General features: G+C 65.6%; 50 protein-coding genes (1 of these 50 running past the window's edge). 17 read left to right on the top strand and 33 right to left on the bottom strand.

Annotation, left to right across the window (positions count from 1 at the left end):
• On the top strand, positions 1-392 hold the 3' portion of the coding sequence (locus ACNI3R_RS12620; RefSeq protein WP_426183791.1) for a calcium-binding protein. The gene continues 259 nt to the left of window position 1, outside the view; the window shows 392 of its 651 coding nt (coding positions 260-651); its start codon lies beyond the left edge, outside the window; it ends in the stop codon at positions 390-392.
• A gap of 72 nt (positions 393-464) precedes the next feature.
• On the opposite strand, the gene ACNI3R_RS12615 is transcribed toward ACNI3R_RS12620, so the two are convergent.
• From ACNI3R_RS12615 to ACNI3R_RS12605, 3 genes are all read right to left on the bottom strand, one after another.
• The gene (locus tag ACNI3R_RS12615) at positions 465-2,021 is read right to left on the bottom strand and encodes a carboxylesterase/lipase family protein (protein ID WP_426183789.1); all 1,557 of its coding nucleotides are present in this window, start codon (positions 2,019-2,021) and stop codon (positions 465-467) included.
• 108 nt (positions 2,022-2,129) lie between these two features.
• On the bottom strand, positions 2,130-2,900 hold the full coding sequence (locus ACNI3R_RS12610) for a metallophosphoesterase family protein (RefSeq protein ID WP_426183787.1): 771 nt from the start codon (positions 2,898-2,900) through the stop codon (positions 2,130-2,132).
• 139 nt (positions 2,901-3,039) lie between these two features.
• Positions 3,040-4,317, bottom strand: coding sequence for a sugar transferase (locus ACNI3R_RS12605; protein WP_426183785.1), 1,278 nt, complete (start codon positions 4,315-4,317; stop codon positions 3,040-3,042).
• A gap of 376 nt (positions 4,318-4,693) precedes the next feature.
• On the opposite strand from ACNI3R_RS12605, the gene ACNI3R_RS12600 reads away from it, so the two are divergent.
• From ACNI3R_RS12600 to ACNI3R_RS12575, 6 genes are all read left to right on the top strand, one after another.
• Positions 4,694-5,077, top strand: a complete 384-nt coding sequence (locus ACNI3R_RS12600) for a hypothetical protein (RefSeq protein WP_426183783.1) — start codon at positions 4,694-4,696, stop codon at positions 5,075-5,077.
• A gap of 268 nt (positions 5,078-5,345) precedes the next feature.
• Positions 5,346-5,795 carry a hypothetical protein gene (locus ACNI3R_RS12595; RefSeq protein ID WP_426183781.1) on the top strand — a complete coding sequence of 150 codons (450 nt, stop codon included), beginning with the start codon at positions 5,346-5,348 and terminating at the stop codon, positions 5,793-5,795.
• Between the two features lie 167 nt (positions 5,796-5,962).
• Positions 5,963-7,411 carry an O-antigen ligase family protein gene (locus ACNI3R_RS12590; protein WP_426183779.1) on the top strand — a complete coding sequence of 483 codons (1,449 nt, stop codon included), beginning with the start codon at positions 5,963-5,965 and terminating at the stop codon, positions 7,409-7,411.
• 4 nt (positions 7,412-7,415) lie between these two features.
• Complete coding sequence (locus ACNI3R_RS12585) at positions 7,416-8,126, top strand: polysaccharide biosynthesis/export family protein (protein ID WP_426183777.1); 711 nt, start codon at positions 7,416-7,418, stop codon at positions 8,124-8,126.
• Positions 8,127-8,160: 34 nt separating this feature from the next.
• The gene (locus ACNI3R_RS12580; protein WP_426183775.1) at positions 8,161-10,377 is read left to right on the top strand and encodes a GumC family protein; all 2,217 of its coding nucleotides are present in this window, start codon (positions 8,161-8,163) and stop codon (positions 10,375-10,377) included.
• A 59-nt stretch (positions 10,378-10,436) separates the two neighbouring features.
• On the top strand, positions 10,437-11,597 hold the full coding sequence (locus ACNI3R_RS12575) for a hypothetical protein (protein WP_426183773.1): 1,161 nt from the start codon (positions 10,437-10,439) through the stop codon (positions 11,595-11,597).
• 3 nt (positions 11,598-11,600) lie between these two features.
• Here ACNI3R_RS12575 and ACNI3R_RS12570 read toward each other — a convergent pair whose 3' ends face one another.
• The 22 genes from ACNI3R_RS12570 to ACNI3R_RS12465 all read right to left on the bottom strand — a co-directional run bounded on the left by ACNI3R_RS12570 (position 11,601) and on the right by ACNI3R_RS12465 (position 35,752).
• Positions 11,601-12,833, bottom strand: coding sequence for a glycosyltransferase family 4 protein (locus ACNI3R_RS12570; protein ID WP_426183771.1), 1,233 nt, complete (start codon positions 12,831-12,833; stop codon positions 11,601-11,603).
• Positions 12,834-12,855: 22 nt separating this feature from the next.
• Positions 12,856-14,535, bottom strand: coding sequence for a heparinase II/III domain-containing protein (locus ACNI3R_RS12565; RefSeq protein ID WP_426183769.1), 1,680 nt, complete (start codon positions 14,533-14,535; stop codon positions 12,856-12,858).
• A 209-nt stretch (positions 14,536-14,744) separates the two neighbouring features.
• A complete protein-coding gene (locus ACNI3R_RS12560; RefSeq protein ID WP_426183767.1) occupies positions 14,745-16,880 on the bottom strand; it encodes a bi-domain-containing oxidoreductase in 2,136 nt (711 codons plus the stop codon).
• Entirely contained in the window at positions 16,877-17,659 is a 783-nt protein-coding gene (locus ACNI3R_RS12555) for an AglZ/HisF2 family acetamidino modification protein (RefSeq protein WP_426183765.1), read from the bottom strand. Before ACNI3R_RS12555 ends, ACNI3R_RS12560 begins: the two co-directional genes overlap by 4 nt.
• Positions 17,659-18,267: an imidazole glycerol phosphate synthase subunit HisH gene (hisH, locus tag ACNI3R_RS12550; RefSeq protein WP_426183763.1), complete on the bottom strand. Its 609-nt coding sequence runs from the start codon at positions 18,265-18,267 to the stop codon at positions 17,659-17,661. Before hisH (ACNI3R_RS12550) ends, ACNI3R_RS12555 begins: the two co-directional genes overlap by 1 nt.
• Positions 18,264-19,400: an N-acetyl sugar amidotransferase gene (locus tag ACNI3R_RS12545; protein WP_426183761.1), complete on the bottom strand. Its 1,137-nt coding sequence runs from the start codon at positions 19,398-19,400 to the stop codon at positions 18,264-18,266. The genes hisH (ACNI3R_RS12550) and ACNI3R_RS12545 overlap by 4 nt, the downstream gene beginning before the upstream one ends.
• A complete protein-coding gene (locus ACNI3R_RS12540; protein WP_426183759.1) occupies positions 19,397-20,548 on the bottom strand; it encodes a glycosyltransferase family 4 protein in 1,152 nt (383 codons plus the stop codon). The genes ACNI3R_RS12545 and ACNI3R_RS12540 overlap by 4 nt, the downstream gene beginning before the upstream one ends.
• Before the next feature lie 10 nt (positions 20,549-20,558).
• Positions 20,559-21,704 carry a glycosyltransferase family 4 protein gene (locus ACNI3R_RS12535; protein ID WP_426183757.1) on the bottom strand — a complete coding sequence of 382 codons (1,146 nt, stop codon included), beginning with the start codon at positions 21,702-21,704 and terminating at the stop codon, positions 20,559-20,561.
• A gap of 20 nt (positions 21,705-21,724) precedes the next feature.
• Entirely contained in the window at positions 21,725-22,945 is a 1,221-nt protein-coding gene (locus tag ACNI3R_RS12530) for an N-acetyl sugar amidotransferase (RefSeq protein ID WP_426183755.1), read from the bottom strand.
• An 11-nt stretch (positions 22,946-22,956) separates the two neighbouring features.
• Positions 22,957-23,592: an imidazole glycerol phosphate synthase subunit HisH gene (hisH, locus tag ACNI3R_RS12525; RefSeq protein WP_426183753.1), complete on the bottom strand. Its 636-nt coding sequence runs from the start codon at positions 23,590-23,592 to the stop codon at positions 22,957-22,959.
• Positions 23,589-24,347, bottom strand: coding sequence for an imidazole glycerol phosphate synthase subunit HisF (gene hisF / locus ACNI3R_RS12520; RefSeq protein ID WP_426183751.1), 759 nt, complete (start codon positions 24,345-24,347; stop codon positions 23,589-23,591). The genes hisH (ACNI3R_RS12525) and hisF overlap by 4 nt, the downstream gene beginning before the upstream one ends.
• Positions 24,344-25,042 carry an acylneuraminate cytidylyltransferase family protein gene (locus tag ACNI3R_RS12515; RefSeq protein WP_426183749.1) on the bottom strand — a complete coding sequence of 233 codons (699 nt, stop codon included), beginning with the start codon at positions 25,040-25,042 and terminating at the stop codon, positions 24,344-24,346. The genes hisF and ACNI3R_RS12515 overlap by 4 nt, the downstream gene beginning before the upstream one ends.
• The gene (gene neuC / locus ACNI3R_RS12510; RefSeq protein WP_426183747.1) at positions 25,042-26,196 is read right to left on the bottom strand and encodes a UDP-N-acetylglucosamine 2-epimerase; all 1,155 of its coding nucleotides are present in this window, start codon (positions 26,194-26,196) and stop codon (positions 25,042-25,044) included. The genes ACNI3R_RS12515 and neuC overlap by 1 nt, the downstream gene beginning before the upstream one ends.
• Positions 26,189-27,217, bottom strand: a complete 1,029-nt coding sequence (locus ACNI3R_RS12505) for an N-acetylneuraminate synthase family protein (RefSeq protein WP_426183745.1) — start codon at positions 27,215-27,217, stop codon at positions 26,189-26,191. Before ACNI3R_RS12505 ends, neuC begins: the two co-directional genes overlap by 8 nt.
• Positions 27,218-27,287: 70 nt before the next feature.
• Complete coding sequence (locus tag ACNI3R_RS12500; protein WP_426183743.1) at positions 27,288-28,556, bottom strand: hypothetical protein; 1,269 nt, start codon at positions 28,554-28,556, stop codon at positions 27,288-27,290.
• Positions 28,553-29,602, bottom strand: a complete 1,050-nt coding sequence (locus ACNI3R_RS12495; RefSeq protein WP_426183741.1) for a glycosyltransferase family protein — start codon at positions 29,600-29,602, stop codon at positions 28,553-28,555. Before ACNI3R_RS12495 ends, ACNI3R_RS12500 begins: the two co-directional genes overlap by 4 nt.
• Positions 29,603-29,607: 5 nt before the next feature.
• Positions 29,608-30,981, bottom strand: a complete 1,374-nt coding sequence (locus tag ACNI3R_RS12490; RefSeq protein WP_426183739.1) for a hypothetical protein — start codon at positions 30,979-30,981, stop codon at positions 29,608-29,610.
• A complete protein-coding gene (locus ACNI3R_RS12485; protein ID WP_426183737.1) occupies positions 30,974-32,317 on the bottom strand; it encodes a lipopolysaccharide biosynthesis protein in 1,344 nt (447 codons plus the stop codon). The genes ACNI3R_RS12490 and ACNI3R_RS12485 overlap by 8 nt, the downstream gene beginning before the upstream one ends.
• A gap of 31 nt (positions 32,318-32,348) precedes the next feature.
• A complete protein-coding gene (locus ACNI3R_RS12480) occupies positions 32,349-33,242 on the bottom strand; it encodes an alpha-1,2-fucosyltransferase (RefSeq protein ID WP_426184193.1) in 894 nt (297 codons plus the stop codon).
• A gap of 38 nt (positions 33,243-33,280) precedes the next feature.
• Positions 33,281-34,237 (bottom strand): GDP-L-fucose synthase family protein, encoded by a 957-nt coding sequence (locus tag ACNI3R_RS12475; RefSeq protein ID WP_426183735.1) that lies wholly within the window; start codon positions 34,235-34,237, stop codon positions 33,281-33,283.
• Positions 34,238-34,268: 31 nt separating this feature from the next.
• Complete coding sequence (gmd, locus tag ACNI3R_RS12470) at positions 34,269-35,342, bottom strand: GDP-mannose 4,6-dehydratase (protein WP_426183733.1); 1,074 nt, start codon at positions 35,340-35,342, stop codon at positions 34,269-34,271.
• Positions 35,321-35,752, bottom strand: coding sequence for a MarR family EPS-associated transcriptional regulator (locus ACNI3R_RS12465; protein ID WP_426183731.1), 432 nt, complete (start codon positions 35,750-35,752; stop codon positions 35,321-35,323). Before ACNI3R_RS12465 ends, gmd begins: the two co-directional genes overlap by 22 nt.
• A gap of 240 nt (positions 35,753-35,992) precedes the next feature.
• On the opposite strand from ACNI3R_RS12465, the gene ACNI3R_RS12460 reads away from it, so the two are divergent.
• Genes ACNI3R_RS12460 through nusG form a run of 5 tightly spaced genes read left to right on the top strand, consistent with a single transcriptional unit; the run spans position 35,993 to position 40,490 of the window.
• Positions 35,993-37,204, top strand: coding sequence for a glycosyltransferase (locus ACNI3R_RS12460; protein WP_426183729.1), 1,212 nt, complete (start codon positions 35,993-35,995; stop codon positions 37,202-37,204).
• 13 nt (positions 37,205-37,217) lie between these two features.
• A complete protein-coding gene (locus ACNI3R_RS12455; RefSeq protein WP_426183727.1) occupies positions 37,218-38,315 on the top strand; it encodes an FAD-dependent oxidoreductase in 1,098 nt (365 codons plus the stop codon).
• Entirely contained in the window at positions 38,312-39,088 is a 777-nt protein-coding gene (locus tag ACNI3R_RS12450) for a Rossmann-fold NAD(P)-binding domain-containing protein (RefSeq protein WP_426183725.1), read from the top strand. Before ACNI3R_RS12455 ends, ACNI3R_RS12450 begins: the two co-directional genes overlap by 4 nt.
• Positions 39,085-39,903, top strand: a complete 819-nt coding sequence (locus ACNI3R_RS12445) for a sugar phosphate isomerase/epimerase family protein (protein WP_426183723.1) — start codon at positions 39,085-39,087, stop codon at positions 39,901-39,903. The genes ACNI3R_RS12450 and ACNI3R_RS12445 overlap by 4 nt, the downstream gene beginning before the upstream one ends.
• 59 nt (positions 39,904-39,962) lie before the next feature.
• On the top strand, positions 39,963-40,490 hold the full coding sequence (nusG, locus tag ACNI3R_RS12440) for a transcription termination/antitermination protein NusG (RefSeq protein WP_426183721.1): 528 nt from the start codon (positions 39,963-39,965) through the stop codon (positions 40,488-40,490).
• A gap of 12 nt (positions 40,491-40,502) precedes the next feature.
• Here the strand turns inward: nusG and ACNI3R_RS12435 are convergent, their stop codons facing one another.
• The 8 genes from ACNI3R_RS12435 to ACNI3R_RS12400 all read right to left on the bottom strand — a co-directional run bounded on the left by ACNI3R_RS12435 (position 40,503) and on the right by ACNI3R_RS12400 (position 49,933).
• A complete protein-coding gene (locus ACNI3R_RS12435; protein WP_426183719.1) occupies positions 40,503-41,921 on the bottom strand; it encodes an aldehyde dehydrogenase family protein in 1,419 nt (472 codons plus the stop codon).
• 92 nt (positions 41,922-42,013) lie between these two features.
• Positions 42,014-43,195: an acyl-CoA dehydrogenase family protein gene (locus ACNI3R_RS12430; protein ID WP_426183717.1), complete on the bottom strand. Its 1,182-nt coding sequence runs from the start codon at positions 43,193-43,195 to the stop codon at positions 42,014-42,016.
• Positions 43,195-44,244 carry an acyl-CoA dehydrogenase family protein gene (locus tag ACNI3R_RS12425; RefSeq protein ID WP_426183715.1) on the bottom strand — a complete coding sequence of 350 codons (1,050 nt, stop codon included), beginning with the start codon at positions 44,242-44,244 and terminating at the stop codon, positions 43,195-43,197. The genes ACNI3R_RS12430 and ACNI3R_RS12425 overlap by 1 nt, the downstream gene beginning before the upstream one ends.
• A complete protein-coding gene (locus ACNI3R_RS12420; protein WP_426183713.1) occupies positions 44,244-45,536 on the bottom strand; it encodes a spinster family MFS transporter in 1,293 nt (430 codons plus the stop codon). The genes ACNI3R_RS12425 and ACNI3R_RS12420 overlap by 1 nt, the downstream gene beginning before the upstream one ends.
• Positions 45,536-46,648: a Rieske 2Fe-2S domain-containing protein gene (locus tag ACNI3R_RS12415; protein WP_426183711.1), complete on the bottom strand. Its 1,113-nt coding sequence runs from the start codon at positions 46,646-46,648 to the stop codon at positions 45,536-45,538. Before ACNI3R_RS12415 ends, ACNI3R_RS12420 begins: the two co-directional genes overlap by 1 nt.
• Before the next feature lie 10 nt (positions 46,649-46,658).
• Positions 46,659-47,528, bottom strand: a complete 870-nt coding sequence (locus tag ACNI3R_RS12410) for an amidohydrolase family protein (RefSeq protein ID WP_426183709.1) — start codon at positions 47,526-47,528, stop codon at positions 46,659-46,661.
• Between the two features lie 20 nt (positions 47,529-47,548).
• The gene (locus ACNI3R_RS12405; RefSeq protein WP_426183707.1) at positions 47,549-49,168 is read right to left on the bottom strand and encodes a class I adenylate-forming enzyme family protein; all 1,620 of its coding nucleotides are present in this window, start codon (positions 49,166-49,168) and stop codon (positions 47,549-47,551) included.
• A 63-nt stretch (positions 49,169-49,231) separates the two neighbouring features.
• Positions 49,232-49,933: a TetR/AcrR family transcriptional regulator gene (locus ACNI3R_RS12400; RefSeq protein ID WP_426183705.1), complete on the bottom strand. Its 702-nt coding sequence runs from the start codon at positions 49,931-49,933 to the stop codon at positions 49,232-49,234.
• 218 nt (positions 49,934-50,151) lie between these two features.
• Between ACNI3R_RS12400 and ACNI3R_RS12395 the strand changes: the two genes are divergently transcribed.
• The 5 genes from ACNI3R_RS12395 (at position 50,152) to ACNI3R_RS12375 (ending at position 57,624) form a co-directional block, all read left to right on the top strand.
• Entirely contained in the window at positions 50,152-52,551 is a 2,400-nt protein-coding gene (locus ACNI3R_RS12395) for a TonB-dependent receptor (RefSeq protein WP_426183703.1), read from the top strand.
• A gap of 87 nt (positions 52,552-52,638) precedes the next feature.
• Positions 52,639-53,616, top strand: coding sequence for an AraC family transcriptional regulator (locus tag ACNI3R_RS12390; RefSeq protein ID WP_426183701.1), 978 nt, complete (start codon positions 52,639-52,641; stop codon positions 53,614-53,616).
• 122 nt (positions 53,617-53,738) lie between these two features.
• Positions 53,739-55,247 (top strand): flavin-containing monooxygenase, encoded by a 1,509-nt coding sequence (locus tag ACNI3R_RS12385; protein ID WP_426183699.1) that lies wholly within the window; start codon positions 53,739-53,741, stop codon positions 55,245-55,247.
• Positions 55,247-56,041 (top strand): SDR family oxidoreductase, encoded by a 795-nt coding sequence (locus tag ACNI3R_RS12380; RefSeq protein WP_426183697.1) that lies wholly within the window; start codon positions 55,247-55,249, stop codon positions 56,039-56,041. The genes ACNI3R_RS12385 and ACNI3R_RS12380 overlap by 1 nt, the downstream gene beginning before the upstream one ends.
• Entirely contained in the window at positions 56,038-57,624 is a 1,587-nt protein-coding gene (locus ACNI3R_RS12375) for a phytoene desaturase family protein (protein WP_426183695.1), read from the top strand. Before ACNI3R_RS12380 ends, ACNI3R_RS12375 begins: the two co-directional genes overlap by 4 nt.
• Positions 57,625-57,671 lie beyond the last annotated feature (47 nt).

Here is a 57,671-nt window from a genome sequence, read left to right as displayed (position 1 = left end):
TCTTCGGGAACGACGGGAGCGACAGGCTGATCGGCGGCGACGGCGAGGATGTCATTCTATTCGGGGGCAACAGCGCACTTATCGCTGGAGGCGCTCAGGATGTGATTGACGATTTCGAGGACGGGACGGATCGAATTTGGGTCGACTATCAGGTTGCGTCAGTGTTGACGGCAAATGGTCCGGCCGCTTCCGACCTCGCCGCCGCGACCGCCACGGCGCAGCTTCTGTTCGCCATCCATAGTGGCAGGTCCGAGGTCGCGCTGGTCAAGGTCGGAACCGATACCTATCTTTTCTACTCGCAAGGCAATGACGGCGTCGCTGACTCGTCCGTTCGGCTGGCGGGCGTCGACCCGGCAAATATTATGCTGAGCGATTTCGCGCTGGCGGTTTGATCGGGGCTCGGGTCGCATTGGACATAAGGATGCGGAGCGGATCCGCTTCGCAAACCCAGGACACCTCCCTGCTCAGCCGACGTCGAAGCGCGCGCCGTCCCACAGGCTCCGCTCGCCCTCGTCGAGGCGCGTCACCGGCCTGTCCTTCGCATCGAACACCATCGTCTGCGGCGCATCCGGCCGGTGCAGCGGCCAGTCCGCGCCCGGCTTGCCGCTGCGGATGAACGATATCCAATGGGCGTGCATGCGGCGGGCGAGTGCTTCGGCTGCGGGGCCTTCGGGGCCGAGGAAGGCGCTTTGCGGGTCGCGGACCTTGTCCCACACCAGCGGCAGTTCGGAGCCGTGGACGGCATAGCCCGCATTCGGCGCCGCGCCGCGCGGCATGTCGAGGCGGTAGAGCCAGGTCGGGCGACGGGCGCTTGCGTGGGCGGCGGCGGTGCGAAGCGTCGGCAGCCAATATTCCTCGGCGGTCAGCGCGCGGTAGCGGCGGTCGACGGGAGATAGCGCGGGGAAGTTGCTGGTGTAGGCGTCATAGGCCGGGGCGAAGGCCTCGATCGCCATATTGGCCAGATCGCCCTGCACCACCGTTCCGTCGCGCGCGGCGTTCGGGCCGAAAAAGGCGATCTCGTCGCGCGTCGTGCCGATCAGCAGCGGGACCGGTGCGGCGCGGCCGTCGCGGATCATCGACAGCGGCAGATCGGGCAACACGCTCCCGTCGACCACGGCGCGGAACGGATATTTGCGCGGCCAGCCCTTCAGGAGCTTGAGCTGCGCCGCGAGCAGTGCGGCGCCGTCGAGCGTCAGCAGGTCGCGCGCATCGGATGCGCCGGTCAGTTCGGCGAACGCCCGCGCCATGCGGGCCGCGCCGTCCTTGTCGATCGCGGTTTCCGCGCCGCCGCTCTGGACGATCGCGCGGCTGAACAGGCCGCGGGCGGCGGGCATGGCGAGCAGGGCGCAGACATTCTTGGCCCCGGCACTCTGGCCGCCGATCGTGACCTGGCGGGGATCGCCGCCGAAGGCCGCGATGTTCGCACGGACCCAGCGCAGCGCCTCGACGATGTCGAGCAGCCCGTTATTGCCGCTGCCCGCATAGTCCGCGCCCAGCAGCGAGGAGATGTCGAGAAAGCCCAGGGCGCCGACCCGGTAGCTGATCGTGACGCAGACGATGCCGTGGCGCGCGAAGCGGCTGCCGTCGAACACCGGCATTCGGCTCGATCCGGCGACATTGCCGCCGCCGTGAATCCACAGATAGACCGGGTGCGGGCCGGGGGTGGCGGGCGTCCAGATATTCAGCGCCAGGCAGTCTTCCGACTGGGGCAGCGGCCCCGGGCCGTAGAGGCCGGGGGCCGGCGGTTGCTGGAGCGGCGCAGGCGCGAAGCCGGTCGCATCGAACAGCGCGGTCCGGCGGGCAGGTGGACGTGGCGAGCGGAAGCGCAGCGGGCCGATGGGAGGCGCTGCGAAGGGAATGCCGAAATAGGCGGTTCCGTTGTCCGTCGCCACGCCCCGCACCGGACCTTCGCAGGTTTCTGCGATTCCGCCTGTGTCGCCGGAAGAACGGCCCGCTGCGGCGAGAGCCGGGGCGTGCGCCGCGATGAGCGCTGTGGAGGCAAGAAAGGTCCGGCGGTCCATGGGCGATTTTCCACTGGCAAGCCGCCACCGAGATTGGCGACAATGGGACGGCTAGCGGCTTCCCGATGTCGCAGCCACCATGTCAGCGTTGCGTTGACCGCACTGGTACTATGGGGCCTCGGTCTGGAGGAGCCAGCGCTCCTCGCCTTCGATCGCGAGCGCGGTCAGTCGGCCCGAGGCATAGGCGCCGGTGTCGATGCCGATCCGGTTGTCGCGCTCCTCCACCTCGGTGCGCACCGAATGGCCATGGACGACGACTGCGCCATGGTCGCCCTCGTCGTTGAGGAACTCGCCCCGGATCCAGCGCAGGTCCGCGCCCTGCTGCTGGTCGAGCGGAATGCCCGGGCGGATGCCGGCATGGGCGAAATAATAGTCCGCCGCGCGGTAGCTGTGGCGCAGCCGGCGCAGCCAGGCGAGATGCACCGGGGGAATATGCGCGCGGACGAGATCGATCACCCCGGCCGGGTCGGCCTTGTCATAGTCGGCAGCGGCGGCGCCATAGCTCAGCAGGGTTTCGCGACCGCCCATCTTGTGGAACATGGCGGCGGCCTTGCGGTTGCCCTCCGCCACCGCGATCAGCACCTCTTCATGGTTGCCGCCGAGAAAGACGACGCGCTCGTCGCCGGTGTCGAGCTTGATCAGCAACTCGACGACCGAGGCCGAATCGGGACCGCGATCGATATAATCGCCCAGGAACAGCAGGCGCGTGTCGGTCTCGCCGCGCGCCTCGTCGTCGCGGTCGATCCGCCGAAGCAGCTCGTCGAGCAGATCATAGCGGCCATGGATGTCGCCGATCGCATACCAGCGCTGGCCTTCAGGCGCGCGGGCTCGCTGCGGCCTGAACCGCCGTCGCCATGGAAGGAAATCGCGCAATCCCATTGGTCACCCGTCCTGATGTCGCGCAGGCCCGGCGGGTCCGGTGGAGCCGATCCGGCCTCCGGGCGCCGCGACGCGGCTTCCGATAGTGAGTCGGGGCGGGCTTATCCAGCCCTTGTGCGGCTGGAGCGGCGTTGCGGCCTTACTTCGCGCCGAAGCCGGTGATCGCGATCTTCGCGGTCCGGATCGCGATGAGGATGTCGATCCAGAGCGAGAAATTCTTGATATAGTAGAAATCATATTGGAGCTTGTGATGCACCGCGTCGAGTTCGGTCACATGCCCCTGGTTGACTTGCGCCCAACCGGTGATGCCGGGCCGGACGATGTGGCGGTACAGATAGAAGGGAATCTCGCTCTCATACCATTGCGAGAGTGACAGCACCTCGGGGCGGGGGCCGATCCAGCTCATCTCGCCGCGGATGATGTTGAAGATCTGCGGCAGTTCGTCGATCCGGGTGCGCCGCAGCCAGCGTCCGACCCGGGTGATGCGGCAGTCGGCATGCTGGGTCTGCGCTGCGGCCATGTCGGCCTCGCCCTCGTCGCATTGGCGCATCGTCCGGAATTTCACGATACGGAACGGCCGGCCACCGGCCCCGACGCGCGTTTGCCGGAAGAGGGCAGGGCCGGGCGAATCGAGCCGGATCCACGCGCCGACGATCAGGAACAAGGGCGTTAACAGCGGCAGCAGCAGCAGTGCCGACACCAGATCTACCGCACGTTTGGCCTTGCGCCAGGCAAGATTGGGCAGCAGCGAGCCGAAGTTGTTCTCGGAGAGATGTTCGATCGAAACCCGGCCGGTGATCGATTCGAGAACCTGTTTGCTGTGGAGCACCGTTCGTCCCATCACCGCAGCCTCGGCCAGCATCCGGTCCCAGGCCGGGTCATGATCGTGGCGGAAATCCGCGACGATGAAGGCCGAAGGGTCGTCGGGCACGACCGGCTGGCGAAGCCGGATCCATTCGACCTCCCTGGGCAGGGTGAGCCCGTGGAGGTCGAACCCCGGCACGACATAGAATCGACGGCGCGTGCGTGGCAGCAGATAGATGCTCAGCAGGAAGAACAGCGTGATCGTCGCCAGCAAGGTCGACGAGAAATATATCCGGTTATATTGCAGCCTGAGCGCGAACAGTGCCGCCAGGACCAGGCCGAACGAGCCGACGAAGGCGGGCAGGATGAAGCCGAAGGCGCGTGTGCCCGGATAGGCGGTGACCCGGCGCAGCATGATCATCCCGACGGTCATGGCGATGGTCGCGCCCAGGAAGCTGTTCAGAAAGCCGGACGATTCGAGCGCCTGGTCGAAACTGTCGAATCGCAGATAGGTCGGCAGGATGACGGCGAGGGTAAATCCCAGCAGAAACTGTGCAGACAGGGCGTTGAACGCGCTGGCACGGGCCCGCGGAACCTGCAGTTCGCGACTCATGAGCACTGTAGGCTCACTCCCTTTATCCCACGCATCGACCGCCATGGCATAATCTTAGACCGGTCAGGCCGGCGATGCAGTGACATCGCGCACAGCTGATCTGCCGGTTCCGACTATGCCAAATAGCCGCGCTACGTGATTCGCCCTGCATCGATCGCCCCCACGAGACGATGCTGCTTTCCCGTCGCGCAATTTGGAAACTATAGCAATCCTTAACTGTTAGTCGCGATGAAGGGGCGACCGAAGGCAATTATCCGTTGCGTCCAGAGGCCCGTACCGCTAAGGAAAACATGTCTGAGTCAGGAGACCGGTTGTGAAGAGCGTTCGTAAAGTTGCAGTTTCGCTTGCGATTCTCGCCATTGCATCGGCTCCTGTCGTGGCCGCTGTTGCGCCCACTGGCGCGACGCTGAGCAAGGAAGCCGCTAAGGCGATCGGTTCCAAGATGCGCGCCGGCGTCGTCATGAAGCTCGGCAAGCGCGTCAACAAGAAGAGCGTTGAACTCGCCCAGCTCGAAAGTGCCGCTGGTGGTGCCGGCACTACCACCGGAAGTGTTGGAGCGGGAGCGGGCTCTACCGCAGGTGCGGCTGGCGGCGCAGGTGCGGCTGGCGGCGCAGGCGCGGCTGGTGCGGGCGCTGCCGGTGCGGGCGCAGCCGGAGCCGCAGCGGCTGGTGGCATCGGTGTTGCCGGTGCTGTGGGTGGCGTTGCCGCTGCGGCCGGCGCGGCGGCTGCTGCCACTTCGGATAGCTCCAACAGCCCGTGATCCGGGCGATCATTCGGTGAACAGAAAGGGCGGCTTTTGCCGCCCTTTTTTGTGCCTTCCGGCCGGCCTATGCTTTTCGTCACATCGGAATGGAAGGTCGTGCTATAAGCACCATCGAGACTATTGAAATCTCTGCGCAATCCCGGATTGCCGCCATGCGGCGGCGGGCATAGGGCGGGGAAATCATTATATGTCCACAGCACGCTTTGTTTGCCTTGCGGTGGCCTTGGCGCCCCCGAAAAATGCCGACCCATCCGGGAGATTGGTTATGCGTAGCTTTCGTAAAGTAGCGGCTTCTGTTGCGATCCTTGCGGTCATATCTGCGCCCGTGATTGCGGCCGTTGCACCCACCGGCGCGACGACGATGACCAAGGAGGCCATCAAGGCGATCGGCTCCAGGATGCGCGCCGGCGTCGTGATGAAGCTCGGCAAGCGTGTCGCCAAGAAGAATGTTGAGCTGGCCCAGGCCGCAGGTGCCGGTGCTGGCGCCTTCGGAAGTGGGGCTGGTGCCGGCGCTGGTGCGAGCGCAGGCGCGGCTGGCGCAGCCGGTGCTGGTGCCGCCGGAGCAGGCGCTGCAGCCGCCGGAGCAGGCGCTGCGGCCGCCGGAGCAACGGTAACGACGGCTGCCCTCGTTGGCGGTGTGGCTGCCGCGGGTGCAGTAGCTGGTGCCGCCGTTGCCGTCTCCAACAGCTCGGGCGGCAACGGAACCAGCCCGTAAGCGACCGTTGAGGGGTTGAGGGCGGGGCGGTTTCGGTCGCCTCTCATGGCGGGTCTGTGCAATTCGGCATAGCGGCCGATCATCGCACTGGACCAGGCTGGCCCCGATCACGTCGCCTGCCGCAGCAGCATGATTGCTGCCAAGTCTATGCCCGGATAAAGGAAGGCATGAAGATCGCCCGCAGCGCCGTCCCGTCCGTCCCGTCGGCATGCTTCTGGGCGCTGGCCGGCTTTCTTCTCCTCGCCTTCGCGACCGGCGGCGGATCACGCTATGACATCCAGTCGCTTGTGGTGTTGCGATCGATGGCGGCGCTCCTTCTTGCCTTCGCGTTTTGGGGTGTGGAACTGCGCCATCTGCGCAACCTGGCCTCGCCGCTGCTGCTGTTCGCTGCCATGGCGCTGCTGATTCTGCTCCACCTCGTTCCGCTGCCCTGGGCCCTGTGGTCGTCCCTGCCGGGGCGCGACACCATCGTCGCCATCGACGCGGCGGCGGGGCTGGGTCACATATGGCGGCCGTTGGCGCTCGCCCCGGTCGGCGCCTGGAATGCCTTTTTCAGCCTGCTTCCGCCCATCGCCGTGCTGATCGCCGGCGCGCGACTGACCGCCCGGGAACGCCGGACTCTCGTCATCCCGCTGCTGCTGCTCGCACTGGCCAGTTCGGTGGTCGCGCTGCTTCAACTGAGCGGCGGGGAAAGCAGCCCGCTCTATCTCTATCGCATCACCAATGACGGCGCCGCCGTCGGGCTGTTCGCCAATCGCAACCATCAGGCGGTCTTCCTCGCCTGCAGCTTCCCGCTGCTGGCAGTTTTCGCGTCCCCGTCTGCCTTTCCGCGCTGGGACAGGCGCATCCGCGTCGGTATTGCCGCTGCCTGCGGTGCGTTCTTCGTGGCCCTGATCCTCGTCACCGGATCGCGGGCCGGGCTGCTGACGATGGTGGTCGGTCTGGCTGCGGCAGCACTGCTGAGCCGCAGCGATTCGGGCGCGCGGGGCCGAGCGGCCTTCTGGCGCGGGACCCGAGCCTGGGCGGTCGCGGCAGGCCTCCTCCTTCTGCTCGCCTCGATCGTCGCGCTTGCAGGGCGTGCGGAGTCGATCGACCGCCTCCTGTCGAGCGACGGGGTCGGCGAGGGCCGCTATCGCGCCTGGGGTCCGATACTGGACATGGCGCTGCATTATTTCCCGGTCGGATCGGGCATCGGTTCCTTCGCCGAGGTCTATCGTCTCGACGAGCCCTATGCATTGCTCGACTGGACCACCTTTCTGCGCGCGCATAATGATCCGCTCGAACTGCTCGTCACAGGTGGCGCGCCGGCCATGCTGCTGCTGGCGGTTGCCGTTGCGGGCTATGTGCGCCAATGTGTTCGCTGGTGGCGTGCCGGCAACAGGGAGGGCGGGCGCTCGGTGACCAAGGGGGCTGCGCTTTGCGTGATCTTGATTCTCGGGCTGGCGAGCCTGGGGGATTATCCGTTGCGCACCCCGGCGATCGCCTGTCTCTTCTGTGTCATGCTGCTGTGGCTTTACGGGGCTGACGACGCGGGCAGGCATGATAAATCGTTTGACGGCGGGCCTTCCGATCCTAAGACGAGCACTTCATATGAGGGTCGCGGAAGTAATGCGTAATTGCTTGACTTTACTTGGCTTGGCGCTGGCTCTGTCGGCCTGCGCCAGCACACCGGAGATCGGTGGCGCGCCGAATATCGAAGTTCTCAACGCGACGGAACTTCCGGTGCCGGAGCGTGGCGAGACGTTCACCGTCGACCGGCCCTATATCGTCGGGCCGTTCGACAAGCTTCGCATCGACGTGTTCGGCATTCCCGAATTGTCCGACCGCAAGGTTCAGGTCGACGCCAGCGGACGCATTTCCTTTCCGCTGATCGGCGCGCTCACGATCGCCGGCAGCACGCCGGGCGAGATCGAGCGGCTGATCGAGACCAAGCTGGCTGCCAGCTATGTCCGCAACCCGCAGGTCAGCATCAACCTCGAGGAAACCGTCAGCCAGGTCGTGACGGTCGAGGGCCAGGTCAAGAAGCCCGGCCTGTTCCCGGTCGTGGGCCGCATGACCCTGCTGCGCGCCATCGCCCTGTCCGGCGGCACCGACGAGTTCGCGAAGCTCAACGAGGTCGTGATCTTCCGCACCGTGAAGGGCGAGCAATATGCCGCGCTCTACAACCTCAAGGCGATCCGGCTCGGGGCTTATCAGGATCCCGAGGTCTTCGCCAACGACGTCGTCGTGGTCGGCGAGTCGCGGGCGCGCCGCGTGTTCAAGGACTTCCTCCAGGTCCTTCCGGCGCTGTCGACTCCCATAATTTTCGGCGTCGATCGGCTGAACCGATGATCGCGCGCCCGGCCGTCTATTGTGAGTGCTTCCGATGAGTAATGCTGCCGACGTTCAGGGGCTGGGGCCGGCGGGTCCTGCCGAGGGCTTTAGCGACAGCTACGCGCTGCCGCCGATCCTCAAGCAATATTGGCACACCGCCGTCCGCTGGAAATGGCTGATCCTCGCCATCATCGCGGCGGCGCTCGCCACGGGCCTGATCGTCACCCTGCTGACCCCGTCGCGCTACACGGCCAAGGCGCAGATCGAGATCAGCCGCGAGCAGAAGAAGGTCACCAAGGTTCAGGGTCTCGATTCGGACAATGCCGATCGCGATCTCGAATTTTACGAAACCCAATATGCGCTGCTGCGCGCCCGTTCGCTCGGCGAGCGGGTGGCGAAGGCGATGGGCCTGGCCCGTCGTGACGACTTTTTCGTGGCGCATGGCGTCAAGCTCGATGCCGAGCGGCATGGCCTGAACGGGCGCGGCAACCTGACCCCGGCGCAGATCGAGGCGCGCGAGGGGCTCGCGGCCAATCTGCTGCTCGGCAATATCGCGGTGCAGCCTGTCCGCCGCTCGCGCCTGGTCAACATCTCCTACACGTCGCGCTCGCCGAAGGTGTCGGCAGAGGTCGCCAATGCCTGGACGCGGCAGTTCATCGCCGCGAGCATGGACCGCCAGCTGGCATCGACCGCCGATGCACGCAGCTTCCTCGAAGGCAGGCTGGCCAATCTCCGCGCCCGGCTGGAGCAGTCCGAGCGTGACGTCGTCACCTACGCCACCAAGAATGATATCGTGACGCTGAGCTCGTCGCGCGATTCGGATGGCAAGACCCAGATGCAGCGGACGATGGTCGCGACCGACCTCGAGGCGCTGAACGCCGCGCTGAACGCCGCGACGGCCGATCGCATAGCGGCCGAGAGCCGTGCTCAGGGCGGGGGGGCGAGCGAGAGCGTCGATGTGATCGGCAACGCGACGATCGCCCAGCTTCGCCAGCGCCGGGCCGACAGTGCCTCCGAATATGCCAAGCTGATCGCGCGTTTCGAGCCCGGCTATCCGACGGCCCAGGCGCTGATGAAGCAGATCCAGTCGCTCGATGATGCGATCGCCCGGGAAACGGCGCGCGTGGTGAACAGCCGGGTCCAGACCTATCGCGAGGCGGTCAAGCGCGAGAATGAGCTGAAGGCCCAGGTCAGCACCCTCAAGGCGCGCCTCGACGACCAGCAGCACGACGCGATCCAGTACAACATCTATCAGCGCGAGGCGGATACCAACCGCCAGCTTTATGATGCGCTGCTGCAGCGCTACAAGGAGATCGGCATCGCCGGCATGGTCGGCGTCAGCAACATCGTGATCGTCGACGATGCGCTCGTGCCGGGCGGACCTTCTGCACCGAGCCTGCCGAAGAATATGGCGATCGCGCTGGCGATCGGCCTCGGTCTGGCGATGCTCGCCACGCTGGGTCTCGAGCAGATCGATGAGGGCGTCAGCCATCCGGGGCAGATCCACCAGATGTTCCACCTGCCGATGCTTGGTCATGTCCCGCTCAGCGAGGGCAATGTCGCGGAAGGGATCGACGATCCCAAATCCTATGTGTCCGAGGCCTATTTCTCGATCCGGTCGAACCTTGCCTTCACGACCGATCATGGGGTGCCGCGTTCGTTCATCGTCACCAGCACGCGGCCGGCCGAAGGCAAGTCGACCTCCTCCTATGCGCTTGCGCGGATCATCGGCCGGACCGGCAAGCGTGTGCTGCTGGTCGACGGCGATATGCGCTCGCCCGATGTCCACCATCTGGTCGGCATCGACAATGTCGCGGGGCTGTCCAACCTGCTCGCCGGCGAGGACAATGTCGCCTCGCTGATCCGCGAGACCAAGCATAAGGGCGTTTCGGTCCTCACCTCGGGGCCGAAGCCGCCCAGCGCCGCCGAACTGTTGAGCAGCGACCGGATCCGGCAGCTCGTGCTCGAACTCCAGTCGATGTACGATCATGTCGTGATCGACGCGCCGCCGATCCTCGGCCTCAGCGATGCGCCGCTGCTCGGACGTGCGGTCGAAGGTGCGGTGCTGGTCATCCAGGCGGAAGGGGCTGCGGTGCGCGGCATCCGCGCGGCGATCAGCCGCCTGCGCATGGTCAACACCCATATCTTCGGCACCGTGCTGACGAAGCTCAAGGCGAGCGAACTCGCTTATGGTTACGGCTATGGTTACGGTTACGGCTATGGTTATGGTTATGGCTATGGCGACGATGTCGCCAACAAGGCGGCGTGACCGGATACATCGATAGCCGGCCGCGGCGTCCGGGACCCGGGAACATCGCGGCTATCGTTTTGAGCCTCGCGTTGGGGCTTGCCGCTGGAGCCGACTCGCTCGCCAATTTCTGGCGGATATCCGATCCCGATCGGGCCCTGAGTCTGCGCCCGGACGATGCCGTCGCGCTGACGCTGAAGGAAGACCGGCTTCGCGCTTATGAAGACGCGACAGTCGCCGACGTGCCCGTCATGGCGGCGATCGCGCGGACTGCGCTGCGGAGCGATCCACTCAATCCCGTCGCCTTGCGGCAACTGGCGGTGGCGGAGTCTATGGCGGGGAGAGAGCCGGCGTCCGATCGGCTGATCGATCTCGCGCACCGCGTCTCGCGGCGCGATATCGGCACCACCTGGCTGCTGATCAACCGGAGCCTCGACCGCGGCGATGCCGCCGGGATGGCGCGCAGTTTCGACGAAGCCCTGACCACCAGCGCGGGTGCGGCCGAACTGCTGTCCCCGGCGCTGGCGGACGGCCTGTTCGATGAAGGGGTCCGCAATGCACTGCTGCCCTATATCCGGGCTAATCGGCCGTGGATGCCGGCCTTCCTGCGCTACGCCGCAGCGGGCCCCGAGACGGCCTCCGATACCGCGCGCATGGTCCTGGCGGCGGGTGGCCTGCCGGCTACGCGCAGCTATGCGGACACCGATGGCTATGTGCTGACCGGTCTCGCAGCGCGGCGGGATTTTCTCCTCGCAGCGCGCTACCTGCGCGAGGCCGTCAGGTTTCCCGCCGGCTTTGCGGCGGATATGACGGTCGGCCCGGCAAGCCTCGACAGCCGTGCTGGTCCCTTTGGATGGCGCTTCAACAATGGAGCGGAAGGCAGCGCGCTGGCCGGTGATGGCAATGCCATCATCGTACGGGCCGAAGCGGATCGTCGCGTGCCTGTATCGGACCGGATACTCATGCTCGCGCCGGGACGCTACAGCCTCAGCCTGCGGGGCACCGTTCCGGACGGACGCGCGCCGGCCACGGCGGAGGTGGCACTGCGCTGCATCGGTTCTCCGACGACGGATCTGATCGTGAACCCAGTGGCCGTGAGTACCACGGCCGCGCCCGTCAGTCTTGTCTTCGTGGTCCCCGCCGATTGCCCCGCCCAGCGGATCGAAATCGTGGCGATCAGCAGGGCGATCGATGGCGAGGGGGAATTGACCTTGTCGGACTGGCGGCTCGACCGCCTCTGAGCCTCAGCGCTTGCGCACCAGCGTGGTGAGCAGCGTGAGCATGTCGAGCGCCAGCGCCCGCCGGCTGTAACGCGCGGCGGCGGGCGGACCCGCGAGCGACAGGCGGGTCCGCAACTCCGTATCGCCGGCCATGGCTTCAAGCGCATCGGCCAGCGCCTGGGCGTTCTCCGGCTCGAAGGCTATGCCGACACCTTCCTGCGCCACGATCCCGGCGGACTCCCCCTCGACGCCGTGCAGGATGGGGATGCCCATGCCCATGCACTCGAAAATCTTGGACGGAATAACCGTCTTGAACAGATCCTCGCGCTTCAGGTGCACGATCGAGGTGTCGAGCAGCGACCAGTAGCGGACGACCTCGTCCTTGGGGACGCTCTCAAGGAACAGGATATTGGTCAGCCCGCGCCTCTCGGCATCGGCCTTGAGTCGGGCGCGTTCTGCGCCATCGCCGAGCATCAGGATGCGGATGCGGCGAGTCTCGTCGCGGCCGGCGAGCAGCGCGGCGGCATCGACGAGCGTGTCGAGTCCATGGGCAAGGCCATGGGTGCCGATATAGCCGGCGACGAAGCAGCCCTTGAGCCCGAGGCTCTCGACCAGCTGCGCGTCCTTGGGAAGAGGGTGGAATCGATCGGTGTCGACGCCGTTGGTGACGACATGAATCTTTGCGCCGTCGATCCCGCGCCGGACCAGATTGTCCTTGAAGGCATGGGTTACGGAGACGACTGCCGCGGCCTTGCGATAGAGATGCAGTTCGAGCTTCTCGAGCAGGTCGAGCAGCCGATCCTGCCGGATCGCGGTCACCGCGCGGATCGACTCCGGCCAGATGTCGCGCAGTTCGAAGACCCAGGGCCGTCGCTTGACGAGGCCGGCCATGCGAGCCGCGCAGGCGGTGAAGAACTGGGGAGATGTGCCGACGATCAGGTCCACCCGGCGCACGAACAGCGAGGCGATGAAGGCGCTGACCATGAAGCTCAGATAGTCGACGATGCGCAGAGCGAAGCCCTCGTTCGCGCTGATGAAGGTCCAGACGCGGATCACCTCGATCCCATCCATCGTCTCGCGCTGCCACAGCCGGTTGCGATAGCCGTCGAACAGCCTGCCCTTTGGGAAATTGGGCGCGCAGGTGATCACCACCACCGAATGCCCTTCGCGGACCCATTCGCGGCAATGCTCGAAGGTGCGGCTCGCCGGGGCGTTCACCTCGGGCGGGAAATTGTCGGTAAGGAAGAGCAGCCGCATCGATCCTATCTCCCTTGTCGTTTCAGGCCCAGGCGATCCGGCTGACGACACCCGCCGCAAATCGATCGCATGACGCGCGAACGACCAGTCGCTGCGTCGGCTGCTCCACGCCCAGATCGGGCCACCAACAGGCCGTTTCCGCGACGACCGGCAGATCGCAGGTCAGGATCGCCTCGGCAGTCGAGCCTCGCAGCCGCCACCGTGTCTGCGACAGCGGTTCGGCGGACACGGATGGATGGAGCAGGAAGCCGATGCTGGCGTCGCGCGATGCCCGACCCGTGATCCTGTCCTCTATGTCCAGGCCGTCAGCCGTCATGGCGAAGCGGCGGCTGTGCCGCGGCCGTCCCGGCAGATGGGTGAAGCCGTCATGCTCCCCTTCGAGCAGGAAGCTGTCCTGTCCGGCCTGCCACGCCTTGACGCGAACCCTAGGTCTGCGCCCCACGCGGAAGCGGCCGAAGAAATCGGCCTGATCTGCACCCTCGATCGCCAGCGTATTGTGGTGTGCGCAGGAGCGGCTCGCCTGCCGGCGATCACCCGCCGTATATTCGAACACGCCTTGGTCGACGATCAAGCGCTCGCCGCCCAGCGACAGTTCGAAGCTCAGCACGTCGCCATGGCTATGGGCCGGCAGTTCGTCCGGGCCGATCGGGCCGCAATCGGCGACGAGATAGGCACTGTCGTTGCGCGCGCCGAAATATCCGGCCTCGGGACAGGCGAAAACGGCGCGCGGGGCGGGCTGGGTGCCGCCGATCCGCGCATAGCCGTCGAGGCAGGCTTGGGGCGCATAGGCCATGGTCAGGCCGGAATCGTTGAAATGGGCGGGCAGGCCATCGGGGTGGGCGAGGTCCGCCAGGATCTGGGCCATGGCGGGCAGGCGCGCATCGAGATCTGCCGCAAGCGCGGCGTCGATCGGCAGGCTGCGTATCTCGATCAGATCGGCGAAGACCTGGGCATGATAGGAGGCCGAGCGTTCAAAATGGACCCCATCGGAGAGAATCTGGGCGGCAAGTTCGCTGCGCAACAATTTCGCGCCGATCCGTCCCCAGTTCTCCGCTTCGTCTCCCTTGAAATAGGCCGATGCCCACAACAGCGCCTTGGCGTTCTTGATCAGATGATTGCCGCCGATATCGGTTTCGACATAGTCGACCAGATAGCGCAATTGTTCGGCTAGGCTGTGGGCGATCCGGGCCTCGGCCTCCTGCGGAAGGCCCTCCGCATGGCGCGCCACGAACTGCATCCACACCACCACGCGCAGCGAGATGGTGTAGGGAAACCAGATGTCGCGCCAGAAGCCGTTTCGGACGGGCGGGTTATCCTCGATCCAGTGGAGGATCCAGTCGAGCCCCTCGGCTGCCGTCGCCTCCTCGAGAAATTCCATATAATGGAGATGCATGCGCCAGAGCTGCGCGGCGACGCCCGTGTCCCGTGCGGACCAGTCGATCGGCGTTCCCACCGGCTCCTCATGATCCAGGAAGCGCAGCTTCAGCACCGCGTCGTCGCGATCGATCATACCCGTGCGCAGCGCCAGCACCGGTTGCGGCAGGTGCGCGGCGCGCCGTGGGGCGGGGCCGTCAAAGCGCGGCGGCCGCACGTCGCTCCAGTGTCGCTTGGCGGTCAGGATGAGCCTGCGCAGGATCTGGCCCGGTGGCACATGGCGCGCGAAGGTGAGCTCCTGTGTAAGGCGCTGGTAAAAGTGCATCATGCCTCGGTCTTTATGCGTCTCGATTGGAGCTGTTCTCGTTCTGATGCCAATAGATCAAGCTCCAGATCCCCAATGTGATGCGCTCGACAATTTATTGCGTGATTGTGCTGGGCCTGAGACCGCTTAGCAGCTCCACCGTTCTTCTATGGAAAGATTTCTGCCCGACGCTCGCCGCTTCCCTTCAGCGCCACACCTGGATCGCCGCCCGCTCATTCCCGTAGCAGTGCAGCCGCTTCGATACTGGCGCGGCTCACCTCGATGATCTCGTCCAACGCGATCGGTGCAGCGCTCCCGGCCCTGATCGAATCGAGGAAGGCGGCTGCGCAGGCCTGCTGGCCCTTGTCCTGCTTCCAGCTGCGCTTGCGACGGAAGGCGCCGAAGCCCCAGCCCTCGAGCAGCCGGAAATTGTCGAGCCGCAATATCCTGCCCCCCGCGAACAGCTCCAGCCGTTCCTTGGGAAAGCCGCGATCGCCATTGGCGAGATAATGGATCGTGCCCGTCGATCCGTCGGCAAAAGCCAGCTGGATCGTCGCGCTGTCTGGGCATGCTGCGCGCTGGTCGGGGCGGCCTAGCGGCATCGCCCGGACGGTTTCGATCGGCGCACCGGCGAAGAAGCGCAGAAGATCGATGAAATGGCAGGCCTCGCCGACGATCCGGCCGCCCCCGATCGCAGGATCCTGCGTCCAGTGATCGGCGGGAATAGCGCCGGCGTTGACCGTCATGATCATCGCCCTGGGACCCGAGACCGGCCGGAGCAACGCCTCAGCCTGGACGATCAGCGGCGCGAAGCGGCGGTTGAAGCCGACCATCAGCTTCTGGCCGGGGCGCGCTTCGGCTTCGCGCTCGATCTCTGCCAGTTCGTCGAGCGTCAGGCAGAGCGGCTTTTCGCAGAAGACATGCTTGCCGGCGCGCAGGGCCGCCAGGACCTGCGCGGCATGGGCGTCGTGGCGGGTCGCGATCACGACGGCATCCACCGCCGCATCGGTCAGCGCGGCATCCTGATCGGTGCTCGCCTGACCGAAGCCATGTTTGCGCGCGAAGTGGACCGCGCTGAAACCACCTCCGCTCACTGCCGTCCGCAGGTCCGCCCCGCCAGCCTTGAACGCCGGCATGAGGACGCGACCCGCATAATTGCCGGCACCGAGAAAGGCGACGCCGGGCATGTCGCTCGTGCGGGTCGACCGAGGGGTGCCGACGGTCACTGTGCGGAGGCCGAGACGGGCGTCGGCCTCCGTATCGGCGGCATAGCGCAGCATGATACCCAGCGAGGGCTCGTCCGATGTCAGCAGCGCGAAGGCGGCTTCAGTGTCGGCGAGGTCGAAGCGGTGCGAGATCAGCGGCGCAACATCGATCGCCCCCGACGCCATGAGGTCGAGCACCGCCTCGAAATTGCGCTGCTCGGTCCAGCGGACATAGCCGATCGGATAATCCTGACCGCCAACCTCATAGCTGGGGTCATAGCGGCCGGGGCCATAGGAGCAGCTTACCTGAAAGCTCAGCTCCTTCTCGTAGAAATCCGCGCGCGAGAGGTTGAGGCCGACGACGCCGATCAGGACGATGCGCCCGCGCTTGCGCGACATCTGCGCGGCCTGCGCGACGATGTCGTTGCTCTTGCTGGCGGCGGTGATCAGCACCGCATCGACCCCGGCCCCGCGCGAGAAGGTGGCGGCGCGGGCGAGCACATCCTCGCCCGCCGCCGGGTTGATCACCTCGGCCCCGAAGCTCTGCGCCATCGCGAGGCGTGTCGGATCGATGTCGATGCCCAGCACGCGACAGCCCTGCGCGCGCAGCATCTGCACGGTCAGCAGCCCGATCAGGCCCAGCCCGAATACCGCCACGCATTCGCCCAGCTTCGGATCGGCGAGCCGGATTCCCTGGAGGCCGATCGCCCCGATCACGGTGAACGCCGCCGCCTCGTCGCTGACCGCGTCGGGAATGCGCGCGCACAAATTGCGGGGTACTGCGACGATCTCGGCATGGTTGCCATTGCTGGCGACCCGGTCGCCGACCGCGAAGCCGTCGACCCCCGCGCCGAGGTCGACTATCCGACCGACATTGCAATAGCCGAGCGCGATCGGCTGATCGAGTTTGCTGCGCACCGCGTCGACCGTCGCGACCACGCCGTCGGTGCGCATCTTCTCGAGCACCTGGCGGACTTTGTCGGGCTGCTGGCGCGCCTTGTCGATCCATCCCGCCTTGCCGAAGTCGACCAGCATCCGCTCGGTCCCGGCCGAGATCAGCGAGTGGCTGGTACGGATCAGCAGCTTGCCCCGGCCGGCGCGGGGCGCGGGCACGTCGGTCAGGCTGGTCGCGCCATTACCGAGATTCTGGAGGATTTGCTTCACCCGCCGAACCCCGCCCGCGACAGCAGCGCGTCCTTCTCTTCCCGATTGGGATAGTTGATCAGCACGGCGCGATACTTCCCCTTGAAAACGAACAGACTGCCCGCTGCCGCCCCGATAATCCCTTCCTGCCGGATCAGCGCAGCGATGTCGTCGAGCGAACCCGCGCCTCCCAGCAGCGTCACGGGTATCGTCACCGCCTCGCGCATCCGGGCGACGAAGTCCAGATCATAGCCGCCCATCTCGCCGTCGCGATCGACCATGTTGATCACGATCTCACCGGCGCCGCGCGCCTGCATCTCGATCGCTACATCGAGCGGTTTCCGGCCGGTTTTGCGCGTCCCGTTGTGCGTGACCACCGTCTGTCCGCCAAGTAGCCCGGTCTTGCGCACGTCGAGGGTGACGACGATGCTCTGCGTGCCGACATGGCGCGCGCTGCGGTCGATCAGCGACGGGTCCGCGAGCGCGGCGGCGCTGAGCGAGACCTTTTCCACACCGAGCGAGATGATCCGGTCGACCTCATCCTCGCTGGCGATGCCGCCGCCATAGCAGAGCGGCATCCGGCATTCGTTTGCCATCCGCGCGATCAGAGCATGATCGGGTGCCAGCCCCTGCCGCGTCGCACCGATGTCGAGAACGATGAGCTCGTCGACCTCCTTCTCGTTGAAGATGCGGACGGCATTGATCGGATCGCCGACATATTTGGGGTCGGCGAAGCGCCGCGTCTTCACCAGGCCGCCATCGCTGAGCAGCAGGCAGGGAATGATGCGTGGGCGCAGCATCAGCCGAGGTCGATTCCCGCAAAATTGGCGAGCAGCCTCACCCCCCAATGGTGGCTCTTCTCCGGGTGGAACTGAACGCCCGCAATATGGTCTCGCCGCACCGCGCAGCAGAAGCGGCCGCCATAGTCGGCCTCGGCGATCGAGGAGTGCGCTGCTTCGGGGACGGCGGCGAACGAATGCAGGAAGTAGAAGCGCGGTGCCGCGAGGCCGGCAAATAGCGGGTCGTCGTCGAGGCGCAGGTCGTTCCAGCCCATATGGGGAAGCGGCAGGCCCTGGCCGGCATCGAGCCGGGCGACATGGCCGGCGATCCAGCCGAGCCCAGGAAGCGAACCTTCTTCGCTGCGGTCGAGCATCATCTGCATGCCGACACAGACGCCGAGCACCGGAACCGATCGTCCGAGAACGGCTTCGTCGAGGGCTTCGCGCAGCCCGGATTCGCCGAGACGCGCCATCGCCCAGTCGAATGCGCCGACGCCGGGCAGGATCAGCCGGTCGGCAGCCGCAAGATCGCCCGGGTCGGCAAGCCTGCGGGCTTCGACCCCGAGCCGCCGGTAGATACTCGCAAAGGCCTCCAGATTGCCGAGCCCATAGTCGACGAGGCCGATCATCTCTTGCCGCCGCGCTCCATTCCGAACAGGCGCATCGCCCGGGCGCCCAGCTTGTATATATGCTGCTGCGAGCGATAGTCGCGAAAACTGCGCTTGGGCAGGGCCATATAGCCGTGCAATTCGCCGACGCTGATGTCGAGCTTGCTCGCCACGAACTCGATCTCGGTGGCGATCGTCGCCTTGTCGTAGCTGGGCGCCTTCAGCCGTTCGATCGCTTCGTCGCGGCTCATCTGGCCGGTCAGGATCAGGCTCGAATATTGTACCTTGCGGACGTCATAGCCGAAGCGCTCCGGCAACCAGTAGCTTTCGTAGAAGCGCGTGAAGCGGGACTCGAAATGCTTCTGCGGATAGGGCTGCCAGCCGAAGCGATCCATCAGCAGCGTCTTTGCGTCCGTCTGGATATAGGGGATCTGGTTGAGCGGGCGGACCACCTTGATGCCGCGCGCATAAGGCAGCCACAATTTGTGCCACAGGATTGAGGTCACCGGGAAGCGGCGGAGCGGCCGGGTGCCGTGCCGGCGATGGATGTCGCGCAGCTGGATGCTGTCGGACTGATAATACATCCATTCTATGGGATTGCGGACGCACTCGGTCGAGTAATTGGCACCCGTCAGGATATGCTTGATCCCGTGCTGCGCAGCGAAGCGGTACATGGTCGCGAAGAAGGCGTGATCCTGCGGCGTGTCGATATGCGGTACGCCCGATTTGAAGAAGGCCAGCTGCAGGTCCTTCATCTCCTCCCAGTCGATGACCTCGGTGTAGAGGTCGAGCCCCAGGCCATCGATGATCCGTTCGATGTTGTTGACCGCGATCTGGCTGTTCCAGCCGGCATCGACGTGAAACACCAGCGGCCGGAGCCCGAAGCGCTCCTTGGCCAGATAGGTGAGATAGGAGCTGTCGACGCCTCCGCTCATACCGATGATGCAATCGAAATCGCGGCCACGACCGGCCTTGCGGATCGCTTCGATCGATGCCTCGAGTTCGGCGCTGTGAGTCTCGCTCGGCTGCCAGTCAGGCAGAATCTGGCTGTCGAAGGTCCGGCAATGGTCGCAAACGCCCGCCGCGTCGAAGTTTATCGCCGCGTCGGTGGTGTCCATCACGCAGCGCGTGCAGACCTGATATGTGCGCATCATTCAGCAAGTCGCTCCCCATGCGATCGCTCGAGTGTCGACAAGAGGAAATCAAAGGTCTGGTCGGCGCAGCGCTGCCAGGAAAAATACTGGGCAATGGCTTTGGCACGCGCGGCATAGGCGTTTGATTCCACCGGGTTACACGCCAAAGCCCCAACTGCATCGGCGATGCTTCCCGGTGACTCCGGATTAAAGAAGGTCCCTCCATCCTGCAAGATGTCCGGCATGGGTCCTCTCTCCGAACAGGCGATCGGCAGACCGGCCGCCATCCCCTCGAGGAGGGTGACCGGCATGCTTTCGCAACTGGATGCAAACAGAAATATTTCGGCACGCGCCAGCAACTCCGGTATCTCCCCATGCGGCACGAAAGGCGCGAGCGTAACGAACTCGCCGTTCGGATCATGCGTGGCCACCGCCGTACGGAGTCGGTCCATCGCCGGACCTGAACCGCCGCCGATGAGCGTCAGCCGTAGCGGTAATCCGCCTTTGCGCAGCTGTGATATCGCCTCGACGACATGCCATTGATGTTTGTAGGGCGCGGCGTTGGAAATGTAGATGCACTCGCGCAGCGGCCCTTTGGCGGCCCGTTCGCTCATGTCCAGAAAGCGCTGATCGATGCCGTGGGGAATGACTGCGGTGCTGCGCAGCGGCCCCGTCACCTGGCCGATCCGTTCGGCCGAATAGCGCGTCAAAAAAATCGCGCCATCCGCCCGCCGCAGTGCTGCGGCCTGGATGCGGCGCAGCGTTTCGAGTCGCAAACGCGCCTTGCCTGCAGGGTAGCGGTCCATCTCGCCGGGCTCGAACGGCAGCATGTCCTGACTCATCGTCACGCTGGGCCGGAAGGGGCATACCGATCCGGCATCGACGTTGAAGAGCAGGTCGATTCCTGCGTCCCTCGCCTTGCCGGGCAGCAGGACACGCTCCCAGAACAGCTCAAGGCCCACTGACGCCTGCCAGCGTCCGGTCGAATGTTTGTGCAGCCAGGGCCGGTCGGGAAGGCGAGCGAGCAGCCCGTCGAAGGCCCAGAGATGGAGCGCGGAAAAGCCATGCCGCTCCGGGTCGCTTCGTTCGACCAGGCCGATAAGGTGCGCGATCGCTCCGCCCGATCGGGCGCGGCATGCATTGATCCCAAAAACGGGCGACGTCGTCATGGCGGAGGCGTCAGCGGGCCCGAGCTGAGCCAATGAGAAGCGAAAAGCTGTCGTCGGCGCATCGGGTCCAACTCATCTCGCGAGCCTTGCCATGGGCCTCGCGTGCGATCCGGTCGCGCAGTTCGGGCGCCTTTACGAGGCGGACCAAGGCGGACGCGAGCGACGTGGCGTCCTCCGGATCGAAATGGACTGCGGCCTCGCCCGTGATCTCGGGCATGGGACCGCGGTCCGACGACAGGATAGGCAGGCCGGCGGCCATATATTCGAGCAGGATATTCGGGCAGGCCTCGCAACTCGACGCGAACAGGGCGATATCGGCGGCCTTCATCTCCCGATCGATCTGATCGAAGGGGATCGGGCCGGCATAGCTGATCCACCGCCCCGCCTTGTCGAAGCGCTGCATCAGCCTCTTCAGCCCTTGGCGTCGTGCCAGACTGCCGGGGCCGACCAGCCGCAGCCGCAGGTCGCGGCCGCTATCCTGCCGTGCGCGCGCCACGCCGGCGATCACATGGTCATGATGCTTGTACGGCTCGATCGGCGACACATAGAGAAGGGTGAGCGGCCCGTCCGATGATCCGCTGCGGGCATCGGGGGCCCGGTGGAAGCGCGGGCTGACGCCGTGCGGAATGACGGTGATGCGGTCGGAGGCGATGCCCTCCACCGCTTCGATCATCGCACGTGCGTGTCCAGACAGCGAGATCACCGCATCGGCCCGCCGAAAGGTCGATCTCTGAGTCAGGTGCAGCAGCGCCAGTCTGAGTCGTTTGAGACTCCACCCATAGCGCGCGCGCTCGGCCAACTCGAAGGGCAGCATGTTCTGCGACATCGCGACGAAGGGGTGGAAGCTGCCGAAGAAGCTGCCACCCGGCACCAGGAGGACGTCGCAACCGGCGCGCCGCGCCTCTCTGGAGAGGCTGGCGATCTGCCAGAAGCTGCGGTGAAAGACCGTGGCATTGCTCAGCGACCGGATGGGGCGCGGTTCGATCCAGGGACGTTTGGGCAGTTTCTCCAGCGTGTCGGGGCAGCCCCAGACGATGATGGTCGAGAAGCCGTGCCGCGCTGGATCGGACGCGCCGAGCAGTTCGATCAGATGCGTGCGGCCGCCACCGCCGAGCAGGTTGATCGCGTCGATGCCGATACGGGGGGTGTCGGTCATGTCGAAGTCGCCGCTCGTCCTCAGCCAGCCGGGTCTTCGACGACATGGCGCAGCTGCCAGCCATTGCCGCTCTTCTCCCACAGATGCGGCGAGCGGAAGCGGTCGACCGTCTCCCAGAATTCGGGATCGGTCATGCCGACATAGTCGAGGAAATCCTCATAATATTTCGCCGGAAATTCCTGATCATATTTGCGGACGAGGTGGACGCCCTCGGAGCGGGTGATCTTGCCGTTCCGGATCTCCTGTGCGGCGTCATAGGTCGCCCGGCCGATCCCGAATTTGATCAGGGTCGTGAAATAATGGAACATGTCGATCTTGTCATCGATGCTCGAATATTTCGAATAGGTGCCGGGCGTGCGCTCGGAATTGGCCTGAAAGCCAGTGTTCTCGACCGCATAATAATAGCATTCCTGCGGGTCCCACTTCAGATAATAGCCGAGATAGTGGACCTCGATATTCTTCTTCTCGAGCTGCTCGGCCGAAGGCGGGATATAGGGCGCGAAATCGTTGATGGTGAAGCCATGGTCGCGGATGATGTCCGCCACCGGCACCCCGCCCAGTCGCATCTCCAGCGGGTCCTGCGTGCTGAAGAATTTGCGATCCATCGTCGGCACATAATTGTCGTCGGGGTTGTTGCCATATTCGGCCTGGTTCTCGCCATACATGACGAGCGGGATATCGAACTTGGCAGCGATCGCAGGGCCGATGATCCGCTGGCCGACGATGAACGGCTGGAAGGGGTGCAGAAGATTCTTGAAGGCAAGGCTGGTCAGCAGCCGGTGCAGCTTGCCATTCGGAGTGAACAGCAGATTGTCATGCCCGCCGACATGGCTCCACGCCTCGAAATTCTTCCAGCCGATGTCGGTGTAGAGATGCGGCGCCCACGTCACCGTCAGCGGGTTCATGCCATAGCGATATTTGAGCATGTGCGAGGTGAAGGCGCTGTCCTTGCCACCGCTGCCGGGCACGACCACGTCATAGCCGCCGTCGGTGCGCCGGAACTGGTCAAGCAGCGCGACCAGCTGGTCCTCGCGCTTCTTCCAGTCGATCCGGGCGTCCTTGACCTCATGATAGCGGCACGCATCGCACACGCCGTCCTCGTCGAAGCCGATCGTCGCCTTCTTCTCGTCGGCCTTGTGCTTGAACTCGACGGTCGAGCTCGGGCGCTGGTTGGAGATCACGCATTTGCGGCAGAAGACCACCTCGCTCGGCAGGCCGTAAAAGGCTTCAAGGCTCGACATCGATTGACCCTTCAAGACAGGAAGTTGCGAAGCAGGCGGAGCCCGGCGGGACCGCTCTTCTCCGGATGGAACTGGGTACCGATCACATTGCCCCGGGCGATCACCGCCGCGAAGTCGTGCTGGCCGTAACGGGCGGTCGCGATGGTGGCGGGGCTGTCGCCGGCGACGGCGAAGGAATGGATGAAGTAGAAGCGCGCAGCTTCGTCGATGCCGTCGAACAGCCGCTCCGCTGGAGTCGGAGAGGCGGCTCGGCGGACCGGCAGCCAGCCGACATTGGGCAGGCGCTGCTTGTTCTCCGCCAACGGATCGTCGAGCTTCGCGACCTGTCCGGGCAAGATCGACAGCCCGTCCCACTGCCCGAACTCGGTGCTGCTTTCGACCAGCATCTGCATGCCGAGGCAGATGCCCAGCAGCGGCGTGCCGTCGGCGGCGGCATCGCGCACCAGCCGGTCGAGGCCTGTCGCCTGCAGCGCCCGCATGCCTTCGCCAAAGGCGCCGACACCCGGCAGGATCAGCTGGGGGCAAGTCGCCAGCTCGGCCGGATCCGCACTGATGCACGGGTCTGCGCCGATCTCGATCAGCGCATTGGCGACGCTGCGCAGATTGCCCACGCCATAGTCGATCACACCCACCCGCATCGCCGTCATGCCGCGCTCCCCGTCAGGCAGCTTTCGACCTCATCGCGGATGCGGGCAACGTCGGTACGGCCATAATGCAGGGCACCGGCGACGGCGATCGCCGAGGGATGCGTTTCGGCAAGCAGCCGGTTCACGTCCTTGGCCCCGGAATAGCCGCCGCTGACGATGATCGGGCGGCTGGTCGTCTCTTCCAGGGCGCGGGCGAGGGCGACGTCGAAGCCCCTGCCCGTGCCTTCCTGGTCGATCGAAGTCACCAGGATCTCGCCAACACCCGCATCCTCCAGCCGGCGGGCCCAGTCGAGCACGTCATGGCCAGACGGCTCGCGGCCATTGTCGATATAGGCGGTCCAGCCGCCGCCCGCGCGCTTGGCCTCGATCGAGCCTATCAGGCATTGCGATCCGAACTTGCCGGCAATCTGTTCGACCAGCGCGATGTTGCGGATGGCGCCAGTGTTGATCACCACCTTGTCCGCGCCCGCGCCCAGCGCGCGCGACACGTCGTCGATCGTCCGCAGCCCGCCGCCGATCGCGATCGGCACGAACACGCTGCGACAGGCCTGTTCGATGATGTGGAACAGGTTGTTGCGGTCGTAGAGGCTGGCGACCGCATCCATGAAGACGATTTCGTCGACGCCCTGTTCATAATAGCGCAGCGCGAGTTCGTTGGGATCGCCGACCTTGCGCAGCCCTTCGAGATGGATGCCCTTGATCACATGCTCGTTCTTGACGTCGAGCCGGGCGATGATGCGGAGCGGCGAGCTCATCCGCGCGACAGCTCCGCACCCTGGGCCTGCAATATGGCTTCCACCCGGTCGAAATCCTCCAGCGTGTCGATGTCGAGTGAACGTTCGAGCGGCATCGCGACCGCACCGATCGATCGATAGGGCCATCCCCCGGCCGCCCGGAAGGCGGCGGCGGTGAAGGCATAGGCCGCGCCATTGGGGCGGCCTGTCTCGGGCAGGGCCTGGCGGTTGGTGAAGCAATAGGCCGGGTCGGCGACCGGGCGGAAGGCGTCACCGTCGAGGATCCCGAACTTCAGCTGGCTGCGATCCACCGGCGCCACCGCCATCGTCATCGCGAAGCGGCCCGAGGCATGGAGATCGAGCACCGCGCGCAGGTCGGCGTCGGACCGCAGCGGCGACGTCGCCTGGAGGAGGAGCAAGGTCTCGGAATGGAGGTCGAGCCGGCCGATCACGTCGCGCACCACGTCGAGCATCGGGACGGTATCGCCGGCCAGATCGGCGGGACGGCGCAGCACTGTGCAGCCATCGGGCGCCGGTTCGGCGAGGATCTCTTCGATGTCGGTCGTGACGATGCAGCGTCCGGCGACGCGCAGCGCCTGCCGCACCGCATGGAGGTAGAGCGGCACGCCGGCGAGCGGGCGCAGATTCTTGCCGGGCAGCCCCTTGGAACCGCCGCGCACGGGCACCAGCCCGATGACGGGAGGCGCAGTCGCCATCAGAGGGCCTCGTCCACGAAATATTTCTGCATGGGCACCGCCCAGGTCGCCGGCTGGGCCAGCAAGGCGGCGAAGCGTTCGGCGGCCGAACCGGTGCCGAAACCGGTGTGGCGCGGATAGCGGCGGCCCCATTGATCGGCGAGGAAGGCGGCGATCGCCTCGCGGTCGAAGGCGGTGCAGCCCTGGACCGAGTCCGCGCAGGCGCGGTTCGCCTGGCGCGATCCGATGTCGAGCGAGGGCAGACCCAGAAAGGGCGCCTCGCGCACACCGGCGCTGCTGTTGCCGACAATCAGCCTGGCGTTGCGCATCAGCTCGGAGAAATAGGCGAAGCGCATCGATGGGAGCACGCGGAAGCGGTCGCGCGGCAGCCGCGCGATGACCGCGTTGATCGCGTCCGACCCCGGATCATTATTGGGCAGGATCACCACGAAATAGCGACCCGAGGCCTCCAGCGCCCCGAACAGCGCCTCGGCCTGCGCGCCGATGCTGTCGGCTTCCGAGGTGACGGGGTGGAAGACGCACACGCCATAGTCAGCCGATGCGATCTCATAATAGCGGAGCACTTCGGCGAGATCGACGCCCGACGGCTGGTCGTGGATGTCGAGTTCGGGCGAGCCGATGACATGCACCGCGTCGTCCGCCTCGCCCAGTCTTACGACCCGCCGCTTGGCCTCTGCCGAACTGACGAGGTGGATGCGCGACAGCTTGGTGTTGCAGTGGCGGAACAGCTCGTCGATCGTCCCCGAAACCTCGCCGCCCTCGACATGCGCGCACAGCACATAGTTGGTCGCGCAGACCAGCGCGCAGGCCAGCGCCTCGACCCGGTCGCCATGGATCACGACGAGGTCGGGCTGCAACTCCTTCAGATAGTCCGAGAATCCGATCACGGTCTTGGCGAGGATGATGTCCTGCGGATCGCCCTGGCGCTGGTTGATGAACTCTACGACCTCGAAATGGCCTTTGCTGTGGACCTCGGATTTGGTGAGGCCATAGCGTTCGAGCATGTGCATGCCGGTGACGAAGAAGGTCACGCGGTGCCCCTGCGCCTTGGCGGCCAGCGCCAGCGGCTCCATCTTGCCATAATCCGCGCGCGTTCCCGTGACGAACAGGATGTTGCGCGCCGTCATGCCGTCGTCGCCGTTTCGGTCAGTCAAGATCGGACCATGTCAGCTGGGTGTTGCGCGTCACCGCGCGGTTGAGCCGGCGGCCGATCAGCGCGTCGAATTCATAGGCCGGTATCTCGCCATTGCCCGGTCGCCGCGCCCAGATGTCGGCTTCGGTGAGGACGGTGCCGGCTTCCAGGTCGCGGTCGGCGACGATCGATCCGCGAGCGAAGCGATAGACGTCTTCCTCGGGCGCGGTCCGCTGCTTGGGATTGTGGAGCGCGGTGTGGATCTCGCGCGAGCGGTCGATCAGGTGGCGCAGCTCAGCGGGGTCCATCGAGCAGGCGATATCGGGGCCCTTGCGATAGCGGCTGTCGGTATAGTGCCGCTCGACGATGCAGGCGCCCAGCGCCACGCCGGCCAGCGCCATTTCCGGGCCGATCGAGTGGTCGGAAAAGCCGATGATCGCGTCGGGAAAGGCGGTGCGCAGGTCGGTGATGCCGCGCAGCGACACGATCTCGGGTGGCGAGGGATAGAGATTGGTGCATTCGAGCAGCGCGAAGGGAACGCCGCTGGCGCGCAAGATGTCGACAGAGGCGCCGATCGAGGCGATCGTCTGCATGCCGGTCGACAGGATCACCGGTTTGCCGAAGCGGGCGATGTGCCGGATCAGAGGAAGGTGGTCTGCCTCGCCCGATCCGATCTTATAGGCGAGCACGCCGATCGATTCGAGGAAGTCGGCAGCCTTGCGGGAGAAAGGCGTCGACAGATAGATCAGGCCCAGACTCTCGGCATGGGTCTTCAGCGCCACCTCGTCCTGCGCCGACAGAGCGCAGCGGGCCATCACCTCCCAGATCGACACATCCGCATTGGGCGGGAAGATCGACTTGGCCTCGTCGGTCATCTCGTCGTCGACGAAATGGGTCTGGTGCTTGACGCATTCGGCGCCGGCCTTGGCGGCAAGCGTCACCATCTCGCGCGCGACGTCGAGGTTGCCGCCATGGTTGATCCCGATTTCCGCTATCACCAGCGGGGGATGGTCTGGGCCGATAAGTCGATCGCCTATGCGCATCTCATACCTCTAAACGAAAACCGCGCCTGCGGTTGTGACCTGCGCCACGCCTGTCCTGCTCCGGGCTTGTTCACGAAATCGCGCGCCGGTCCAGCCCTTGCAGGATATCGGCGACACGATCGGGCATGGCCGAGGCGGGAAGCGGCTCCGCAAACTCGTCCAGCCAGGCACGGTGGGCGACCGGATCGATCGGCTTCTCGATGTCCGCAGCGATGCCGTCGAGCCGCTCGATGGTCTCGACCGGGACAGAGCCGGGGTAGCGCGTGAACAGCCGGCCATGACCGCGCCCCGTCAGCTTGCCGCAGCTGATCAGGAACAGTGGCAGGCCCAGCATCGCCGGCACTGCGCCTGCCGAGGATGGCTCGGTCATCGCACCCGAGGCGGCCCGCAGCCCGTCGACGAAGTCTCCATTGTCATAGACGCGGTAGCCCGCCTCCGCGATCGCCACCGAGAGGCCCGACCGGACCGAGGCCGGATGCGGCTTCACCGCGAGGCGATAGCCATGCCGCGCGATCGCTGCGGCGATGCTGTCCAGATGCGCGATATAATCCTCGCGCGAGGTGAAGCGGATCGCATAAGCGAGCAGGCCGGTCTCGATATAGACGATCTCGCCATTGCCCGGCCGCCCCAGCCGGCTGCCAAGATCGTTTGCCTGCAGCCCGAATTGCATGAAATCGGGATTGCCGACGGCGAAGATGCGATCGTCGGGAAGGTGATATTGGCGCATCTCCGCCATGTCGCCCTTCACATAGACGCAGCCCGCCGTCGTCCGCACGTCGGAGGGCAGGGCCGCGCCAGTGCCCCCGGTCAGCCGGCTCCTGAGCTCGCGCCCGAACTCGATCCAGTCCGCCGACCCCCGCGCCGTCGTCGCCAGCGCGCCGAGATAGCGCGGCATGATGTGGCGCAGGTTGCGATAGAGCTTGCCCGCATAGAGCCGCAGGTCGTTCCACGGGCTGACCTCGAAATTGACCTCCTCCATCATCGGCGGAGCGGCGCAGTAGATGCCGTGGAACAGGTGCAAGGTCGGTATGTCGAGCCGGCGGGCATGGCGGATCATCGCCTGATGCGCGAAGGCGCGCGTCGACAGGAACAGCAGGCAGGCCGGGCGCTCCTGCCGCAGGATCGCGCCGAAGGAACGACGCCCATAATAGCGGATGTCGCGAACCAGCACGCCGTCGCGCTCCACCTCGACCGGCTGGTCCATGTCATGGCCCCAGGAGCCGAGGTGGATCAGCATCAGCCGATAGCCACGCGCGCGCAAAGCGGGGACGAGCCGCGCATAATGGGGTAGCCCCTCGGTCCAGCCATCGAAGGCGAGGATCAGCCGTTCCGCGCTCATCCCGCCAGCCGTCCGCGCACAAAGGCTTCGACCTGCCGCGCGCGATCGGCGATGTCATGGCCGTCTGCAGCCAGGCGCGCGGATGCGGCAGCCACCATCCGCGCCCGCAGCCCCGGCTCGTCGCGCAGGCGCCGGCAGGCCGCGACCAGCTCTTCGGTCGATGAAAAGTAGAGCGCTTCCTCGCCCTCGCGAAAATGGCTGAGCGCTTCCTCCGAGCGTTCGCAGACGAGCGCCCCGCCGGCAGCGACGATCTCCAGCGGCCGTTCGGTCCAGCTGTCGCGGTTGAGGTGCGAGAAGAAGCAGAGCCCGGCCCGGCTGTCGCGATAGAGCCGCCGATAGCCCGCCCCGAAGATCGGATCGGCGGGCAGCAGATGTTCGAGCCCCGCCGCATGCAGCGTGGCGCTCCATCCTGCGCCATGCACGGCAACGCGCAGGCCCACCGCGTCGAGCGCCCGGATCGCGTCGAGCCGCCCGTCCTGCTCATAATGGCCGAGGAAGGCGGCATCGGCGATAAAGTCCCCACTGCGCGCAGCCTGGGTCGCTTCCGCCCCCAGTCGCACCCGGTCGAGCGCGGGCGGGCAATGCTCGACATGGCGCGCGCCTGCCGCCCGATAGGCCTCCACATTGTGCCGGCGATAGACGAAATGCGCGTCATAGGCGGGCAGCGCGCGGCGGAAGCGGCGGTGCAGCCCGGCCACGCGGCGCGGCGAGAAAGGGTCGTCGTTGAAATAATCGGTGACGATCGCACCGCCGGCACGGATCGCCTCTATATCCTCGCGGGTGAAGGCCAGCGGTAGACGGAAGTGCACCCAGGCCGGCCGCTCCCGCCGGCACAGATCGACCAGCGCCGCCCGCATGTGTCGATGCGCCGCGCCGACATGCAATCGCCGCGCGATCCAGGTCAAAGGCTTGGGCCCGCTCACTGCGACATCCGACCCGAAAGGGATCACGCGCCAGCCCAGCCGCTCGAACGCGGCGATCCAGCCGCTGTCGCGATCGGGGCCAGCGGAGAGGGAGCCGACATAGATGAGGGTGGCCGGGGTCATACCTGTCAAGGGCCTTCAGCGCCCGTGGCGCCGAAGCCGGTGATCGCCATCAGAATGTTCAGTGCTGCAGCCACGAGGACAGCTATAAACGGCGAAACCTGATACTTTCCGCTTTTCGATATCAACATAAGATAAGGGAAATAGATTAGAATGTAGGAATGAAATCCGGTTGCCCCACCAAATATTGACGCCGACATAATTAAACCAAAAATTACGGTGTTCCGCATTTCTATATCTGGACTTCCGTAAATTTCAGTCCATTTAAGGGCTATAGACAGAAACAAATGCAGGCCGATAAGAGAGGACCCTATGTGCATTAAAAATAGCGGCCAATTTCCGCCATATATAAAATCTACGAAATAGTCTGCTTTGTACCAAGGGAAGGGCGATAGTAGAGCAAAAAGTAATTTGAGAATTTGGCCGATTATCGGTACGGCTACGAGATAACCCATGCTGCCGGTGCCGGCCATTGCGACCCCTTCGCCATAGTCCCGCAATTTTAAAAGAAGGAAGGGGCCTAATGTAATTGCTCCGACTAGGGCGGAGCTTAGTCCAATAAGCGATGTACTTACTTTGCCTTCAGATCGTCTTATAGCAAAAAATATGACAATAAAAATGATCACCGGCGCCATTAGCACTGATTTGGATATAATTATCAGAACTATAGCAATCGCCATTGTGCAAATTTTTGACAAAGAAATAGACTTTGTTATTGCCATGAAGCAAATATAGAAAAGGAGTATTGAGAAAAAAGTAACATAATGCCGAGTTGGTGCGACGCCCAACTCAAAGAAAGATGGCCCAAGCAGAGAATATAATATAATTATGTCTAGATTTTCATTGGAAATGGAATTCCATGTCTTGGCAAGGCATGCGGCGACCGATAGCAGAATTGCATGAAATGCAGATTGCCAGAGGTAGTAGAATATTGGTTCTGGTTTTTCCGAAATTTGGTCGGGTATCAAGTAAGTAGGAATTACACCGAAGCCTGCCGTTTTGAATATTCCAAGTAAATCTCCGCGTAAAATCCATGAATCATAATTAATTGTTAATGTTTTTGTATCGAAAAATTGAGAAATAACTTGTTCGTATGCTGGGCCATCACCCTGATCCAAAAAACTCTGAGAATAAAAGAATGAAAAGAACAATATCAAAAAAGGATGAAGAAGGATAATTGATTTCCATTTGCCTGTCAGGGTCAAAAATAGAACCATGCAAAATAGGAAATCGACCGTGATAAAAAGTAGCGAAGGTAGATCAGAGAGAAAAGCACTGAGTATCACACTGGCAGCGATGGCTAGGCCAAGGGCGAGCATGGGAGATGTGCTAATACCTCGATCATCTAACCGTGAGTCGAAGCTTTGGATATTATCAGACACGGTTGTCTACCCTATTTGGCGATGGCCTTGGATGCTGCGGGGTACGGAAAACCAAGCCTGCCATTCCGCAGAAATAACTCAACGAAAAGAGGAGAGATGCCCAGACTATACCCGGCAAACCGTACTGCTCTGCGAGCCATAGATTTAAGCCTACTCCCAGAATGGCAGTGCCGATCTTTATGGGTATCGTGCTTCTGACCGTCATGTCAGAGTAGGTTTTCAGTGATAAAGCCTGTCCTGCAGCAAAAAATCCGCTGGAAGCAACCATAGGCGGCAGAAAACGTGCCGCATCCCGATAGTTTGCTGCGACCAAGAGCGAAAACAACCAATCTCCGGCAAAAGTGGCGACAGTCGCGCCGATAAGGCTTCCGGCAATAATGGTGCCCACAAGTGTCCACGTCATGCGCGACACTGTCTTGTTCCGTTCCGGGTCTGTAGCGTCGCCAGCCTGCTGAAAAAGGATTGGCCCGAGAAGAGTTGTCAGCAATCCGCTTGCTAGGAGTATCGGAGCATAGCCCAACTGGTACACAACCGCGTAAGTCCCGACCTCGGCTGAGCTTGTGTACGCTTGGAGAGCCCATCGGTCAGACGCCATCTGCGCCCATGTAAATATGCCCCAAGTCGAAAAGGGCCAAGCATATAGCCACAACCTATGGGCCCATTCTTGGACGTCCTGCTCGGATGTTGCCGGGCTGATGGGATCAGGCGGCAACCGACGGGTCAATGCCTGCCACTGGAGCCCCGCCATCGCGCAGGACGTAGCGCAATAGCACCACAGGATCGCAGTACTCGTGGATGCTCCCAATACCCCAACGATTGCGATGAGCGCCATCTTCAAAATGGTGTCCATGATAGTCAAACCGGCAACGAGAGACCGTTGTCGCGCGGCGTTCTGCACCCCGGTCAGAGCGGAGTTGAACCCACTGGTTACCGAGAAAATCACCGAAGGAATCAATATCAGGATTAGTTCGCTGCGCTGAAGGGCCGCTAGCGCTATAAGCGCTATGAGTGCTAGCCCGAAGGTAAAGGCCGAGGCTTTGGCGAATAAGCGTTTGGAAGCGCTGACATATGCCGGAATCGCCTTCAGGTCGTGGGCGATCGACCAGTGCCGGTTGACGGAAGCAATGAGTCCTCCGGTTATGGTCTGGTTCGAGAGGCCGACGATTGTCAGTGAGAGGGCGAGCTTGCCATACTCGTCTGGGGCTATGAACTCGGTCACGAGCCGAACCGACAGCAGAGACCCGACAACCGATGCAATATTGCCAAGAATGACCCACAACGTCTCGAGGCCAATGCTCTGCATTTTGCGTATCGACGTGACGAAAAGCGACATCATCAATCGACTGCAGCCATCACCATGCCCCGCCTCAGAACCGCGACCATCGCCGCGGTACGCTGTCGGCGTTGATGAAGTTGGCGGCGGCGGCGATGATGTGGTCGTCCGCAGGGGACAGGGCTTCCGACAGCCAGGCGCCCCACCAGTAGAAGCTGCTGTTGGTGATCACATGGTGACGGCAGCGTGTCATCAGCCACAGGCTTTCGAGCGCGTCGGCATAGCCTTCGTCGCCGGTCACGTAGATCGGCGCGGAGGGCGTCTTCAGCTGGGCGAGTTCCGGCGCGCGATGACTGCAGAAGATCAGATAGGTGGCGTCGGGCGCGCGGGCGTGGATCGTTTCGATCGCGCCGTTGATCTCGGCCATCGCCTTCAGCCGGCCGGTGCTGCTGTGCGCGCCGGGGTCGCGCGCTTCCTCGTACAGGCGGATGCCGATCGCCACGCCCGGGCTGTGTTCGAGGCGCCGTGTCAGGTCGACTGCGGCCCGGCGTTCGGGCGGTGGGGGCGCAAGCTCCGCCGCGAGGCGAGCGGCGCAATGGTCGAAGTACAGCGGGCTCTGCCAATAGCCACTCATCCACACATCGCCCGACAACGGGGCGGACAGCAGGCCAGGGTCATAGGCGCGGTCGGACGCTTCGGTGCGGAAGCGCGCGGCGCTCGCAAAGGTCGGCACATGCGCGGCGCGTCCGGGGGCGATCCGCTTGCGAACTGCGGCCCGGATGCGACGGGTCCAGAAGGGCAGCCGTTCAACCGGTGATGCGAGACGGGCCTCGATCGGCAGGCGGCCCAGTTCGTAGCTGCGCCGATATTCGACGTCGCGGACGAAGCCCGACCAGCTGTCGACCACGAGCTCGGCACCATGGCGATCGGCCAGCCCGCGCGCGGCGGCATATTGGAAGAGCTGGTTGCCCAGCCCGCCGCTCAACATGGTCACGACCTTGGTCAATGTTTCGCCGCCGCCCGGTCTCAGTCCCGCAGGTCCGGGCGGTCGCGTACGAACGCCGCATAGCTCTGCGCCAGCCCCTCGCGCGTGCCGAGCCGCGGGGACCAGCCGAGCGCCTTGATCCGGGAAATGTCGAGCAGTTTGCGCGGCGTGCCGTCGGGGCGGCTGGGGTCGGTCTCGATCCGCCCGCCATAGCCGCCGATCGATGCGATCGTCTCGGCCAGTTCGAGGATCGAGATGTCCTCGCCGCAGCCGACATTGACGTGCAGAGCATCGGAATAATGCGTCATCAGGAAGGTGAGCGCATCGGCGGCGTCGTCGACATGGAGAAATTCGCGGCGCGGCTGGCCGGTGCCCCAGATGGTGACGCTCTCGGCCCCTTGCTCCTTCGCGACATAGATGCGCCGGATCAGCGCGGCGGCGACATGGCTGTGCTCGGGATGGTAGCTGTCGCCCGGCCCGTGGAGATTGGTCGGCATGGCGGAAATGAAGTCGCGGCCATGTTGCAGCCGGATCGCCTCGCACAATTTGAGCCCCGCGATCTTGGCGATCGCATACCATTGATTGGTCGGCTCGAGCGGACTGGTGAGCAGCGCCTCTTCGGGGATCGGCTGCGGCGCGAGGCGCGGATAGATGCAGGAGGATCCGAGGAAGAGCAGCTTTTCGACGTCATGCGCCAGCGCCGCCATGATCACCGCCTGCTGGATCGCCAGATTGTCGGCGATGAAGTCGGCGGGCAGCGAGGAATTGGCGTGGATGCCGCCGACCTTGGCTGCTGCCAGAAACAGCGCGTCGGGGCGGCGGTCCTTGATCCAGTGATCGACCGCGGCCGGGTCGCGCAGGTCGAGCTCGGCGCGGTCGGCGGTCAGGATCTCGCAGTCCTCGGCGGCGAGCCGGCGGACCAGTGCCGAGCCGACCATGCCCTTGTGGCCGGCCACGAAGACGCGCTTTCCGCGCAGTGGGAAGAGAGCGGGCGGCATGGTGCGGGGAGCCTCCATCCTTGTCCTGGCCTCAGGCGTCGTCGCGCAGCCGGCGATAATCGGTCTCGCGCGCGATTACGCGCAGGTCGTCCTCGACCATCTCGCGGACGAGATCGGCGAAGCGCGTCGTCGCGCGCCAGCCCAGCAGCCTTTCCGCCTTGCTCGCGTCGCCGATCAGCAGGTCGACCTCGGTCGGGCGGAAATAGCGCGGATCGATCTCGACCAGCGTCCGGCCGCTTTCGGCGCAGCGGCCCTTTTCCTCCACGCCCTCGCCCTGCCATTCGAGCGTGATGCCGACCGCGGCGAAGGCGAGTTCGGCGAAGGCGCGCACCGTGTGGGTCTCTCCCGTCGCCAGCACGAAGTCGTCGGCCTTGTCCTGCTGGACGATTCGCCACATGCCCTCGACATAGTCGCGCGCATGGCCCCAGTCGCGCTGGGCGTCGAGATTGCCCAGATAAAGGCGGTCCTGCGCGCCCAGCTTGATCGCGGCTGCCGCGCGGGTGATCTTGCGGGTGACGAAGGTCTCGCCGCGGATCGGGCTCTCATGGTTGAACAGGATGCCGTTCGACGCGTGCAGGCCATAGGCTTCGCGATAATTGACCGTGATCCAATAGGCGTAGAGCTTGGCTGCGGCATAGGGCGAGCGCGGATAGAAGGGGGTCGTCTCGGACTGCGGCACCGCCTGGACGAGGCCGTAAAGCTCCGATGTCGAGGCCTGGTAGAAGCGGGTCTTCCCCTCAAGTCCCAGGATGCGCATCGCCTCGAGCAGGCGCAACGTGCCGATGGCGTCGGCATTGGCGGTATATTCGGGCGTCTCGAAGCTGACCTTCACATGCGATTGCGCGGCGAGATTATAGATCTCGTCGGGCTGCACCAGCTGGACGATCCGGATCAGATTGGTCGAGTCCGTCATATCGCCATAATGGAGATTCAGCTTGCGTCCGGACGATTGCGGCTCGTCGATCAGATGGTCGATCCGCGCCGAATTGAAGCTGGAGGACCGGCGCTTGATGCCGTGGACTTCATAGCCCTTCTCGATCAGCAGTTCGGCCAGATAGGCTCCGTCCTGCCCGGTGATGCCGGTTATGAGCGCTCGCTTCGCCATGAGTCCTTCGGTTCTTTAAGGGGTTTGGTGTGGGACTGGTCGGGGCTGCCGTCGCCGGCGGTCGCGAGCTTGTCGCCATAATCGTGTCGCAGGCTTTCGATCTCGGCCTTGATCGCTTCATATTCGGCCATCTTGCGCCGGATGAAGCGCGCGGCGAGCTTGGCGCGGTGCGCGATGCCCTCCGGGGTCAGCACATAGACGTAGCGCAGCTTGTTCTTCGAGGCCTGGAAATTCTCGATCTTCACATGGCCCTTGGCGACGAGCGCACGCAGGCAATAATTGACCCCGCCCAGGCTGACCCCCAGCGCCACCGCGATGTCGCGCTGACTGGCCGACGGATTCTGGTCGAGCAGGCGCAGGATGCGGAAGTGGATATCTTCCTGGCGGGTCGTATCGCTGTCGTTGTTCATCGCTGCTGGGGGGCTGCGGGCAGGCTACCGCACGGCGTGGGAATCAGCCCCGCCGGCACAATCATCAGAACGTCCCGAAGGGAGTGTTCACGCGTGAACGTCTAGCCGCTTTTCGCGCCGCCGCAAGGGTGCGGGTGCCCCGGAAGGCGGCGCCTGTGACAAAGCGCCTTTTCCGTCGGCAGCGAAACGGCCATAGGTGCAGCCGCCGATGCCAGATATATCCAAAGGCCCTCGCCCGCGATGCGCATAGCTTTCCTACCGGAAAGGCCGGACAGCTATGGGCAGAGCCCGATCCCCAGCCCGACCGATCGCCGCCGGCTGGCGACGCTGATTCCGCATTGGGAAGCGCGGGGTGCGACGGCTGCGCCTTATGCGACTGGGCTCGACGCCGACATCTTCTATTTCGTCGCATCGCATATGGGCCTCTCGCTGATCGAAGCGGCAATGCGCTCGCCCTCGCGTGGTCCCGGCATCGCGCTGGGCATCACCGAGGATCTTCTGACCGCCGACTGGGCGGCCTTCGACAATGAGAAGGTCAATGATCTGGAGACGATCGCGGCCTGGCATTTCGGCGGCGGGCGGCGCGGCTTCAAGGCAGTCATGCGGCGCTGGGCCAACCGCCTGGGGCTGCCGATCAGTTTCCGGGCGAGGATGTTGCGCGCGGTGGCGGGCGCCGATGTCGTGATCTGCGCGTCCGAGGCGCAGGCGGCGTCGCTGCGCAGCATCAACCCCTTTGCTGTGGCGATCGCCGAGGCCATACCCGCGTCCGATTTCGAACCTGCCCGATCGGCGGTCGGCGATGCCCTGCTGGCGGAGAAGGCCGCTTCGGGCGCGACCCTGATCCTGTGGGAGGGAACCGCTTACGGGCTCCATCTCCTCGAATTGCTGCGCGATCCGCTGGAACGCCTCCACCGCGATCTGCCTGGGTCGTTCGAGCTGGTCGTCGCAATGCCGCGCGAACGCCCCGCGCCCTTTCACGGGATCACCGACAATGCGGAAATCCTCCGCAGCATCTTCGCCTTCCCGACGCGCTTCGTTCCCTGGACCGCCGACACGATCGGTTCAGTAATCCGGGCCTGTGATATCGGCATCGCGCCGATGGCCGACCGCAACCCCTTCTATGCCGCAAAGGCGCACAACAAGCCGGCGGTCTATATGTCGCTCGGCCTGCCGGTGGTCGTGTCCGATATCCTGTCCTACCGCCAGTTCGTCCACCATGGCGAGGACGGCCTGGTCGCCGCCACCACCGACCAATGGTATGATCATCTGCGTCGTCTGGTCACCGATCGCGATTTCCGCCACCGGGCCGGGCTTGCCGCGCGGGCGACCTTCGAGGCGACCGGCGGGGTAGAGGCGGTCGCCGATCGCTTCTACCAGGCCTTCGAACTTGGCTGCGCCGTTGCGCGGGTGCGCCGGTCGGTCGGTCGGCGCGCGCAGGTCCCGGTGCTATGACGGAGCTCGCCTGATGCCCTATTCGGTCGCGATCGTCGGGGGTGGCTGGTATGGCTGCCACATCGCGCTGTCGCTGCACAATCTCGGCTTCGAGGTCCAGCTCTACGAAAAGAGCGGGCGGCTGCTCAACGATGCCTCGGGCAACAACCAGTTCCGTCTCCACATGGGCTTTCACTATGCCCGGCACCAGCAGACCCGGCAGCAGTCGCGTGACGGCTATTTCCGCTTCCTCGAACGCTATCCCGAGCTGTCGGCGCCGATCGCGCAAAATGTCTATGCGATTCCCCATGGGCAGAGCCTGATCGACTTTCCGACCTACAAGCTGATCATGAGCTCGTCGGGAATGGACTTCGTCGAAAGCGCGCAGCCTGTCCCTGGCCTCGTCGACATAGAGGGCGCGCTGCTGGTGCCGGAGCGGGTGATCCTGCTGTCCGAAGCGCGCGCCCTGTTCTCGCAGCGGCTGGCACCGGTCATGGCGCTCGACACCGCGATCGAGGCGATCGAGGAGCGCGATGACGAGGTCGTCATCAACGGCCGCCGCTTCGATTTCGTCATCGACGCGACCTGGGGGCATCTGACGCGGCCGGCGATCGACTGCATCTATGAGCCGACGATGCTGCTTTATTATGAGGCTGCGGATCGCTTTCCGGCGATCACCCTCGTCGACGGCCCGCTCTGCTCGGTCTACCCGACCGAGGATCCGCATGTGTACACGCTGTCGAGCGTTCCCCACACGCCGCTGGGCCAGGTCCGCGACCCGGCCGCTGCCATCGCTCTGCGCGATGGGGTTACGGGGGAGACGGTACAGGCCAAGCGCGCGGCGATGGAGGCGCAGATCATGCGCAACCTGCCGGGGTTTCGCGACCATTTCCGCTTTCTCGGCATCCAGCTGTCGATCAAGACCAAGCCGACCGGCGCGGCCGACGATCGTAGCTGTTACGTCGAACGGCGCGGGCGTCGCTTCATCGTCATGTCGGGCAAGATCGACACGATCTTCCATGCGACCGAGCGCATATTGGGCGAGATTGCGACCGGGCGGCTGGATACGCACCGGCCTTCCGAAGCGCTGATCCGCAACGACATTCTGATGGCGCCGGGAGAAGGGGCGTGATCGAGGCCGAAAATGCGCTGATCGGGCATAGCGGGCTGGTGGGGTCCACTCTGGCGCGGGCCTCGCATTATGCTGCCTGCTACAATTCGCGGACCATCGACGATATGCGGGGCGGCCGCTTCGGCCATATCGTCTGTGCGGGCGTCTCGGCGGTCAAATGGCTCGCGAACAAGGAGCCCGAAAAGGATCTCGCCGGCATCCGCCGCCTGACCGATGTGCTGGACACGGTCAGGGCCGATCGCTTCACGCTGATCTCGACGGTCGACGTCTTCGCCGATCCTGTGGGCGTGGACGAAAGCACGTCGCCCGCCGGCAATCCGGCGCCTTATGGGCGACATCGCTTCGAACTCGAGCAATGGGTCGCATCGCGTTTCCCGGCCTGCCGGATCGTCCGCCTTCCGGGCCTGTTCGGCACGGGCCTGAAGAAGAACATCCTGTTCGATCTGATCCACGACAACGGCATAGAGGGCATCTCGCTCGACAGCTGTTTCCAATGGTATCCGCTGCGGCGGCTCGCCGATGACCTCGCTCGGATCGAGGCTGAGGGGCGGGATCTCGTCCATATCGCGCCCGAGCCACTGCCGACCCGCGACATCGTGATGCGCCATTTCCCCGAGAAGGCCTATCGGCTGAAGGGGGACGCCCGCGTCCGTTATGACTTCCGCACGCTCCATCCCGATTTGCTCGGTGGCGGCCATGGGCCCTACCAGCTGTCCGCGGCGACGGTGATGGACGAACTGGGACATTTCATCGCGGAGAGCCGGGCCGCATGAAGCTTGCCCTTTCCAACCTCGCCTTTCCGGCGGATATGCCCGATGTGGTCCTGAGCGATCTCGTCGAGGCGGGGCTCGGGGGGCTCGAGGTGGCGCTGACGCGGATCGCGCCCTGGAACGAGCTTACCCACGATCGCATTCTCGAGTTCAGGCAGCGCATCGCAGGTCTCGGCCTGCAGGCGCCCTCGCTCCAGGCGATCTTCTTCGGGGTCGAGGGCGGGAGCCTGTTCGGGACAGACGAGCAGTTCGCCCGACTGGCCGATCGCCTCGCGCGGGTCACCGATTTCGGCGCGCTGCTCGGCTCATCGGTGGCGGTGTTCGGCGCGCCCGGCACCCGACAGACCGGGGGGCTGCCTGAAGCTGAGGCCTGGGCAATGGGGCGCGACCGCCTCGCGCGCCTCGCCGATATCGCGGGCGCCCGTGGCATTCGTCTCGGAATAGAGCCCGTGCCCCGCTTCTACGGCGGCGATTTCCTGCGGCGCTGGCAGGACATCGCCGCAATGGTGCGCGAGATCGGCCATCCCCATCTCGCCCTGCATCTCGACATCGGCTGTGTGTCGCTCGGTGAGGACGATATCGTCGCCGCGATCGAACAGACGCAGGGCCTTCTCTGTCATTACCATATGTCGGAACGGAATCTCGGCGCCTTCGCTGCGCCGGAATTCCCACACCGTGCGGCGGCTCACGCCCTGTCCGCCATCGATTATGATCATTGGATTTCGATCGAGATGGCGTTGCAGGCGGACCGTCCGCTGGATGCCATTCGCGAGGCGGTGGCTTTCGCCGCAGCGACCTATCGACCTGCGCCGGATTGACTCGCGCCGCGCACGGGCACAGTAGCGTTCAACGGTGAACGTAAGATCGGGGGATCGACTTGGACCGTCCGGAAATGTCGCGGCCCTGGTATGTGGCACAGCTCAAGCCCAATGCGGGAGCGATCGCCGAGCGCAATCTGCGGCGGCAGGGGTTCGAGCTTTTCGTGCCGCAAGAACGATGTGCTGTCCGGGGGGCTACTGCATTCCGTACGGTGCGGCGACCGCTTTTTCCCGGTTATGTCTTCGTGCGCGCCGGCGCCGATATGGTGGTTCCATCGGCAGCGTTGCGTGCCGTCAACGGAACGCAGGGGATCGTCCGGCTGGTGTCGTTCGGCGCCAACCCCGCTCCGTTGCCGCCGGGCTTCGTCGAGGCGCTGATCGACCGCTATGACGAAGGCGGGCGGATGGCGCCGCCGCCGCCACTGCGCGAAGGCGACCGGGTGCGGATGGCGTCGGCGCCGTTCGTCGACATGATCGGGTCTATCGAGAAGGTCGGCGCCGAGCGGCGGGTGTGGATATTGCTCGACCTGCTCGGGACCAAGGTGCGTCTCTCGGCGTCGAGCGACGACCTGGCGCTGGTCGGCTGATCGCTTCGCTCGTCACGGTGTGACGACGGCCTTCACCTCGGTGAACTCCTCGAAGGCCTGCACACCCCATTCGCGGCCGTTGCCCGATTGCTTGTAGCCGCCGAACGGCGCGAGCGGGTGCATCGGGGGGTGGTTGATCCGGACCTGCCCGACGCGCAGCCGGCGGGCGATGCGGCGGGCATGGTCGAGGTCCTGGCTGTCGATGAAGCCGGCAAGGCCATAGTCGCTGTCATTGGCGATCGCCACCGCCTCGTCCTCGTCGCGGTAAGGCAGGATCGACAGGACGGGGCCGAATATCTCCTCGCGCGCGATGGTCATGTCGGGGCGGACGTCGGCGAAGACGGTCGGGCGGACATAATAGCCGGCGTCGAAGCCCTCGGGCCGGCCCTCGCCGCCCGCGACCAGCGACGCGCCCTCGGCGATGCCGATATGGATCAGGCGCTGGACCTTGGTCCATTGCGCTTCGGATACGACCGGCCCCATCGCGCCGGGCTGATCCTCGCTGCCGATCGGGATCGCGGTGGCGGTTTCGGCGGCGATCGCCTTGGCCTCCTCCATGCGGTCTGCGGGCACCAGCATCCGCGTCGGCGCGCTGCAGGTCTGGCCACTATTGTTCATCACCGCGCGAACGCCGCGCGCGATGGCCAGCGGGAAATCGGCGTCGGGCAGGACGATGTTGGCGGACTTGCCGCCCAGTTCCTGATGCACGCGCTTGATCGTCGGCGCGGCCGCCTGCGCGACCGCGATCCCGCCGCGCGTCGACCCGGTGAAGGACACCATGTCCACCTCCGGGTGGGCGGACAGCGCGGCGCCGGCGGTCGGACCATCGCCCTGGATCAGGTTGAAGACGCCGGCGGGTACGCCCGCCTCCTCGATGATCTGCGCGATGATCTCGGCGGAATAGGGGGAAATCTCGGACGGCTTCAGCACCATCGTGCAGCCGACCGCCAGCGCGGGGGCAACCTTCGCCGCGATCTGGTTGGCCGGCCAGTTCCACGGGGTGATCAGCCCGCACACGCCGATCGGCTCCCGGCAGAGCGTCAGTCGCCCCTCGTCGCGCTCGAAACGGAAATGCTCGATCTGCTCATAGGCGGTGCGGAAGTGGATAAGGCCGAGCGGGCCGTGGGCGGCCCGGGCGAGGGTGCGCGGTGCGCCCATCTCGGCGCTGATCACCTCGGCGACCTCGTCGAGCCGGCGTTCGTAGATGGCGACGATCGCGCCGAGCAGGTCGCGCCGGTCCTTGCGCGACAGCTCTGCGAAGCCGTCGAAGCCACGTCGTGCGGCGCGAACGGCACGGTCGACATCTTCCGCGCCAGCCGCGCCTATCCGACCGATGCTGCGCTCGGTGCGCGGGTCGAGCACGTCGATCGACCGGCCCGACAGTGCGTCGACCCACTGCCCGTCGATATAGAAGCGGCCCGACATCACCATGTTCCGAAATCCTTTCGATGCTTGCCGCCATGGCACGCGATCGTCGCCCGGCGGTCAATCACCATCTGGATAGGGCAGGGACGGCGGCACCTTCAACGGGCGTCGCCGCGCGGCTCCCTCGGCAGGCCCAGTCCGCGTTCGGCGATGATGTTGCGCTGAATCTGGTTGGTGCCGCCGTAGATGGTGTCGGCGCGGCTCGACAGATAGAGGTTGGTCAGCAGCGGGAAGGCATAGCCCGGCTCGTCCGACACCAGCGCCTCGTCACCGAGAATATCCATCGCGAGTTCGCCCAGCGCCTGGTGCCAATTGGCCCAATAGACCTTCTGCGTCATCGCCTCGCGCGACAGGCTGTGGCCTTCGCCGGCGGACAAGGTGCGCAGCGCGGTGTAGCGCATGATCTTCAGCCCGGCATAAGCGCGGGCGATGCGGTCGCGGATGATCGGGTCGCGACTGCGTCCGGTCGCTTTCGCGGCCTGCACTACCGCCTCGAACTCGGCGACGAAGCTCATCTGCTGACCGAGCGTGCCGACACCGCGCTCGAAGGCGAGCAGCCCCATCGCGACCTGCCAGCCATTGCCAACGCCGCCGACGACATTGTCGCGGTGCGTCCGCGCGCCGTCGAAGAAGGTCTCGTTGAACTCGGCCTCGCCGTTCATCTGGCGGATCGGGCGCAGCGTGATGCCAGGTTGCCGGATCGGCAGCAGCAGGAAGGACAGGCCTTTCGGCCCGCGCGAGCCCTCTTCGGTGCGGGCCAGGACGAAGATCCAGTCGGCATGCTGGGCAAGGCTGGTCCAGATCTTGTGGCCGTCGACGACCCATTCGTCGCCCTCCAGCCGCGCGCGGGTCCGCACATTGCCGAGGTCGGAGCCGGCGCCGGGCTCGGAATAGCCCTGCGCCCAATATTCCTCGCCTTGGGCGATCGGCGGCAGGAAGCGGGCCTTCTGCGCATCCGATCCGAAGTGGATCAGGGTCGGGCCGGCGAGTTCGATTCCGATATGGCTCATGCGGCCGGGAGCGCCCGCGCGGGCATATTCCTCGGCGAAGATCACCTGTTCGGCCAGACTCGCGCCGCGTCCGCCATGCGCCTTGGGCCAGCCGATCACGCTCCAGCCGTCGGCGGCCAGCGCCTTTTCCCAGGCGCGGCGCTCGTCGGCCATCGCGCTGTGGCTCTTCAGGTTGCGCAGCATGGCGAAGGGGCCGTGCATCTGCATGTCCAGCCAGTCGGCGGCTTCGCGCCGAAATGCCTCCTGTTCGGGGGTGAAGCCGAGGCGCATTATTGGTCCTCCTCGTCGAGACCGAGCATCTTAGCGAGCCGCGCGCGGCTTTCGGCCGGCGTGCCGAACAGCGTCGCGGACCCCCGCGCGCGCTTGAAATAGAGATGGGCATCATGTTCCCAGGTGAAGCCCATGCCGCCATGGATCTGGATCATCCCGGCGGCGCAGTCCCCGAAAGTCTCGATCGCGGTGAAATGGGCGATGGCGGCGGCGCTTGCCGCCTCGTCGCTCGCCTCGTCATGCGAGGCCGCGGCATAATGGACTGCCGACCGTGCGGCTTCGACGCCGATCATCATGTCGGCCATGCGGTGCTTGAGCGCCTGGAAGCTGCCGATCGGACGACCGAACTGGATGCGCTGCTGGCTGTAATCGACCGTCATGGCGAGCGCCGCATCGGCGCCGCCCACGCATTCGGCCGCCAGCGCCACGCGGGCTTCGTCGAGCGCGCGGTCGGCCCCGTCCGCGCGCGGCATCGGCTCGGCGGGTGCACCGTCGAACCCTATCCTCGCGAGCGGGCGGCTGAGGTCCATGCTCGTCAACCGCTCGATGCGGAGGCCCCCGGTCGGGACGAGCAGCGCCTGCCTATCCGCCAGCACGATCAGCACGTCGGCGACATGACCGAAGGCCACGAGCGCCTCACCGCTCAGCTTTCCATTCTCGAGCCGGAGTCTTGCGCCGCTCGCAATAGCGGCGATGCTTTCCCCGGACGCTATGACCGACGCATGGCGGGCGACCTGCTCGTCGGAGCCGCAATGGCGCAGCAGGGCTAGTCCCGCGCCGATGCTGGTGAGATAGGGGGAGGGGAACAGCGCCCGCCCCATTTCCAGCGCGACAAGCGACAGTTCGACGAGGCCGAGCCCCGCTCCGCCGAGGTCGGCCGGCAGCGCAAGCGCGCCGAGACCCAGTTCACCGGTTAGCGTCCGCCACTGTGCGCGGTCGAACCCGTCGGCGGATTCGATTGTCGAACGCAGGGACGGGCGGAAATCCGCCATGATCCCGCGCGCGGTCTCGACGATCATTTCCTGTTCCTGAGTCAGGGCAAATTGCATCAAAGGGTTCCGTTGGAAAAGCGGTCGGCAAGGTCGGTTCGCGCACGGTCGACCGCACGGGCGGCGCACCAGACGGCGACCGCCGCCGGCAGGCCGGTGAGGATGCACAAGGTCATCGCCAGGCGGAGGCCGTCGGCATCCCCGGCCCCGATAAGGTCGCTGAGAGCGCCGACCACATAGGGGCCGAAGACCATCGCGATGAAGGTCGTGACGAAGGTGAACAACGCGGTCGAGGTCGCGCGGATCGGCGGCGGCAGCATATTCTGAAGCGCGGTGAGCACGCCCACCGACCAGCCCCCGCCGAGCAGGCCCGACGGGATGGCGACGAGCGTCGCGATCTCGATGCTGGGCGACCAGCTGACACACAAGATCGCGATCGTCGCCGCGAATAGCGACAGGCCGGCGAGGCGCAGCGGCCAGCGCGGATCGCGCTTCACCAGCCGATCGGACAAGGCGCCGAACAGCAGCGCACCGACCAGTCCGGCCGGGCCGAAGGCAAGGCCGAAGCGCGCGCTGGCCTCTGCGGCGGGAATGTCGAAGGCGCGGGAGAACAGCGCGGGCCCCCACATGCCGAAGGCGTATCCGGAGAAACTGCCGAAGGCCATGCCGAGATTGGCGAGGACATAGGCGGGCTGGCTCCACAAGGCACGCAGGACGATCGGCAGGCGCACCGCAGCGGCGGGCGCAAAACTGCGCGCCGGCTCGCGCACGGTCAGTCGCAACAATATGGCCATGACGATCCCGAACAGGCCGAGCGCCACGAAGGCCGCGCGCCAGCCGCCGAGCAGATGCGCAATGGCCGGGCCCCCGGCATAGCCGCCGAGCTGGCCCAGGAAGATGCCGAGCGCCAATATGCCGAAGGCCGATCCGCGCCGCTCGGGGGGGAAGCGATCCGCGAGCAGCGAATAGGCCGGCGCGACGAAGGAGGCTTCGCCGATGCCGACGCCGACCCGCATCAGGGCGAGGGTCCAGCCGTCCTGAGCCAACCCCGACAGCAGGGTGAACAGTGACCAGAAGGCGCAGCCGACGGCGAGGATCGTGACCCGGTGCCGCCGGTCGGCGAGGCGGGCAATCGGGATTGCCGCGACCGTGAAGAGCAACGCGAAGGCCGGCCCCATCAACAGCCCAAGAAAGGCGTCCGACAGGCCGAAGCTCGCCTTGATCGGATCGCCGAGGCTGGCGATCAGATAGCGATCGGCATAGCTGAGCGTATAGACGATGGTGAGCAGCAGCAGCGCATACCAGGCGGTGCCGCTCGCCCGCGCCTGCCCCTCCGTGCGCGGGCTTTCCATCAGGCGCGCTTCTGGCCGGGCTGCTCGTTCTGTTCGGCATAAAACTGTTTATAATAGCGGCGATAGCGGATGATCGGCCCGTCCCCGTCGCAGATGATGGCGTCGTGCAGATAGGCCTGGCGGTCCCAGATCACCTTGTCCTGGTCGAACTGCTTGCAGATGTCGCGGATCAGTGCGCGGGCAAGGCCCGCTCCGGGCCCCTCCGCCTGGCTGCGCGGCTGGGTGAAGGCGAAGCGCGCATGGACGCAGTCGCGGTCCACCGGGGTAATCGCGGCGACGAGCAGCGTCTCGGAGATGCCCTCGAAACGGGTATAGGCCTGGCCGGGGCCGTTCTGGCCGTTGACGATCCGCCCGTCGACCTCGCCCGCCGGGGTGCCCATCTTCGCCGAGACGATGCCCGAGCGGCGATGGCCGTCCCAGTGAATCTCCGCATCGGGGAAGTTGGCGGTGCCGTGGACGAACTGGAAATGGGCGCTGTCGACCCCATTCTCGGCCATCGACTGGAGCGGCGCATAGACGTGCCATTCGTGCCGCTGATAGGGCGTCCAGTCCGGATCGCTCGTCTCGGGATAATGGTCGAGCTCCCATTTCGGGGCCTCGCCGAACGGGTGGTACCAGGTCCAGATGAAGCCATTGGCTTCCTCGACCACCCACTGGTGCGCGCAGGGGCGCTTCACCTGCGGCGGTATGGCGCGCGCATAGGGAATGTCCTTGACGCTGCCGTCGCCATCATAGCGCCACGCGTGGAACGGGCATTCGAGCAGATTGCCGTTCACCCGCCCGCCATAGCCCATATGGGCGCCGAGATGCTTGCAATAGGCGTCGAGCAGGCGGGCCTTGCCGTCCTCGCCGCGCCACAGCGCCAGCTCGCGTCCGAAATAGCGTATGGGCTTGACCTGTCCCGCCGCCAGCTCGTCCGAATAGGCGACCGCGAACCAGCCGAGCGGGAAGGGCAGGTCGATCCCGCGCTCGTCGGCGCTCGCGCGGTTGTGGACCTCGGCGACGCGCCACTGCTGCAGCGCCTCGCCCTTCAGTTCGGAGAGCATCTGCCACACCGCGACGGGGGCGGTGCGCGCGTCGGTCGCGGTGGAGGCGGTCTGGCTGTCGGTCATCGGGCGCTCCTCAATCGAGTTGAAAGACGCGGCGGGCGTTTTCGTGCAGGAATTTGGGCCAGACATGATCCTTGAACGGGACGGCATCCATGTCGGTGAAGATGCGCTCGAGGCTCAGGCCCATCGGGAAATAGCCGGCGTAGAGGATCTTGTCGGCACCGCGCGTATTGGCGAAATCGATGATAGCCTTGGGATAATGCTTCGGCGCGAAGGCGCTCGTCGAATAATAGAGATTGGGATATTTGAGCATCAGCTTGACCGCCAGATCCTCCCAGGGCTCGGCCCCGTGGCGCATGACGAATTTCAGCTCGGGGAAGAAATAGCAGACCTCGTCGACCAGCTCGACATGCTGCGGCGCCATCGGCACGCGCGGCCCCGGCACGCCGACATTGACGAGCACCGGAATGTCGAGCTCGCAGGCGGTGGTGTAGACCGGCCACATCCGCTTGTCGTTGATCGGCACCTGCGGCACGCAGCCGCACGGAAAGACGCTGACCGCCTTGATCCCGACCTCGGCATGGGCGCGGCGGATCGCGCGGATCACGTCGACGCCGCCATTGGGATCGACCGGCATGTCGAAGGCGAAGCGGTCGGCGAAGCGGTCGCGGACGATGTCGTTGAGCGGCGACCCCTCGACATAGCCGATCAGCGCCTTGGCGATGCCGAAGCGGTCCATCTCCGAAACCGTCCAGCCGGGCAGGTCGTCGATCCCGTCGGCATTGGGGATGTTGCGGAACATGTACTGCGCCGGCATCGAGAATTGCGACAGGCTCTCCTTGTCGCGCAGCAGCGGCTTGAAGAAGTTGAACCAGTCGGAGCGGTCCTCCTTCAGGGGCACGCCCAGCATCGTGTCGATGACCGGAATGTCGCGGGGTCGCATGGGGCCTCTCCTGTGTCTGCCTAGGCGTGGGCGGCGCGCAGCGCGCGCTTGTCGACCTTGCCCAGCGCGTTGCGCGGCAGGCCCTCGGCGGTGGTGAATATCTCGGTCGGTATCTTATAGTCGGCGATCCGGCCCGACAGGCTCCGGCGCACCTGCTCCGGATCGACCGTCGCGCCGTCGCGCGCCCGCACGATGGCGACCAGCCGTTCGCCGAGGCGCTCGTGCGGCAGGCCATAAGCGGCGGCCTCGACGATGTCGGGATGGTGCTGCAGCGCCGCCTCGACCTCGGCGCAGTAGATGTTCTCGCCCCCGCACAGGACCATGTCGGTCAGCCGGTCGAGGATGGTGAGATTGCCGAGCTCGTCGAGCGCGCCGACGTCGCCGCTGTGGAACCAGCCATCGACGATCGCGCGTTCGGTCGCCGCCGGGTCGTTCCAATAGCCGGACATGACCATCGGGCCGCGAACGAGGATCTGGCCGGCGCTGCCAACCGGCTGGTCGGTGCCCTCGGCATCGACGATACGAACCTCGGCGAGCGGCAGGACCCGCCCGGCCGCGCGCGGATGGGCGAGATAGTCGGCGCCGGTGTGCATCGCGACCGCCCCGGCGGTCTCGGTCGATCCGAAGCCGGTACCGACGATCGCGCGCGGGAAGGCCTCGACCACCGCATTGAGCAGGTTGATCGGCTGGGCCTGCCCGCCGGTCGACACCGAAACAAGCGAGTCCAGCGCGGCGCCAAGCCGGGCCTTGGTGTGGACCAGGTCCCAGATCATCGCGGGCGAACCCGAAATGCTGTTGATGCCTTCGCGTTCGGTCAGCCGCACGATGGCCTCGGGCTCCCAGCGCGCGGCGACGACGAGGCGGCCGCCCGATGCCAGCGCGGACAGGAAGGTCGCGTGGCAGCCGCTGACATGGAACAGCGGGAAGGCGAGCAGGGTCGTCTGCTGCGGGCGCGGTGCGCTCAGCGCATCCGGGCCGAAATGGCGCAGGGCAATGATCGCGCCCGCCATCTGCGCCAGCAGCAGCCCGGTGAGCGCGGCGCGGTGCGACAGGGTGGCGCCCTTGGACCGGCCGGTGGTGCCCGAGGTGAACAGGATCATCGCCGGTTCGTCCGGGCCGGCGGAGGGGCGCGGCAGCGCCGGGCCGCCCGCGCTGGCGTCGATCTGCGGCACGAGGCAGGGCGTTGCATCCCCCAGCATCGCGTCGCGACGTTCGTCGACCAGGGTGACGAGGGCGCCGACCAGATCGATCGTGGCGAGCATCTCGGATGCGCTGCCCCGGCTGTTGACCAGCGCGGGTATCGCTCCGATCGCGATGATGCCCAGGAAGGCGACCATCCATTCGGGGCCGTTGCGCATGGCGAGGGCGACCCGCTCGCCCGACCCGATGCCGCGATCCGACAGCAGTCGCGCGATGCGGCCCGCTGCGGCTTCAACCTCGCCATAGGTCAGGCGGCGGTCGCCATCGACGATGAACTCCCGATCCCGGAAATGCGCGAGATTGTCGAGCAGCACGCCGAGATTGGCCTCGGCCCGGCGGAAGCCGCGCATCGCATGGCCACCCACCGCCACCTCGATCAGCTCGAAGGGCGCCCCGGCAGATGTCAGCATCTGCACGAGATTGTCTTTCGTCTCAGCCAACATCCTCTCCTTGGCCTTCACAGGCTCGATATTATATAATTAGACTGCAGTCTATAAAAATAATCAGGTCTGAATTTCGGGGATAGGCGGCACGGGTGGCAAGGGTGCGCGATCCGGGAAAGGCGTGCCCGGCGCGATCATCGTCGCCAGCAGTCGGGCGACGACGTCGAGCCGGTTCGCCGCCGGGTGCGCCTCGTCTATCCGCCAGGCGTGGATCACCCCCATATAGGTCTGCGCGATGATCTCCCCGGCGATCGCGCTGTCGAGCTGCGGCGACAGGTCTCCGCCATGGCGGCCGTCATCGAGCAGGGCGGTGAAGGCATCGACGACCCGCTGGACGCGCTGCTGGTTTCCGGGCTGCCCCCAGTTGCGCCACGACATGCTCAGCACCGCGCGCCGCCGCGCCGGCGCGCGCCGCAGATAATGGTCGGTCGCGGCGAACAGGCCTGCGAGCTTCTCGACCGTCGTCAGATGTGTGGCCCTTCGCCATCCCTCCATCGCTACGAAGAAGCCCGCGTCATTCTCGGCCACCAATGCATCGATGATGTCGTTCTTGCTGGGGAAATAGTTGAACAGGGTGGCCCGGGCGACGTCGGCGGCGGTAGCGATCTGGTCCATCGTCGCGTCCTGAACGCCCGACTCGGCCATGCAGCTGATGCTCGCCTCCAATATGGCGGCGCGGGTCCGGGCCTTGTTGCGTTCGCGGCGCGACATGTCCGGCGAACGCCCGTCTTCGTCAAGAGCCGCCGTCGACCTGCGCGCCATTCCGTTCCGCTCCATCGAAGTTCGGGGTCGGCAATAGCATGAATTGGACTATCGTCCATCTTTCTATCGGGTGCGGACTGGTCGCGCCGCCGTCACTAAACCGCAATCGGTGCACAGCCGCCGCATTGGCTGCATAACTTGTGGCGGCCGAATGCTGTTCTCTCCCAGCCAAGGGAATGGGCCCACCGCAGGGCGGGGGCTGGAGAAGGGGACAGACGATGGTCAAGGGATGGAGTCCGGCGTTTCAGGTGATGGGGGCGGTCGCGGCGGTGCTCGCCCTGCCCGTGCAGGCGCAGACGACCGCAGCATCGGGTGAAGAGTCGCAGGCCTCGCGCGCCGACCTGCTCGGTGAGGGCGACATCATCGTCACCGCCCGCAAACGCGAGGAGCGCGCGCAGGATATCCCCATCGCCATGTCGGCGTTCAGCGGCGAATCGCTGGCAGCGCGGGGCCTCGACAAGGTCGATGGCATCGCCACCTTCACGCCCAACCTGACCTTCCAGAACAACCCGAGCTTCGGCGGCGCCAGTTCCTCGGCCGCCATCTATATCCGCGGCATCGGCCAGAAGGAGTTCCTTCCTACGACCGAGCCCGGCGTCGGCGTCTATGTCGACGGCGTCTATGTCGCGCGCTCGGTCGGTGCGCTGCTCGATCTGGTCGATGTCGAGCGGATCGAAGTTCTGCGCGGGCCGCAGGGCACGCTGTTCGGCCGCAACACCATCGGCGGTGCGCTCAGCCTGACAACCGTCAAGCCGCGCGACCGGTTCGAGGCTTCCGCGCAGGCGACGACCGGCCGCTACAGCCGCTTCGACGTCAAGGGCATGATCAACGTACCGCTCGGCGAAACGCTGGCCGCGCGCCTGTCGGTCGGCAGCTTCATCCGCGACGGCTATGTCACCCGCACGTCCGACAACAAGGATCTGGGCAATGTGAACACCCAGACCGGCCGGCTGCAGCTGCGCTGGACGCCGTCGTCGGACTTCGAGGTGAATCTGGCGATCGAGGGGACCGACGACCGCAGCCACGGCCCCGCTCTGACGCTGTCGGGAATCGACTATCGTTCGGCGGTGTTCAACCCGCAGGGCCTGCCGATGCTGCCGCCAGGCAGCCCGGCCACCCCCGGTTCCTACGTCATCAATCCGCCCTTCGACGCGCCGGTCGACAATTTCGCGCTGCTCAACAATTATATCGCGACCTTCCTCGGGGGTCAGAACTGCCTCGGCTTCAATCCCTATAGCCCGCAGGGCAGCGGTGCGGCCTGCTATGGCGATCAATATGTCAGCCGCACGACCGATGCGGGGACCGCGCCGCAATATTCGCGCAACAAGGTGTGGGCGGCGAGCGGCACGATCGAATGGAATCTCGGTGCGGCCAAGCTCAAGTCGATCACCGCCTATCGCCATCTGAAGGGCCGCTTCGCGCGCGACGGGGATCACTCGCCGCTGACGATCACCCATTTCTTCGACAGCCTGACCGACGAGCAGTTCAGCCAGGAGCTCCAGCTGACCGGCGACGCCTTTGCCGACCGGGTCAAATATGCCGTGGGAGCCTATTATTTCGATGAGACCGGCAACAATGTGAACATCCTCGATTTCACACCGGTCAATTTCCAGTCGGGCGGCCGCTTCAAGACACGCAGCTATGCGGCCTTCGGCCAGGCGACGGTCAAGCTGACCGACAGCCTCGATCTGACCGCGGGTCTCCGCTACACCAAGGACGACAAGAGTTTCCTGCCCGACCAGACCATCTTCGTCGACCGCACGCCGGGCGCGCAGCTGATTGCCGGCAGCCCCAACACGCCGCAGACGCGCGTCCTGCCCTTCGTGACGGTGAAGCGGAGCGAGGACGACCTGACCCCGATGGTCAACCTCGCCTGGAAACCGGCCGACCGTCTGATGCTCTACGGCTCCTTCTCGCGCGGCTTCAAGAGCGGCGGCTTCGTGCAGCGCGTCTTCCCGCCGCTCGCCGCCACTCCGCAGTTCGGCGCGGAAAAGGCCTCGGCGTTCGAAGCGGGCTTCAAGTCCGAATTGCTCGATCGCCGGCTGACCCTCAACGGCGCGGTGTTTCTGACCAAATATGACGATCTGCAGGTGCAGGTCTTCACCGGCGTCGCCCCGGTCACGAAGAACGCCGCGCGCGCCGAGATCAAGGGCGCCGAGCTCGAAGCGCGGCTGTCGCCCGGCGGCGGCTTCTTCGTCGAGGCGAGCGCCGGCTATCTCGATCCGGCCTATACCTCGATCGATCCGGCCGCGACCGAGATCACCCGCGCGTCGAAGTTCGAGCGCATCTCCAAATGGACGCTCAGCGCCTCGCTGCTCAAGAGCATCGAACTGCCGGGCGGCGGGGAGATCACGCCGCGCCTCGACTGGTCCTATCGCTCGGGCTTCTTCATGGACGCGCTCAACACGGCGGAGCTCTATCAGGGCGGCTATCATCTGCTGAACGGCTCGGTCGCCTGGGACTTGGCCGACCGCTCGATCAGCTTCGTCGCGGGCGTCACCAACATCACCAATGAACGCTACACGCAGACCGGAATCTACGGCGCGTCCTTCCGCGTGTACGAACAGCTCTTCGCGCGGCCGCGCGAATGGTATCTCACCGCCAAATGGAAGATGTGACGTCGTCATTGCGCGCCGGCGGGATTCGTGAAACCTTGCCGGCGCACGTTGCAGGAGCATACCCGACCATCTGACGAGGATCGAACCATGCTGGGTATCAATCCGCCTTCACTCGCGGCGCATCGCTATTTCCGTTCGATCGACGTCGATGAGACGCGTGAGAAGGTCTCGAAGGTCTATTGCTCGCACCGGCTCGATCCCATCGGGGGCAGCGGCCGTCTCGATGCGTGGCAGAACAGCGTGGCGCTCGACCGGATCAGCGTGGGGATGATGAGCTATGGCGCCGAGGTCGAGATCGATCCCGGCTGCCTCGAGGATTTCTATCTGCTGATGCTGCCGGTCGCCGGCAGCGCCACGATCACGTCGGAGGGCAACAGCTTCCGCGCCGATCGCGCCACGGCGACGCTGCTCAACCCGACCGACCCGGTTCGCATGGTGTGGGACCAGGCCTGCACCAAGGCGATGGTGCGGATCGAACGCGACGCGCTCGAACAGCAGCTGGCGATCCTGCTCGACAAGCCGATCCGCGCGCCGGTGCGCTTCGCGACGACCATGCCGATGGAGGGTACCGTCGCGATCTGGTGGCAATATGTCGCCGCGCTGATGGGCGAACTCGACCGGGCGACCCCGGCGCGCGCGACCACGCGCCAGCTGGAGGCGTTGCTCCTCACCAATTTGCTCGAAACCCAGCCGCATAACTATTCGGAGGCGCTGCAGCGGGGCGGTTGCGCGATCGCGCCGCGTCACGTCCGCCTCGTCGAGCGCTATATCGAGGAGCATGCCGACGAGCCGATCGACATGGCCCGGCTCGTCGCGGTCAGCGGCGTCAGCAGCCGCACCCTGTTCGAGGGTTTCCAGCGCTTCCGCGACATCTCGCCCATGGCCTATCTGCGACTGACCCGGCTGCGGCGCGTCCATGAGGAGCTGACCAGCGCGCCGCTGCCACTGGGTGTCGCCGACGTCGCCAGCCGCTGGGGCTTCTACGAGCTCGGCCGCTTCGCCGGCCAATATCGCTCGCTGTTCGGCGAGACCCCGTCCGAGACGCTGCGCCGCCGCGCCAGCTGAGCTTTTTGCAGGGGTGAGCAGCGCCCCAAGGTTGCCGCACTCAGCGGACAATCTCGGCAGTGCGCGCATAACGGTCCGTCCGCCTCCGGCCTAGCCTGTCTCCCAGGAATATGGGGAGACGCATGGTTCACAACATCGCCATCATCGGGGCGGGCCTCGCGGGGCTGAGCACCGCGAAGACGCTCAGGCAATTCGGTTTCGAGGTCACCGTCTTCGAAAAGGAGGCCGATATTGGCGGCGTCTGGTCGGCGTCGCGTCGCTATCCCGGCCTGACCACGCAGAACCCGCGCGAGACCTATGCCTTTTCGGACTGGCCGATGCCGGCCGACTATCCCGAATGGCCGACCGGCGCCCAGGTCCAGGCCTATCTTGAAACCTATGTCGACCATTTCGGCTTGCGCAACTCGATCCGCCTCGGCCGCGAGGTCACCGCCGCCCGGCCGGTGGGGGACGGCAGCGGCCAATGGACGATCGAGAGCCGGTCGGTCGCCGACGGCAGCGTCGAGACGAAGGCGTTCGACTATCTGATCGTCTGCAACGGCATCTTCTCGATCCCCGCCATTCCGCCCTATCCGGGCAGCGACGCCTTCCGCGCGGCAGGCGGACAGATCCTTCACACCAGCCAGTTCACCGATCCGGATGTCGCACGCGGACGCCACCTGCTCGTCGTCGGCTATGGCAAATCGTCCTGCGACGTGGCGCGCGCCTGCATGGAGGTCGCGGCCTCCACCAGCGTCATCGCGCGCAGCATCATCTGGAAGATCCCGAAGAAGCTCGCCAACAAGCTGAACTTCAAGCATCTCTTCCTCAATCGGCTGGGCGAGGGGCTGTTCCGCTATATCGAGGTCAAGGGCTTCGAGCGTTTCCTGCACGGCCCCGGCAAGCCGATCCGCAACGCGATGATGAACAGCGTGCAGGGCGTCATCGCCCGGCAGCTGCGGCTCAAGGAGATCGGCCTGGAGCCCGACGGCAAGCTGGAGACGATCGCGCGCAGCACCGTCAGCCTCGTCACCGACGGCTTTTACGAAGCGATCGGCGACGGGCGCATCGCCTTCCACCGTGGCGAGATCGCCGAGCTTTCGCCCGGGCAGGCACGCCTGTCCGATGGCCGCACCATTCCTGCCGACGTCATCATCTGCGGCACCGGCTGGCACCAGCGCTGCGACTTCCTCGATCGGGAAGTTCTGTCGAAGGTCACCGATGATCGCGGCAATTTCCGTCTCTACCGGTCGATGCTCCCGCTCGGCGTGCCGGGGCTCGCCTTCAACGGCTATAATTCCTCCTTCTTCAGCCAGCTCAACGCTGAGGTCAGTGCGCTGTGGATCGCGAACATGCTGGTCGGCGGCCTGACCTTGCCGCCCGAGCAGGAGCAGCGCCGCTATATCGACAGCCGGCTCGCCTGGATGGAGCAGCGCACCAACGGCAAGCATTCTAAGGGGACCAACATCATCCCCTTCTCGGTCCACCACATGGACGAATTGCTCGCCGAGATCGACCTGCGGCTGCCGCTGCTGACGCGCATCCGCCAGTGGTTCGTTTCGATCGACGCCGCCGAATATGCGGGTCTGCTGCCGCGCCTGCTGAAGCGCCACGGCCGTAGCCTTTCCACGACCAACACCGGGAGAAACTGATGGGACAGCATGAAGGCCGCGTGGCCATCGTTACCGGGGGCGCCGCGTCGATCGGCGCCGCGATCACCCGCAAACTCCATGCCGAGGGGGCGACCGTGCTGATCGCCGCGCGCAGCGTCGACAAGGGGCGCGCGATCGAGGCCGAACTTGGCGCCCGGGCGCGCTTCGTCGCGACCGACATCACCGACGACGCCGCGCTCGCCGCACTGGTCGACGCCGCCGTCTCGGGCTTCGGCCGGCTCGACATCCTCGTCAACAATGCCTGCAGCTATGGCGACGAAGGTCCGGCGACGTCGCGGGCGACCTGGCTCGAAACGCTCAACGTGTCCGCCGTATCGGCCGCGATCCTGGGCGAGGCTGCGCGCCCGCACCTCGCTGCGGTCGGCGGGACGATCGTCAACATCGGCTCGATCTCCGGCCTGTTCCCGCATGTCGGGCGCTGGGCCTATCCGGTCGCCAAGGCGGCGCTGCGCCACCTGACCAAGGCGCAGGCGCTCGACTATGCGGCCGATGGCATCCGCGTGAACATGGTCACGCTCGGCCATATCTGGTCCGATCCGTTCGATGGCCTGACCGCAGGGGACCGCGCCCATGCCGATGCGGTGTCGGCCGATCTGAACCTGCTCGGGCGCGTCGCCGATGCGGCAGAAGTGGCCGAGGTGGTGAGCTTTGTCTCCTCGTCCGCCGGCAGCTACATGACCGGCAGCGAGACGAGCGTCGACGGCGGTTACGGCATACTTGGCCCCGAACGCCGCATTCCGCTGATGCCGCTGCTGTCGGGCGCGCAGGGATGAGCGACGCCGACGTCGTCATCATCGGCAGCGGAATCAACGCGTTCGTCTGCGGCGCGCTGCTCTCGCTGCGCGGTCAGCGCGTCCTGCTGCTCGAGCGCAACGACGTCGCGGGGGGCTGCATCCGGACCGAGGAGCTGACCCTTCCCGGCTTCCGCCACGATACGCTGTCGACGCTCTATCCGCTGTTCGTGACCTCCCCCCATTATGGCGAACTCGGCCCGGCGCTGGCGCGGCACGGGCTGCGCTTCGTCAACACCGACGCGCCGACCGCGCTGCTGCGGTCGGACGGATCGGCGCTGCTGTTCCGCACCGACCGCGAGGCCAATGTCGCGGCGCTCGACGCGGCGGCACCCGGCGATGGCGCCGCCTATCGCCGGGCGATGCAGGCGGTCGAGGCCGATGCGGGGCTGATCTTCGGCATGCTCGGCGGCGAACTCTGGTCCTGGCCGACGATCAGGCTGCTGCTCGGCGAGGCGCGGCGGCGCGGGCTCAAGGGTCTCGCCGCCTTTTTCGGCAAGGCGCTGCGCTCGACTCGCGGCTGGCTGTCGCAGGACTTCACCTCGCCTGCCGCGCGAGGGCTGTTCGCCCCCTGGGTGCTGCATGTCGGGCTCTCGCCCGAAAGCAGCATGTCGGCGCTGATGAACCGGCTCGTCCTCTTCTCGCTCGAAGCGGTCGGCGCGCCGATGGTCGAGGGCGGCAGCGACCGGATCGTCGCCGCCTTCCGTGCGCTGATCGAGGAGCATGGCGGCGCGATCCGCACCGGTGCGGATGTGCAAGCGATCGAGGTTGCGGCCGGCAAGGCGACCGGCGTGCGGCTGGCCGGCGGCGAGCGCATCGCGGCGCGCCGGGCGGTGGTCGCCTCGGTCACGCCGACGCAACTTTACGAGCGCCTGTTGGCCGATGTCGACGTGCCGCAACCGGTGCGCCAGGAGGCCGCCGCCTTCCAATATGGCCGGGGCGAGATGCAGATCCATCTCGCGCTGTCGTCACCGCCGATATGGCCCGACGCGTCGCTGGCGAAGGTGGCGATGCTCCATGTCACCGACGGGCTCGACGCGGTGTCGCGCGCGGTCAACGAGGCCGAGCGTGGCCTGCTTCCGGCCGAGGCGACCATCGTCGTCGCGCAGCCGACCGCGATCGACCCGAGCCGCGCGCCGGAGGGCAAGGCGATCCTCTGGATCCAGCTGCAGGAGCTGCCGCGCAATGGCGAACTGAAGGGCGACGCGCTGGGCGAAATCGCCGTCCCCGCCGACGGGCGCTGGACCGAGGCGGTGCGCGAGGCCTATGCCGATCGCATCGTCGATCGCCTGTGCGCGCTGAGCCCCGGCCTGCGCGAGCGGATCATCGGCCGCCACGCCATCTCGCCCGCCGATCTCGAGGGGCTGAACTGCAATCTCGTCGGCGGCGATCCCTATGGCGGGCTGTGCTCGATCGACCAGTTCATGCTGTGGCGCCCGCAGGCAGTGCCGAGCCGCCACGACACGCCGGTCAAGGCGCTCTACCAGATCGGCGCCTCGACCCATCCGGGGCCGGGGCTGGGCGGTATGTCGGGTTATATGGCTGCGCGGCGGATCGTGGGGTGATCGGAAGGTGCTGCAAATTTGTAAAAGCGGCCTGTCGGATATCGACC

Source organism: Rhizorhabdus antheiae, from assembly GCF_049889055.1.
Lineage (GTDB): Bacteria > Pseudomonadota > Alphaproteobacteria > Sphingomonadales > Sphingomonadaceae > Rhizorhabdus.
The sequence above is the reverse complement of the archived record's forward strand: the minus strand, read 5'-3'. Positions and strand labels throughout refer to the sequence as shown.

Coding starts and splice junctions, on each gene's coding strand:
- ACNI3R_RS12480 (WP_426184193.1), bottom strand. CDS start 33,242: ATGTTGAGCGGCGGGCTGGGCAACCAGCTCTTCCAATATGCCGCCGCG.
- ACNI3R_RS12595 (WP_426183781.1), top strand. CDS start 5,346: ATGCGTAGCTTTCGTAAAGTAGCGGCTTCTGTTGCGATCCTTGCGGTC.
- ACNI3R_RS12500 (WP_426183743.1), bottom strand. CDS start 28,556: ATGAGCGCGGAACGGCTGATCCTCGCCTTCGATGGCTGGACCGAGGGG.
- ACNI3R_RS12465 (WP_426183731.1), bottom strand. CDS start 35,752: ATGAACAACGACAGCGATACGACCCGCCAGGAAGATATCCACTTCCGC.
- hisF (WP_426183751.1), bottom strand. CDS start 24,347: ATGAGCTCGCCGCTCCGCATCATCGCCCGGCTCGACGTCAAGAACGAG.
- ACNI3R_RS12390 (WP_426183701.1), top strand. CDS start 52,639: ATGCTGGGTATCAATCCGCCTTCACTCGCGGCGCATCGCTATTTCCGT.
- ACNI3R_RS12565 (WP_426183769.1), bottom strand. CDS start 14,535: ATGATGCACTTTTACCAGCGCCTTACACAGGAGCTCACCTTCGCGCGC.
- ACNI3R_RS12430 (WP_426183717.1), bottom strand. CDS start 43,195: ATGCGCCTCGGCTTCACCCCCGAACAGGAGGCATTTCGGCGCGAAGCC.
- ACNI3R_RS12540 (WP_426183759.1), bottom strand. CDS start 20,548: ATGACGACGTCGCCCGTTTTTGGGATCAATGCATGCCGCGCCCGATCG.
- ACNI3R_RS12385 (WP_426183699.1), top strand. CDS start 53,739: ATGGTTCACAACATCGCCATCATCGGGGCGGGCCTCGCGGGGCTGAGC.
- gmd (WP_426183733.1), bottom strand. CDS start 35,342: ATGGCGAAGCGAGCGCTCATAACCGGCATCACCGGGCAGGACGGAGCC.
- ACNI3R_RS12580 (WP_426183775.1), top strand. CDS start 8,161: ATGAGTAATGCTGCCGACGTTCAGGGGCTGGGGCCGGCGGGTCCTGCC.
- ACNI3R_RS12610 (WP_426183787.1), bottom strand. CDS start 2,900: ATGGGATTGCGCGATTTCCTTCCATGGCGACGGCGGTTCAGGCCGCAG.
- ACNI3R_RS12410 (WP_426183709.1), bottom strand. CDS start 47,528: ATGCGACCCCGCGACATTCCGGTCATCGACACGATGCTGGGCGTGCCC.
- ACNI3R_RS12485 (WP_426183737.1), bottom strand. CDS start 32,317: ATGATGTCGCTTTTCGTCACGTCGATACGCAAAATGCAGAGCATTGGC.
- ACNI3R_RS12545 (WP_426183761.1), bottom strand. CDS start 19,400: ATGATGCGCACATATCAGGTCTGCACGCGCTGCGTGATGGACACCACC.
- ACNI3R_RS12605 (WP_426183785.1), bottom strand. CDS start 4,317: ATGAGTCGCGAACTGCAGGTTCCGCGGGCCCGTGCCAGCGCGTTCAAC.
- ACNI3R_RS12375 (WP_426183695.1), top strand. CDS start 56,038: ATGAGCGACGCCGACGTCGTCATCATCGGCAGCGGAATCAACGCGTTC.
- ACNI3R_RS12435 (WP_426183719.1), bottom strand. CDS start 41,921: ATGGTGATGTCGGGCCGCTTCTATATCGACGGGCAGTGGGTCGACGCA.
- ACNI3R_RS12400 (WP_426183705.1), bottom strand. CDS start 49,933: ATGGCGCGCAGGTCGACGGCGGCTCTTGACGAAGACGGGCGTTCGCCG.
- hisH (WP_426183753.1), bottom strand. CDS start 23,592: ATGACGGCGATGCGGGTGGGTGTGATCGACTATGGCGTGGGCAATCTG.
- ACNI3R_RS12420 (WP_426183713.1), bottom strand. CDS start 45,536: ATGGAAAGCCCGCGCACGGAGGGGCAGGCGCGGGCGAGCGGCACCGCC.
- ACNI3R_RS12535 (WP_426183757.1), bottom strand. CDS start 21,704: ATGACCGACACCCCCCGTATCGGCATCGACGCGATCAACCTGCTCGGC.
- ACNI3R_RS12515 (WP_426183749.1), bottom strand. CDS start 25,042: ATGGCGACTGCGCCTCCCGTCATCGGGCTGGTGCCCGTGCGCGGCGGT.
- hisH (WP_426183763.1), bottom strand. CDS start 18,267: ATGATCGGCCTCGTCGACTATGGGCTCGGCAATCTGGAGGCCTTTGCG.
- ACNI3R_RS12505 (WP_426183745.1), bottom strand. CDS start 27,217: ATGCGCATAGGCGATCGACTTATCGGCCCAGACCATCCCCCGCTGGTG.
- ACNI3R_RS12615 (WP_426183789.1), bottom strand. CDS start 2,021: ATGGACCGCCGGACCTTTCTTGCCTCCACAGCGCTCATCGCGGCGCAC.
- ACNI3R_RS12590 (WP_426183779.1), top strand. CDS start 5,963: ATGAAGATCGCCCGCAGCGCCGTCCCGTCCGTCCCGTCGGCATGCTTC.
- ACNI3R_RS12460 (WP_426183729.1), top strand. CDS start 35,993: ATGCGCATAGCTTTCCTACCGGAAAGGCCGGACAGCTATGGGCAGAGC.
- ACNI3R_RS12380 (WP_426183697.1), top strand. CDS start 55,247: ATGGGACAGCATGAAGGCCGCGTGGCCATCGTTACCGGGGGCGCCGCG.
- ACNI3R_RS12445 (WP_426183723.1), top strand. CDS start 39,085: ATGAAGCTTGCCCTTTCCAACCTCGCCTTTCCGGCGGATATGCCCGAT.
- ACNI3R_RS12495 (WP_426183741.1), bottom strand. CDS start 29,602: ATGACCCCGGCCACCCTCATCTATGTCGGCTCCCTCTCCGCTGGCCCC.
- ACNI3R_RS12415 (WP_426183711.1), bottom strand. CDS start 46,648: ATGACCGACAGCCAGACCGCCTCCACCGCGACCGACGCGCGCACCGCC.
- ACNI3R_RS12475 (WP_426183735.1), bottom strand. CDS start 34,237: ATGCCGCCCGCTCTCTTCCCACTGCGCGGAAAGCGCGTCTTCGTGGCC.
- ACNI3R_RS12425 (WP_426183715.1), bottom strand. CDS start 44,244: ATGCAATTTGCCCTGACTCAGGAACAGGAAATGATCGTCGAGACCGCG.
- ACNI3R_RS12555 (WP_426183765.1), bottom strand. CDS start 17,659: ATGCTGCGCCCACGCATCATTCCCTGCCTGCTGCTCAGCGATGGCGGC.
- ACNI3R_RS12455 (WP_426183727.1), top strand. CDS start 37,218: ATGCCCTATTCGGTCGCGATCGTCGGGGGTGGCTGGTATGGCTGCCAC.
- ACNI3R_RS12395 (WP_426183703.1), top strand. CDS start 50,152: ATGGTCAAGGGATGGAGTCCGGCGTTTCAGGTGATGGGGGCGGTCGCG.
- ACNI3R_RS12530 (WP_426183755.1), bottom strand. CDS start 22,945: ATGTCGAGCCTTGAAGCCTTTTACGGCCTGCCGAGCGAGGTGGTCTTC.
- ACNI3R_RS12570 (WP_426183771.1), bottom strand. CDS start 12,833: ATGCGGCTGCTCTTCCTTACCGACAATTTCCCGCCCGAGGTGAACGCC.